Source organism: Pseudomonas sp. KH_046_1, assembly GCF_057839025.1.
The window spans coordinates 573,078-630,748 of sequence record NZ_CM174481.1; the positions used below are offsets into that span (position 1 = coordinate 573,078).

Consider the following 57,671-nt stretch of genomic DNA (forward strand, 5'->3'; position numbering starts at 1 on the left):
CGGATCCGAAATACTTCGACTCCTCGAAATTCTCCATCAGCCGCCTCAAGCACGTACTCAAGGCCAAGGCCGTGTTGTGCCCGGGGCTGCTGGTCAGCTTTGAAGACAAGGCCACCGGCGAGAAAGTCGAATGGCATTACGAAGACGGCCTGCGTTCCTACCTGGTGGATGCGGTCAGCGAATTCGAGCGCCTGCCGAACGAACCGTTCTGCGGCGCTTTTGCCGGTAACAAGGAAGCCGTGGATTGGGCGCTGCTGTGGCTGCCCGAAGGTGGCGACGCGGTCCAGGAAAGCTACGTCAACCTGATCCCGACCGCCCAGGGCGGCACCCACGTCAACGGTCTGCGTCAGGGCCTGCTCGATGCGATGCGCGAGTTCTGCGAGTTCCGCAGCCTGTTGCCGCGCGGCGTTAAGCTGGCGCCGGAAGACGTCTGGGAACGCATCGCCTTCGTGCTGTCGATGAAGATGCAGGAACCGCAATTCTCCGGCCAGACCAAGGAGCGGCTGTCTTCCCGTGAAGCGGCGGCGTTCGTCTCCGGTGTGGTCAAGGATGCGTTCAGCCTGTGGCTCAACGCCAACCCGGAAACCGGCATGCTGCTGGCGGAACTGGCGATCAACAACGCCGGCCGTCGCCTCAAGGCCAGCAAGAAGGTCGAGCGCAAACGCATTACCCAAGGCCCGGCGCTACCTGGCAAACTGGCCGACTGTGCCGGGCAGGACCCGATGCGTTCCGAGCTGTTCCTGGTGGAAGGTGATTCCGCCGGCGGCTCGGCCAAGCAGGCGCGGGACAAGGAATTCCAGGCGATCCTGCCGTTGCGCGGCAAGATCCTGAATACCTGGGAAGTCGACGGCAGCGAAGTGCTGGCCAGCCAGGAAGTGCACAACATCGCCGTGGCCATCGGCGTCGATCCGGGTGCGGCGGACATGAGCCAGCTGCGCTACGGCAAGATCTGCATCCTCGCCGACGCCGACTCCGACGGTCTGCACATCGCAACCTTGCTCTGCGCCTTGTTCGTCCAGCATTTCCGCCCGTTGGTGGATGCCGGTCACGTCTACGTCGCGATGCCGCCGTTGTACCGCATCGACCTGGGCAAAGAGATCTACTACGCCCTCGATGAAGCCGAACGCGATGGCATCCTCGATCGCCTGGTGGCCGAGAAGAAGCGCGGCAAGCCGCAAGTCACCCGATTCAAGGGGCTGGGCGAAATGAACCCGCCACAGCTGCGCGAGACCACCATGGACCCGAACACCCGGCGTCTGGTGCAGTTGACCCTGGAAGACTTCGAAGCTACCTCGGAAATGATGGACATGCTGCTGGCGAAGAAACGCGCCGGTGACCGCAAGACCTGGCTGGAGTCCAAGGGCAACCTGGCCGAGGTGCTGGGCTGATGCGTCTGGGCTTTGCCCTGGCCTGTGGGTTGCTGCTGACGTCGATTACGGTATCTGCCGAGCCGGCGCCACAGCTGCGCTTGTTGTCCGGGCATGTCGTCGACGGCATGCGCGGTGGCAACCTGTCCGGGCTGGCGCAGTGCGGCAATGACCTGTGGGCAGTTTCCGACCGCGACGATGATCAGATCTACCGCCTCGATACCCGCGAATCCGTGTGGCAGGCACAAACGGTGCACATCGACGTACCGCCGGTGCCTGACAGCGGTTTGCCCTGGGGGCTGAAATCTCGCGTCTGGGGGGCTTCGTTCGTGCGTGGCGGTGATCTGGACTTCGAAGGCATCACCTGCGACGGCGCCGGCAATCGCTACATCGGCAGCGAGGGCCATGCCGCTGTCTTGCAAGTGCCACCAACGGGGCCCGCCACCTGGCTGAAAATCTCGCCGATGCTGGTTCGCGAGGCCCGGGCCCGAGGCCTACTGTTGCAGTTCAATGCGTTGTTCGAAGGGCTGGCGGTCAATTTGGCAGGCGATCAGATGTGGTTCGCCGCCGAGCGGCAAGGCCGGGGACTACTGATGATCAAGCGCAAACAGACCCTGTGGGATTGCGACGGTGGCTGCGTGCTGCTGAGCGAGGCAGGCATGGAAATGCAACCCGAGCAGTTTCCCCATGCCAAGGCTGCCCCGCGGGATTTCTCTGACCTGTCGCTGTTCAACGGCAAGCTGTTCACCCTTGAACGCAACGCCTACCAGATCTGCCGCCGGGATGCGCAGACGGCCAAGGTCGAGCGCTGCTGGTCGTACGCTGCCGAGTTGTTGCAGGAAAACCGTCGTTATTCACAGAATTACGGACTGGAAGAAGCGTTGATCGTGGATGCCGATGGCGCCTGGATCGGTGTTGACAATAACTTTGGCGCGCGCGCCGATGGCGAAGTCCGTCCGGTGGTCTGGCGCTTCGCTGCACCGGAAGGTGGCTGGAGTGCCAGGTCATGAGACAACAACGCCCGGGGCAGCGCATCGGTCGGGTGTTCATGGTGCTGGCCTGGTGTGCGGCGTTGTTTCTGGCCACACGGTTTTTCGGCCAGTGGGAAGCGCGTCAGCAAAATCCGAATGTGGTGGTCAGCTCGGAGCAGGGCGAAGGTTTCATCGAGGTGAAACTGGTGAGCAATGTGCAGGGGCATTTCGTCGCCAGCGGCCAGATCAACGGCCAGCCGGTGGACTTCATGCTCGATACCGGTGCGACCGATGTGTCGATTCCGGCGGGCCTGGCCAAGCGCTTGAAGCTCGAAGAAGGATTCGGCGTGACCCTGAGCACGGCCAATGGCCTGAGCCAGGGCTATCGCACCCGTATCGAACGCCTGCAACTGGGCGACATCGTGCTGCGGGATGTACGCGCACTGGTGGCCCCGGGGTTGCATGGCGATCAGGTGTTGCTCGGCATGAGCGCACTGAACAAACTTGAATTTACCCAGCGCGGTGGCACCATGCTGCTGCGCCAGACAACGAACCGATGAGGCCCGCATGAGCGACTCCCTTGATCTCAGCCTGGACGGTGTAGAACGCCGCTCGCTGGCTGACTTCACCGAAAATGCCTACCTCAACTACTCCATGTACGTGATCATGGACCGTGCCTTGCCGCATATCGGCGACGGCCTGAAACCGGTACAGCGCCGCATCATTTATGCGATGAGCGAGTTGGGGCTGGACGCCGATTCCAAGCACAAGAAATCGGCGCGTACCGTCGGTGACGTGCTCGGCAAGTTCCACCCTCACGGCGACTCGGCCTGCTACGAAGCCATGGTGCTGATGGCCCAACCGTTCAGCTATCGCTACACGCTGGTCGACGGCCAGGGCAACTGGGGTGCGCCGGATGATCCCAAGTCCTTCGCCGCCATGCGTTACACCGAAGCGCGGCTGTCGCGTTATTCCGAAGTGCTGCTCAGCGAGCTGGGCCAGGGCACGGCGGACTGGGGTCCGAACTTCGACGGTACCCTCGACGAACCGCTGGTCTTGCCGGCCCGTCTGCCGAACATTCTGCTCAACGGCACCACCGGTATCGCCGTGGGCATGGCCACCGACGTTCCGCCGCACAACCTGCGGGAAGTCGCCACGGCGTGCGTGCGTTTGCTCGACGAGCCCAAGGCCACGGTCGAACAGCTCTGTGAGCACATCCAGGGCCCGGACTACCCGACCGAAGCGGAAATCATCACCCCGCGCGCCGACCTGCTGAAAATCTATGAAACCGGTCGCGGTTCGGTGCGCATGCGCGCCGTGTATCACATTGAAGACGGCGACATCATCGTCACCGCGCTGCCGCATCAGGTCTCGGGTGCCAAGGTGCTGGAGCAGATCGCCGCGATGATGCAGGCCAAGCCGTCCAAGGCGCCGCAAATTGCCGACCTGCGTGACGAATCCGACCACGAAAACCCGTGCCGGATCGTGATCATTCCGGGGGCGCGGAAAAACTTCGACCACGATGCGCTGATGCAGCATCTGTTCGCCAGCACCGAGCTGGAGTCGAGCTACCGGGTCAACATCAACATCATCGGCCTGGACGGCAAGCCGCAGCTGAAGAACCTGCGGGCGCTGCTGGTCGAATGGCTGGAGTTCCGGGTGCAGACCGTGCGTCGTCGCCTGCAATTCCGCCTCGACAAGGTCGAGCGTCGCCTGCACCTGTTGGACGGTTTGTTGATTGCCTACCTCAACCTGGATGAAGTGATCCACATCATCCGTACCGAGGAGCATCCGAAAGCCGCGCTGATCGAGCGTTTCGCCCTGAGCGAAATCCAGGCCGACTACATCCTCGACACCCGTCTGCGTCAGTTGGCGCGACTGGAAGAGATGAAGCTGCGTGCCGAGCAGGATGAACTGCTCAAGGAACAAGCCAAGCTGCAAGCCCTGCTGAGCAGTGAAGCCAAGTTGAAAAAACTGGTGCGCAGCGAACTGATCAAGGACGCTGAAACCTACGGCGATGACCGTCGGTCGCCTATCGTCGAACGCGCCGAAGCCAAGGCTCTGACCGAGCACGATCTGCTGCCGAACGAGAAAGTGACGGTGGTGCTGTCGGAAAAAGGCTGGATTCGCTCCGCCAAAGGCCACGAAATCGACGCCACCGGGCTTTCCTACAAGGCCGGGGACGGTTTCAAGGCGCTGGCAGCCGGGCGCTCCAACCAGTTTGCCGTGTTTATCGACTCCACCGGCCGCAGTTATTCGGTGGCTGCCCACACCTTGCCGTCGGCCCGTGGCCAGGGCGAGCCGCTGACCGGCCGCCTGACGCCTCCGCCGGGAGCGAGTTTCGAATGCGTGCTGATGCCCGAAGACGATGCGCTGTATGTGATCGCCTCCGACGCCGGCTACGGTTTCGTGGTCAAGGGTGAAGACTTGCAGGCCAAGAACAAGGCGGGCAAGGCCCTGTTGAGCCTGCCGAACAACGCCAAGGTCATGCTGCCGCGCCCAGTGGCCGATCGTGAGCAGAACTGGCTGGCGTCGGTGACGACCGAAGGTCGCCTGCTGATCTTCAAAATCAGCGACCTGCCACAATTAGGAAAGGGCAAAGGCAACAAGATCATCGGGATTCCCGGTGAACGAGTGGCCAGTCGTGAAGAGTATGTGACGGACATCGCCGTATTGCCGGACGGTGCAACGCTGGTGTTGCAGGCCGGGAAACGTACCTTGTCACTGAAAGCGGACGACCTCGAACACTACAAGGGTGAACGTGGCCGTCGTGGCAATAAGTTGCCGCGTGGCTTCCAGAGGGTCGATGCGCTGCTCGTCGAAAACCTCAATTAGGCGACTTAGAAGCGCCGAACTACGAATTAACCCGTAGTTCGGCGCTTTGCGCTGGAGTCGGAACGCATATTCACGGATGATATGGCCTTTCAAACGCTGGCATTGCCGCGCGTTCTTCATATTTATTGAGTATTTTCACTGTGATCAGCCTTTTTGCGATCACCTGGATGGGACGATGACTGCTCTGCGCCTTCCTTTTATTCTTTTGCTCGCTGGTGTTCTTGGCCTGGCGGGTTGCAGCGTTCACCAACCGGTGTCGTTGTATCAGCTGGACGCTGGTAGTCCGGTTCAGCCCGCACAGAACGCGGGCATGGCGGTATTGTTGGGGCCGGTCATCGTGGCTGACTACCTGCAACGCGAAACCCTGTTGCAGCGTCAGCCGGATGGCAGCCTGCAAGCCTCGACCGACGGTCGTTGGGCTGGCAGCCTTTCGTCGGATATCGATCAGTTGCTGCTGCGTCAGGTCGCAGGTCGCCTGGACAGCCAGCGCGTAGTGCTGGCCCCGGCAACAGTGGGCTTCACCCCGGACGTTCAGGTACTGCTGACCATCACGCGCCTGGATTCGGGTGAAAAACAACCGGCGATCCTCGACGCGCAATGGCGCCTGATCGACCGTCGTGGGCAGGTTCGCGACAACCGCATCATTCATTTGCAGGAGCAGCACGCCGGCAGTACGGCGGCTCAGGTCCAGGCGCAGGGCGTATTGCTGCAACGCCTGGCCGAGCAACTGTCGGTGGCGCTCAAGCCGCTGGCCAATCAGCCGCCGATCGCCGACGTCCCGCGTAAGCCGGCAGCCAAGGCGGCAGCACCTGCGGTAGAACAGGAAAAGCAGCCGAAGATCCCGATGGCCGCGCCTATTCGTACGGATATGGAAGTGTTCCGCTTCTAAGCCCGAACTGAAGCTGTTCCCCATATAAAGCCCGCCCTGTGCGGGCTTTATTGTTTCTGCAGATCAGAGATTCCTGTCGCCTGTCCTGACGCCTTCGCGGGCAAGCCCGCTCCCACAGTGTCCGCGCCGTACACAAATTATGTGAACTCCCCTGAACCTGTGGGAGCGGGCTTGCCCGCGAAGAGGCCAGGGCAGGCCACAAAAAAGCCCGCAGACGATCACTCATCTGCGGGCTTCCAGGTTTAAAGGCTAAAAGATCGCAGCCTTCGGCAGCTCCTACGCCCGACGCTCGTGCATCCGCGCCAATTGCCGTTCCAGCATCGATGGATACGGCTCCATCAACCGCTCCACGCAGCACGCACCTTCAGGGCTGGCAATCGGGCGGATCCGTGCGCGCTGGCGGATCAGGGCGTCATCACTGATCTTGCGCTCCACCAGCAGCAGGTTGCGGCTGTGTTGTGACAGGGCCAGGGCGTCCTGGGCGGGGTCGGTCAGCAGCAGGTCGATCTGGCTCAGGCCGAACAGTTCGTCGCCCAGGGTCAGGCCCAGCTGCAATTGCAGGGTGATGCCGCTGTCCGCGACTTCGATCTGCAACTGGTGACCCAGGGCCCGCAGCAGCTCACCACAGCAAATGGCGTTGGTGAGGTAGTCATCGCCGCTGTCTTCAGTGTGGAACAGCATCAGCGTGCTGCCATCGTTCAAGGTCTCCACTTCGCCTTGATACAGCGATGCGGCCTGATCGAGGCAATCGCGATAGCGTTCGAGCAGTTCTTCAAGACGCGCCCGCGGCAGGCGTCGCAGTTGCTCCTGGGAGCCCAGCTGCACTGCCAGCACCGCGCTGTGTTGCGGCACGCTCGGCGTGGCCTTGCGAACCACCGGTTGTGGGGGGCTGTCCAGCGACTCGTCGCGCAGATCGGCGAACGGGTCTTCATCATCGTCGTCTTCGACGGTGCTGACGATCTGCCGTGGCGCTGGCTTGAGCGCCGCTACCGGGCGGCTCTCGTCGAAACTCGGGTCGCGCAGGTTACGGACTTCGAAGGCCGGGTCGGCCTCGTCATCCATGTCGTCGAATTCCGGTTCCGGTTCCGGCACAGGGGCGGGCTCCGGGGCGAAGTTGGCGTGGAGCTGACGCGCCAGGTCGCCGATTTCGTCCTGGCGGTCGGTGGCCGGGGTGTATTCATCGATATTGCGCAGCCACACCCGCAATTGCAGCAGCGGCGTGGAGAGATAGCGCCCCATGCGCAGGCTCAGGGCCAGGGACAGGGCCAGCAGGATGGCGCTCAGAATGCCCATGCTTTGCAGGCTGATGGTCATCGGCTGCTGGAACTGGTCCATGTCCAGGCTGATGCGCAATTGCCCGGCGGTCACGTCCTGGAAAGTGATCTTGCTCTGGTACATGCCCTCGGCTTCGCCCAGCAGGCCATGCTTGGGACGCTGGCCGGATTCGGCAAGGATGCGGTTGTCCGGGCTGTAGATGGCGGCGTGGGCCACCAGCTTGTTCTTGGTCAGGTTATTGAGCAGCACGTTGAGGCTGAGGATGTCGTTGGACACCAACAGCTCGGTGGCCGAGGTGGCCGTCTGCGTGGTCAGGCTTTCGCCCAGCGCATCCGCCTGCTCGTGCATGGCCTGCTTGAACTGCAGGCCCATCACACCGGCATAGATGACCAGGGCCAGGGCGACCAGGATCACGTTATGGCTGGCGATGCGCAATGCAATCGGTACACGGCGGTGGCGCAGTGCCCGGAAGATCAGCAGGAAGAAGTTGTCGGTTTTTACTGGCGTGGGCCGGTTCACTTGAGCTCGGCTCTTTTGTCCGTGAAGTTGACGCGCAGTATAGCGACAGGCCCTAGGCCGTCAAAGCGCTCACGGTGCCCGATGGTCACTGAAAGTGGGTAGAATGCGGTTTTTTTCCACCTGCGGGGGTGCGCCTTGCGCGAAATCGTCCTGATAAACATCACGGGAGTCGACCGTCCGGGTCTGACTGCGGCCATTACCGGCGTTCTGGCCCAGGGTGGTGTGAACATTCTCGACATCGGTCAGGCGGTGATCCACGACACCTTGTCGTTCGGCATCCTGGTTGAAATTCCCGACACCGAGCAAGGCAAGTCTGTGCTCAAGGACATCCTGTTCAAGGGATATGAGCTCGATCAACAGGTGCGTTTCACTCCGGTGTCCGAAGTGGATTACCAGCAGTGGGTCGGCAACCAGGGCAAAAAGCGCCACATCGTGACCCTGTTGACCCGCAAGGTGACAGCCGGGCAGTTGCAGGCCGTGAGCTCGATCACCGCTAAATATGGCCTGAACATTGATCACATCGATCGTCTGTCCGGGCGCATGCCGCTGGACACCCCGGCCGACAAGGGCAAGGGCTGCATCGAGTTTTCCGTGCGCGGCGAAGCGGCTGATCCGCAGGCGTTGCGTGCCGAATTCCTCAGCGTCGCCCAGGAACTGAACGTCGACATCGCCTTCCAGGAAGATTCGCTGTTCCGTCGCAACCGTCGCCTGGCGGTGTTTGACATGGACTCAACGCTGATCGAAGCCGAAGTGATCGACGAACTGGCGAAGGCGGCTGGCGTGGGTGACAAGGTCTCGGAAATCACCGAGCGGGCGATGGCCGGTGAACTGGATTTCCGCGCCAGCTTCAAGGAGCGCCTGGCCTTGCTCAAAGGTCTGGACGTCAATGTGCTGGATTCCATCGGCGCCTCGTTGCGCCTGACCGAAGGCGCCGAAACCCTGTTCGCCGAACTCAAGCGCCTGGGCTACAAGACTGCGATTCTGTCGGGCGGCTTCACTTACTTCGCCAAGCAATTGCAGGCCAAGCTGGGTATCGACTACGTATTTGCAAACGAGCTGGAAGTGGTCGACGGCAAAGTCACCGGCGTGGCGGTCGAGCCGATTGTCGATGCGCAGCGCAAGGCAGATTTGCTGAAGGAACTGGCACACAAGGAAGGCTTGCGCCTGGAGCAGACCATTGCGGTCGGTGACGGTGCCAATGACTTGCCGATGCTGGCGATTGCCGGGTTGGGTGTGGCGTTCCGCGCCAAGCCGCTGGTCAAGCAGTCGGCCAAGCAAGCGATCTCGACCCTGGGGCTGGATGGCGTGCTGTATCTGCTGGGTTTCCGCGATCGCGACGGGCAGCTCTGATACACCTGAAATAAATGTGGGAGCGAGCTTGCTCGCGATAGCGGTGTATCAGTCAACGAAGATGTCGACTGACACTATGCAATCGCGAGCAAGCTCGCTCCCACATTAAAAAAGAGTAAGCATCAGGCTTTTGGTGAGCCCATACCCTGACCCATCTGCACCGCCGTACCGGCGGTCATTTCTTCAGCCCACTTAATCTGATCCGGCCCGAACAGCACGACAGCGGTCGAACCCAGCTTGAAGCGACCCAGTTCCGCACCTTTTTCCAGATGGATCGGCGCGCGGGAGGCTTCGTCGTAGCGGAAGGTTTTCAACTCGCGTTTCGGCGGCGTGACCAGACCGGCCCAGACGGTTTCAATCGATGCCACGATCATCGCGCCCACCAGCACCACGGCCATCGGCCCGCGCTCGGTGTCGAAAATGCACGCCACACGCTCGTTGCGGGCGAACAGTTCCGGAACATTTTCAGCGGTGGTCTGGTTGACCGAGAACAGACGACCCGGGATGTAGACCATCTCGCGCAGGGTGCCGGCCAGCGGCATGTGCACGCGGTGATAGTCCTTCGGCGACAGGTAGATGGTCGCGAAGTCGCCACCCATGAACGGCGCAGCGTTTGCCGCATCGCCACCCAACAGTTCCAGCACGCTGAAGCTGTGGCCCTTGGCCTGGAACACGCGGCCGTGCTCGATCGGGCCGAGCTGGCTGATCGCGCCGTCGGCCGGGCTGAGGATCGCGCCCGGGGTTTCGTCCAGTGGACGGGCACCGTCTTTCAGCGCACGGGTGAAGAACGCGTTGAAGTGCTCGTAGGCGGTCAGGTCTTCGACCAGCGCCAGGGACATGTCCACCTGATAACGCTTGGCGAACCAGGCGGTGAAGGCATTCTTGAACCAGCGCACGCGGCATTCGGCGATGCAGCCGGCCAGTCGCGAGAGCAAGTTGTGGGGCAGCAGGTACTGGCCGAGGAGAAACAGACGCTTGTTCATTAACGGTCCTTAAAAATCTTGAATTTCTACCGGGGTATCGGGATGGTTGCCCCATTCGCCCCAGGAGCCGGCGTAGCCTTTGACCCGCGGATAACCGAGAGCCTTGGCCACCAGATAGGTGAAGCCAGAACGATGGTGAGTCTGGCAGTGGGTAATCACTTCTTTGTCTTTGCTGATCCCGAGTTGTTCGAGGATCTGCGGCATGTCGGTGCGGATGCGCAGCTGGCGTGCCCGATCCATGCCCGCGGTCCATTCGAAATTGACCGCGCCGGGAATGTGCCCGCCCTTGGCTGCCAGGACTTTCTCGCCGGAGTACTCCAGCGGCCCGCGCGCATCCCAGATTGCCAGGTCGGCGGCGCCGAGACGGCTCTGCAGGTATTCGCGGGTGGCGGTGGGTTCGTCATGCAAGGTCAGTGGAACCGGGCCGCCCACGGGTGGCGGGATCTGGATCGACATGGGCAAGCCTTCCGCCAGCCAGGCCGTCAGGCCGCCGTCGATATAGTGGTACTTGCTGTGGCCGATGACATCCAGCAGCCAGATGAAGCGCCCGGCCCAACCGCCGCCTTCGTCGTCATACACCACGTAGACCGCGTCGGGGTTGTGTCCCAGCTCACCAAACAGCGTTTCGAGTGCTGCCTGCGGGGGCATCAGCCCCGGGGCGGGGGCCTGGCCGAGCTGCGTGCGTTTCGGATCGACAAAGCGCGCGCCGGGAATGTGCCCTTCGGCGTAGCGGGCGGGACTGGTCAAGTCCACCAGAATCAGTTCGCGGGCGTCGAGGCGAGGGAGCAAGTCGCTCGGCTCGATCACCAGCGGCAAGCCAGAGAAGTCAGACATGTGAGGTCTCCAGAGCACAAAAGGGAGGATTGTAACGCAGCTTATTGGCCACGGTGGCTAAAGCTGTGCAGGGCTTTTTCGATGCACTGTGCGGTTTTGCCGAAGGCCTGTACGGAAATTTCCGAAAACGGCCCGCCGCCTTGATCCGCCACGACGATCATGATCACCCGTCCATTGTTGACCAGCGAACGCAGCAGCAGGTGTTCACCGCTGAACTGCGAACGCAGGCCGTTGGGCAACAGGGCCGAGAATTGCGTGTTGTTGGCGGGTGTCAGGCGCACTTGTGCCTGCTGCGCCAGCAGGCGCTGCAACACGTTGCTCTGGCTGACCACGAAATTCAACCCGGCCGCCTCCTTCGGCAGGCCGGCCGTCTGGTGCACGCGCAGGTTGGCGTGGGTGCGGTCGGCTATCAGGATCATCACCCGGCGCATGCCGCAGGCCACGAGGGCGTCCCGGGCGGCGATGGTCAAGTGCATGGCGTTGGTGAAGCGACTCGGCTCGACCAGCAGTTCGACGCATTGCTTGCGCCACTTCGCCAAGTCTTCGGCGGTGGGTGCCGCCGCCGGCAACAAGCCTGCGTGGACACGGTTCATGCCCCACGGCCAGATTAGCGATTCGGCGGGGTGCCAGAGGTCGGGCATGGCGTGTTGGCGTGCGCTGTTGGCGGCCTGCTGGTGCAGTTGTTGCTGCAGCTCGTCCATCGGCATTTGCAGGTAAAGGCTGGTCAGGTACTGCCAGCGCTCACTGTGCGGGCCGTCCCAGGCATGTTGCGCCGACAGCGCCAGCCCGTTGGCCAGTAGCACCGTATTGGCCGGTTGATTGAGCCAGCGGCGCAGGGTCGGATCGTCATCGAGACGGTTCTGCTGGCGCAGTGGATGCTCGCTGTCTCGGGCGATACGCAGGACTTTCACCAGTTCGCGCTGTTCAGTGAGCAACAGTCGATAGCCCTGCTGCACCCAGATCGGCAAGCGCCAGATCTCCACCAATGCCTGGCCGATGTCCAGCAGGCGCACACCAAACAGTTGTTGTTCGACTTTGCGTGCCGACTCACCTTTATGGATGACCCGCAGTTCCCAGTCTTCGAGCAGTTCTGGATGGGTCAGCGCCAGCGGCCACAGGGGCGAAAGAAACAGCAGGCTGCCCCAGTGGATGTCCTGCCACAGGCGCGCCAGGCGACTGGCAAAAAAGCCGTTGGCCTGTTGCGTGGCGTGCTGGCTGATCATCTGCAACTGACGCAGGGCTTTGGGAATCTCGGACCGGGGTTCGGCGGGCAGGCGCGCGAGCAGTTCTTCAGTGCGCTTCAAGCCGAGACGGTTGATCGCAATCTCAAGGTTTTCCGCAGGCTCGGTCATGCTGCCATGGGTATGCCGGTTGGCTTCGCGAATCACGCTCAAGGCCAGGGCCGGACTGCCTTGCATCAAGTCAGCGATGTCGCGCAGCGAGCTGCGATTGTCGCCGATGGCCTTGCAGACACGGTCGTGGCTGGCTTGCGGAACCGGCAGGCGTACGCCATCGAGAAGCTTGACCCAGCCTTCGAGAGTGGTCGGTTTCGGGGTTGGAACGTTCGTTTCGTTAACCATGGTGGGAGGCGATCATTGTCAACATTACCTGTGCCCGGATGGGGTCAAATCAGTTTTTCGCCTGAACTGGCTATAGTCTGGCGCAGTTTTGCCGATAAGGAGAAGAAGAGATTTTTTAACTTCCGAATATGACCTTGAACCCGACTCAGTAAGTGCTCTCCTAACCTATGGCTAAAATTATCGGCATCATCGTCGTATTCGCGAGCGTGCTCGGCGGATACGTGCTTTCCCATGGCAAGATTGCCGCCCTGATCCAGCCTTTCGAGGTCATGATCATCGGCGGTGCCGCCCTCGGCGCATTTTTGCAGGCCAACCCCGGCTACATGACGATGCACGTGCTCAAGAAGTCCCTGAGCATGTTCGGATCGCGTTTCAACCACGGCTTCTATCTGGAAGTGCTGGGCCTGATCTACGAGATCCTCAACAAGAGCCGCCGCGAAGGCATGATGGCCATCGAAGGCGACATCGAGGATGCTGCCGCGAGCCCGATCTTCGCCAAGTACCCGACCGTTCTCAAGGACGAACGCATGACCGCGTTCATCTGCGATTACCTGCGAATCATGTCCTCCGGCAACATGGCCCCGCACGAGCTGGAAGGCTTGTTCGACATGGAACTGTTCAGCCTCAAGGAAGACCTGGAACACCCATCCCATGCGGTCAACGGCATTGCCGACGCCATGCCCGGTTTCGGTATTGTCGCGGCGGTACTGGGGATCGTGGTGACCATGGCTTCGCTGGGTGAGGGCGATCAGAAGTCCATCGGCCTGCACGTGGGTGCGGCACTGGTGGGTACCTTCTTCGGTATTCTCGCCGCCTACGGCTTCTTCGGCCCGCTGGCCCATTCCCTGGCCCACGATGCCAAGGAAGAACTGAACGTCTACGAAGCCATCAAGGCCTCGCTGGTGGCTTCGGCGTCCGGCATGCCGCCATCGCTGGCCGTGGAGTTCGGGCGCAAGGTCCTGTACCCGGCGCACCGTCCAAGCTTCGCCGAGCTGGAACAAGCGGTTCGCGGTCGCTAAGTCATGGAAAATAATCAGCCGATTATTATCAAGCGCGTTAAGCGCATTGCTGGCGGGCACCACGGGGGCGCATGGAAAATCGCCTTCGCCGACTTCGCCACGGCGATGATGGCGTTCTTCCTGGTGTTGTGGCTGCTGTCCACCGCCACGCCGGAACAGAAGATTGCCATCGCCGGTTACTTCAAGGACCCGATCGGCTTTTCCGAAAGCGGTACGCCCTACATCATCGATCTGGGCGGCACGCCAACCCTGGCGCCGGAAAACACCCTCAACCCCGAGGTGAAGTCCCAGCCACAACCGGACAAGGTCACCATCGATACCGACCAGGTCGAAGGCATGGCCGAGCAGGTCGAAAAAGAACGCCTCGAGCTGTTGCTGCAAGAGCTGCAGAACAAGGTCGAAGAGAACCCGCAACTACAGAAGTTCAAGGACCAGATCCTGTTCGAAATCACCCCGGACGGCCTGCGTATCCAGATCATGGACGCGGAAAACCGCCCGATGTTCGACTCAGGCTCTGCCCGCTTGAAGCCATATTTCGAAGACATCCTGCTGGCCATGGCCGACACCATCAAGGCGGTGCCGAACAAGATCAGCATCAGCGGCCACACCGATGCCAAGCCATACACCGGCACCGGTGATTTCGGTAACTGGGAGCTTTCGGCCAACCGTGCCAACGCCGCTCGGCGGGCGCTGGTGGCGGGCAGCTATCCGGATGCACAGGTGGCGCGTGTGGTCGGCTATGCCTCGTCGGCCCTGTTCGATCGCGAGCATCCGTTCAACCCGGTTAACCGCCGTATCGACATCGTGGTGCTGACGAAGAAAGCCCAGCGTGCGATCGAGGGTTCGCAAGGCGCAGAGCCTGCTACTGATGCGCCGCAAGGTTCGGCTGCTCCGGGAGCCGCACCGGCTGCACCGGTCGACCCGAATGCGTTGCCGGCTGACAAGGAACCGCTGCCGGCTCATGAACTGCGTGAGCGTCTGAATCTGTTCGACGACCCGACGCCGAAACCGGGTGAGCCAGCCAAACCGGCTGAACCGCCCAAGCACTGACCCACAAGAAAGCCGACAGCGATGTCGGCTTTTTTGTGCTTGTAAGAATGAATTCAGATCCGCTGCATTGCGAGAAAACTCAAGGAATGAGGTTTGGTCCGAGAATTGTGTAGGACGGGTCTGAGAGCCGTAAACCGGGTTTTACTTCGCTTGGGGCCTCGGTACAGTTCGCCTGTCGCCGACGAATCGGTGATCGACTTTAGCCGGTCGTTTGAGAGGAATGCACAAGCGCCCGTATAATCGCGGCGCTTTTTGCTGCCTGACATATGTCTATGGTGGCTGTGCGTGGGACGCCTTCGGGTGTGCCGGGTTCCTCTGACCGGTCGGCTAACCCGCGTACAGCTGCCACCCCCATTCGATTAGCCGCGAAAAGGGTGGGAGTTTCATCTTTCAGACGGAATTCAAACCATGTCCCAATTCCACCCGCTCCAAAGCAACTTCAGCGTCGGGAGCACGCTGTACATCGACACTGAAGCTCGAGCTTCCGATCTTCTTGAAACCGCCACCCACCGAATCAAGGCCGCACGCAACCTGCTCAACAGCGTCACCTGCCTGTGCGTAAAAGATGCTGAGGGTCACGATTTGGAACATTTCGCCAATGCTGCGCACATACTGATACAGGAGGGCTGTGACGCGTTGGATGCGCTGGGCTGGAAGCTAGAAAAGACCGCACGCTGAAAATAGGAAAGCCGCAATGTTCGCGGCTTTTTTGTCACACACTTGAGGCTATGCGGTCGGAAATCTGCCCTTCACTATCAGACAGATATTTACTGTCACAAAGCTTTCGAGATCGACGCCCTCTGACTGCCCCGGGATTTGCCATGGACAATCAATCACTACCACTGCTGCAACAGCGTTTCGACGCGCTGGTACATCGTGTGCCTGATGAAAGCATCGGATTCTGGTTCGCTCGCGAGTTGCAAGCCCCCTTGGGTTACGCACGCTGGGATAATTTTTTGACCGCCATCAGGCGTGCCATAGCCTCTTGTGAAGCTACAGGTGTGGAGGTTTCCGATCATTTTCGTGACGTCACGAAAATGATCGAGGTGGGCAAAGGTGGTCAGCGTCCTGTCGAAGATTTCATGCTCACTCGTTATGCCTGTTACTTGATTGCCCAGAATGGAGACCCGCGTAAACAACAGATCGCATTTGCTCAGAGTTATTTCGCGCTCCAAACGCGCAAGCAAGAGTTGATCGAGGACCGAATGCGCTTACAAGCCCGCTTCGATGCTCGAGATCGGTTGCGTGAGTCGGAGAAAGAGCTATCGCAGAACATCTACGAGCGTGGTGTAGATGATGAAGGATTTGCCCGTATACGCTCCCGAGGAGATGCGGCATTGTTCGGCGGCAAGACCACGCAGGCGATGAAGGACACGTATGGCATCGTTAAGAGCCGTCCATTGGCTGATTTTTTACCGACGCTGACTATTGCTGCCAAAAACCTGGCTAATGAGATAACTAATCACAACGTGCTACAGGTGGACTTGCAAGGCGAGCCGGCGATTGCCAAGGAGCATGTCCAGAATAATTTGAGCGTCCGAGATATGTTGGAACAGCGCGGCATCAAACCCGAGGAGCTTCCAGCTGAAGAGGACATAAGAAAGCTTGAACGTCGCGTGAAATCCGAAGAGAAAAATCTTGCGAAACAGGCGACCAAACTTCCTGCAGATGATTCAACCGATGGTTGAGTTTGAGTCTTACCAGACTAACTGAGTTGGCAATAGTGAATCGATTCCCTCGGGTGTGGATTGATTGGTCTGCATGACCCACAAAAAAGCCGACAGCGATGTCGGCTTTTTTGTCGGCGTTTTCTACGTTAAAAGCCGCGGATGATTCGGGACTTGAGATCGGCGTGAAAACGATCCGCATTGGACTTGTTGACGCTGCGCACCGACTCGCTACCCGTCACCGATTCCAGTGACATCGAGCGCTTGAGTGTCGATTCGTTTCGATAGGCATCAATAAAGAACTCGATGTCCCGGTCGCTGATCAGCTTCGGCCATTTATCGAGGTACTGCGGCAGCTCTGTCGGGCCGGTCTTGAACGAGCAGATGCGTCGGTTGGTAATGGTCGCCTCGCCGATTTCGAACGGCACCCACCAGGACAGCGCGGTTTTCTCCGACACCACCGCCAGCAGGTGCGTGCATTCGCTGATGTTGCGGGTGATCACGCCGGTGATGTCATCGGTGGTCTGGGATTCGATATCCAGTACGTCGAGGTAGGTCTTGATATTGGCCTGGATCAGGCGCCCGTTGATTTTGACCGCGTGGGCGCGATCCATGTGGCGGTAGCTGATAAACACTGGCATCAGAAATGTCCCTTGGTCGCGAGTTCGCGGTAATAGGCGCCGAGGGCGGTGAGGCGGCAGCCGGTGGAGTGGATGGCGGCGTAGTACATGTGTTCGGCGTCCACCGGTTCGACCAGGCTGTGGCGGTTGCACTTTTGCAGTTGGGCGAAGACTTCGCCGTGTTCCGGGTTGAACTCGGGTTCGGTGGGCTCAAAGCTGGGGGCGAGGGGGTACACCGACTCCGCTTCGGCAAACCATTCGGGGAGTTTGCGCAGGATTTCCTTGGGGATCAGCGGCGACACTTCGCGCAGGGAAATGAACTGCGAGACGTTGGTCTTGAACACCGGACGCTGTTCCCAGGCGTCGAGGGCATTGTCGACAAACGAATACAGGCTGCCGGGGGTGATCTTGCCCAGGATGTTCGCGGCTCCACCGTGCAGGGCCTGGAGCAACAATCCGGTGAACACGCCGTGCTGCGCGCCCTCCATCGCTGGTTCTTCCTTTTTGCAGGCAGTAAGAATCGTCATGCCTTCTCCGACTACGCTGCCTTCACTGCGCAAGGCGCGCAGTTCGCCGGCCGAGCCGCTCTGGCAACAGTCGAGAATGATCACTTTGTTTTTGATCTTGGTGGCTTTGCTCGCCCAGTTGAGAATGTCACTGAGGCGAATCCCGTCCTTGGCGCTCTTGTAATCCTGCGGGATCAACATGCCTTCGTCGGTGTCGGTATCGAAACTGCCGTGGCCGGCGAAATACAGCAGCGCGACATTGCAGTCCCCGGCAAACAGCTCGCGGATCTGGTCTTCGAGTTTTTCCCGGCTCAGGAAATCCTCGGCGGAGGTCAGCACGATGTTCTTGAAGTTCGGATCGCCGTTGGCGTCGGTCTTCAAAACGGACGCCATGGCCATGGCGTCATTGCTGCAGCCGCTCAGGCGCGACACATGGGTGTAGTCGTTGATGCCGATAAACAGTCCCTTGCGCATGGTTACACCGCCGTGTGCTGGCGAATCGCATCGATGATGCTGTTGGTGTTCCACGCACATTCGGCATGTGCCGCGTCACGTACCACCGTGGAAATGCGCTCGGCACCGAACGGCTTGATCGCAATGATCACCTTGCCCATGCGCTTGGCGATCTCGATTTCCTTGTTGATCCACTTGCTGTAGGTGGAGTACATCCCGGCCATGATCAATACCGCCGAACACGGGCGGATCTTGTTTTCGATGGCCTCCTCAAGTTGTTTGTCGGTTTTCGCGCCGACAATCGGGTTGTCCGGTGGCACCGAAAAGTTCTTGTAGGTGAAACCGGGCTTGGCGTTGAGCAGGCGCACGAGATTGTCGTGGGCGTCGGGGTAGTTCCACGAGTGGCTGATGAACAGGTGGTAGGTTTGCATGGGTGTCCCTCGGTGTCGCTGGAGTGCGAAGAGGGTCTGAAACTAGGCTATTGACTGGCGGCTACAAGGGGATGTGACTTAAAGAGAAATGCCCTACAAGCGCCGGTGCGGGTGTCTTACAGAAAGGTCTGATGTTTAAGCAGGGGAAGATCCAGCCGCCGGCCGCCCGCTGAAGGCAGGCCGGTCGGCATGTCTGTTTAGTAGCCGTTTTCCGGCAGGCTGGCGATGATCGAGCGGTAGCTGTTCATCCGTTGCTGCTGCACGCGGCCGTCTTCAAGGGCCTTGAGCAGGGCGCAGCCGGGTTCGCGATCATGCTTGCAGTCACGGAAGCGGCAGGTGCCGAGCAGGTCGTTGAACTCGATGAAACCGGCTTCGACATCGGCACGGCTAACGTGGCCCAGGCCGAATTCGCGGATACCCGGGGAGTCGATCAACTCACCGCCGCCGGGGAAGTGGAACAACCGCGCGGTGGTAGTGGTGTGAGTGCCCTGGCCGGACAGCTCGGACAGCGGGCCGACACGGGTTTCGACTTCCGGCAGCAGGCTGTTGACCAGCGACGACTTGCCGACACCGGACTGGCCGACGAACACGCTGATACGCCCGTCGAGTTGCTTCTGCAACTGCTCCATACCGTTGCCGTGGTGCGCCGACACTTCCAGCACCGGGTAGCCGAGGGTGCGGTATACGGCGAGCAAGGCATTCAGCGCAGGCGCGTTGTTTTCGTCGATCAGGTCGAACTTGTTCAGCAGCAACAGCGGCTTGATGCCCGCATGCTCGGCCGCCACCAGATAGCGGTCGATCAGGTTGGCGTGAGGCTCGGGCAGCGGTGCAAACACGATGACGATCATGTCGACGTTGGCCGCAACAGGCTTGAGCTGACCACGGCTGTCCGGGCGGCACAGCTCTGTATTGCGCGGCAGTTGCGCCACGATCACGCCGATACCCTGGTTGCCGGCACGCCAGACCACCTGATCGCCGGTCACCAGCGCCGGCAGGTTGGCGCGCAGGTGGCAACGGAACACCTGGCCGGCCAGTTCGCCGTCACGGGCCTCGACTTCGACCTGCACGCCGAAGTGCGCGATCACCAGGCCGTGCTGTTCCGGGCCCAGATCGCCGCCCTCAAGCGCCTCGACAGCCGAGGACTCGCGTTTGGCGGCGCGGGCAGCGCGTTCGCCCTGAATCTTTTCGATGCGCCAGTTTTGACGACGATTGAGTTGGCGTTTGGCCATGGGTGTTCCGTATCAAGAATGCAACGATTAGGTAAAACGGCCGCGAGTTTAGCACGCCCGGCTACCGGCCTAGGCTAAACTGCGCAGCATTGCCTAGGAGCCGAACATGCAAAACCCACAGAACCTGATCTGGATCGACCTGGAAATGACCGGTCTGAACCCGGACACCGACGTCATCATCGAAATGGCCACCATCGTCACCGACAGTGACTTGAACACCTTGGCCGAAGGCCCGGTGATCGCCATTCACCACAGCGACGAAATCCTCGCCGGGATGGACGAGTGGAACACCCGTCAGCACGGCGGTTCCGGGCTGACCCAGCGGGTTCGCGACAGCCGCATCAGCATGGCCGAAGCCGAAGCCGAAACCATCGCCTTCCTGGAAAAGTGGGTGCCGAAGGGCAAGTCGCCGATCTGCGGCAACAGCATCTGCCAGGACCGTCGCTTCCTTTATACCCACATGAAATCTTTGGAAAGCTATTTCCACTACCGCAACCTCGACGTGTCCACGCTCAAAGAGCTGGCCGCGCGCTGGGCACCGGATGTGCGTGACAGCTTCAAGAAGGGCAGCACCCACCTGGCCCTGGACGACATCCGCGAATCCATCGCCGAGTTGCAGCACTACCGCAAGCATTTCATCAAGTTCTAATTCACGCTCGTCCGTTCCGGCCCCATCGCGAGCAAGCTCGCTCCCACAGGTACAGCGCCGCCCCTGTGGGAGCGAGCTTGCTCGCGATGGCGTCAGTTCAGTCACCATAGATGGTTGGGTCGATTCTCTGACGCCCTCTTTTGGTGCCTGGATGAACTGAGTAGACTGCGCGCCTTTTCTGCAAGGATCGCCCCATGCTGCTGATGCTCTACCTGATCGCCATCACCACCGAAGCCATGACCGGCGCCCTGTCTGCCGGCCGTCGTGGCATGGACTGGTTCGGTGTGGTGTTGATCGCTTGTGTCACGGCGCTGGGTGGCGGTTCGGTGCGCGACGTATTGCTTGGGCATTACCCGCTGACCTGGGTCAAACACCCGGAATACCTGGTGCTGACGTCTGTCGCCGCGATGATTACGGTGTTCACGGCGCGCTGGATGCGCCATTTGCGTTCACTGTTTCTGGTGCTCGATGCCATGGGGCTGGTGGCATTTACCCTGATCGGCTGCATCACCGCCCTGGAAATGGGCCATGGCATGTTGGTGGCATCGGTCAGTGGCGTGATCACCGGTGTCTTCGGCGGTATCCTGCGGGACATCTTCTGCAACGATATTCCGCTGATCTTCCGGCGTGAGCTCTATGCCAGCGTCTCGTTTGCGGCGGCGTGGTGCTACATGCTGTGTATCTACCTGCAATTACCCGGTGAACAATCGATTCTGATCACCTTGTTCGGCGGTTTTCTGCTGCGCTTGCTGGCGATCCGTTTTCATTGGGAAATGCCCAAGTTCGTCTACAACGACGAAGCCTGACGCTCGGCGTGTTGCCGCAACGCCCATTCGACGTGCTCACGCACCAGTTCCGAAGGATGCTGCCGTCGCGCCTTCAGCGCTTCCAGCACCGGAATCGTTGAAGGCGCATTGCCCAACCCCACCGCCAGGTTGCGCAACCAGTTTTCGTAACCGGTCCGGCGCAGCGGCGAGCCTTCGGTGCTGCTCAGGAATTTCTCTTCATCCCACATGAACAGTTCTGCCAGCCCGGCATTGTCCAGATTGTGCCGCGGCTTGAAGTCGCTTTCACCGGACGGGCGGGCGAAGCGGTTCCACGGGCAGACGATCTGGCAGTCATCGCAACCAAACACGCGATTGCCGATCAGTGGCCGCAGGTCTTCAGGGATGGCGCCTTTGAGTTCGATGGTCAGGTAGGAAATGCAGCGTCGGGCATCCAGCACATAGGGGCCGACGAAGGCGTTGGTCGGGCAGATGTCGAGACAGGCGCTGCACCGTCCGCAGTGTTCGGTAGCGTGGGGCGGGTCGACCGGCAGCGGCAAGTCGACGAACAGTTCGGCGAGGAAGAAATAACTGCCTGCCTTGCGATTCAAGACCAGGGTGTTTTTGCCGATCCATCCAAGACCCGCCTGTTCGGCGATGGCTTTTTCCAGCACCGGGGCACTGTCGACAAAAGCGCGGAAGCCGAACGGTCCGATCTCGGCCTGAATTTTTTCCGCCAGTTGTTGCACGCGTTTGCGGATCAGCTTGTGGTAATCGCGACCCAGGGCATAACGCGAGACGTAGGCTTTTTCCGGTTGGGCGAGCATTTTTGCCATCTGCGTGTCGCCGGACAGGTAATCCATGCGCAAGGACACCACGCGCAAAGTGCCCGGCACCAGCTCTTCGGGGTGCGAGCGCTTGCTGCCGTGGGCGCCCATGTAGTCCATTTCGCCGTGGTAGCCGGCTTCGAGCCAGCGTTCCAGGTGCTGCTCATGCTCGGCCAGGTCGAGGCCGCTGATGCCGACTTGCTGGAAGCCCAGCTCGCGGCCCCAGTCCTTGATGGATTGGGCGAGGGCAGGCAGGTCTGTGGTAATAGCGGGCATGAGGCGAGAGAAACCGGAGCTGAGGTGCGTATAATTCTGCCAGACATCGGAGCCCGAAGACGCATGCCGCACACTAAAGATGAATTACCCGACGTGCTGTACAGCACCGCCCAGGTGCGAGCACTCGACGCGAGCCTGATCGCCGCCGGCACAGCGGGCTTCGAATTGATGCAGCGCGCGGCGCGGGCGACGTGGCGGGCGCTGGTGCGGCAATGGCCGACAGCGAACGAACTGAGCGTGCTGGCCGGTCATGGCAACAATGCCGGGGACGGGTATCTGGTAGCCGTATTGGCCCAGCGTGCCGGTTGGTCGGTGCGGGTGCTGGCAGTGGGGGATCCGCAGCGCTTGCAGGGCGATGCGGCGTTAGCCCATGCCGAGGCGGTGTCTGAAAACGTGCTCATCGAGCCCTGGACCGCACAATCCGGATTGCGCGGCATTGTGCTGGATGCTTTGCTTGGCACTGGTCTGAGCGGCGATGTGCGTGAGCCGTATGCCAGCGCCATCGCCGCGATCAATGCCAGCGGACTGCGGGTTGCTGCGGTGGATATTCCGTCAGGGTTGTGCGCTGATACGGGGCGCATCCTTGGTCGTGCCGTGCATGCCGACCTGACGGTCACGTTCATTGGCTTGAAGGTGGGGTTGTTCACCGGCGAGGCGGCCAATGTGGTCGGTGAACTGCTGTTCAACGACTTGCACGCTGACCCACAGCTGATAGACGGCGCTGCTTTCACCGCCCGTCGCCTGACCGCTGCTAATCTGCCGCGTCCAACGGCGCGGGCACAGGCTTCCCACAAAGGTAAATTCGGCCATGTGTTGCTGATCGGTGGCGACCGTGGGTTGGGCGGCGCGATCCTGCTGAGCGCGCAAAGTGCGCTGCGCAGCGGGGCAGGCATGGTGTCGGTGGCGACTCGCAGCGAACATGTGTCCGCCGCGCTGGCGCGGATCCCCGAGGCGATGGTGCTGGGCACTTCGTCGGCCAATCAGCTGATGGTTATGCTGCAAAAAGTTTCCGTGTTGGTTGTCGGTCCGGGGCTGGGCCAGGCTGGCTGGGGGCGCAGCTTGTTGTCCGCCGCCGCCAACGCGCCGCTGCCGCAAGTCTGGGACGCCGATGCGCTGAACATGTTGGCCGAGGAGCGTGTGAGTTTGCCCGGCAATTGCGTGATCACTCCGCATCCGGGCGAAGCGGCACGTTTGCTTGGGGTGAGCACTGCCGACGTTCAGTCTGACCGTCCCGCAGCAGCCCATGCCTTGAGTAAAAAATATACAGCTGTCGTCATCCTGAAAGGTGCCGGCAGCCTGATCGCCCATCCCGATGGGCGCCTGGCGCTGTGTCATCAGGGGCATCCGGCGATGGCCACCGCCGGTTTGGGCGACGTGCTGGCCGGTTTGCTCGGCGCATTGCTGGCCCAGGGCATGGAGCCATTCGACGCGGCCTGCCTGGCGGTCTGGCTGCACGCCAATGCCGGCGAGCAACAAGGAAAATTGGGCCGTGGGCTGGCGGCCAGTGATCTGATCCCAGCCATTCGTCAGTTGTTGGAGGAGCAAGCACCGTGTCTGAAGTAACCCTGTACCTGGCCGATGAACAGGCCATGAGCGACTTTGGCGCACGCATTGCCCGAATCACCCAAGGCCATGGCCTGATCTTCCTTGAGGGCAACCTGGGGATGGGCAAAACCACGTTGTCCCGAGGCATCATCCGCGGCTTTGGGCATGTCGGGGCAGTCAAAAGCCCGACCTTCACCCTGGTTGAACCCTACGAGATAGGCGACATTCGCGCCTTCCATTTCGATTTGTACCGTCTGGTCGATCCGGAAGAGCTAGAGTTCCTCGGTATCCGCGACTACTTCGAAGACGATGCCCTGTGTCTGATCGAATGGCCCGATAAAGGTGCAGGCTTTTTGCCAAAGCCTGACCTGACCATTACCATTAGCCCGCAAGACAGCGGGCGTTCGCTGAAAATTTTATCCCAGGGCTCGCGTGGCGAGGCCTGGTGTGCCGCTTTGGCATTGGAATCCAAATAGATGATGGGGTTAGGTATGCGCTTTCGCGCGTTGGTGGCTGCCGTAGGGGTGTTGTTTTTGGCGGTGACCGTCGACGCTGTGGCCGATTCGAAGGTCAACAGTGTTCGTCTGTGGCGGGCACCGGACAACACGCGACTGGTGTTTGACCTGACCGGCCCGGTGCAACACAGCGTCTTTACCCTGACGGCACCGGATCGCCTGGTCATCGACATCAATGGCGCGACCCTCGGTGCGCCGCTCAACGTCAACACCTCGAACACCCCGATTACCGCCATGCGCTCGGCTCAGCGCACGCCGACCGACCTGCGGGTGGTCATCGACCTGAAAAAGGCCGTGACGCCGAAAAGCTTCTCCCTGGCACCGAACGCCCAGTACGGCAACCGGTTGGTGGTCGATCTGTTCGATAACGCCGCAGACGCCGCGCCTCCGCCAGCGCCGACACCGTCGGTCGCCACGGTGCCTGCCGTACCGGTCACGCCGACGGAACCTGCAATCAAATTGCCGCCAGCCCCGGCCGGCAAACGCGACATCATTGTGGTGATCGACGCCGGTCACGGTGGCGAAGACCCGGGGGCTTCCGGCTCCCGAGGCCAGCGCGAGAAAGACGTGGTGCTGCAGATTGCCCGCGAAACCCAACGTCAGGTCAACGGCATGAAAGGCTTCCGCGCCGAACTGACCCGCACCGGCGACTACTTCATTCCGTTGCGCGGCCGTACCGAAATTGCCCGCAAGAAAGGCGCCGACCTGTTCGTCTCGATCCACGCCGACGCCGCGCCTTCGGCTGCTGCTTTCGGTGCATCGGTATTTGCCCTGTCCGATCGCGGCGCGACTTCCGAGACCGCCCGCTGGCTGGCCGACAGCGAAAACCGTTCCGACCTGATCGGTGGTGCCGGCAACGTCAGCCTCGATGACAAGGACCGCATGCTCGCCGGCGTACTGCTTGACCTGTCGATGACGGCATCCCTGACATCCAGCCTGAACGTTGGCCAGAAGGTGCTGAGCAACATCGGCCGGGTGACACCGCTGCACAAGCAACGGGTCGAGCAGGCCGGGTTCATGGTGCTGAAGTCACCGGATATTCCATCGATCCTGGTGGAAACCGGGTTTATCTCCAACGCCAACGAAGCCTCGAAGCTTGCCGCGTCGAGCCACCAGCAAGCGCTGGCGCGTTCGATCAGCAGCGGCGTGCGCCAGTTCTTCCAGCAGAACCCGCCACCGGGCACTTATATTGCCTGGCTGCGCGACTCCGGCAAGATTGTGCAGGGGCCACGTGATCACCGCGTCAACCCGGGCGAGACCCTGGCGATGATCGCCGTGCGCTATCAGGTATCGCCCGCGACCCTGCGCAGCGCCAACAGCCTGTCGAGCGATGAGCTCAAGATCGGTCAGCACCTGACGATTCCTGGCACTGAACTGGCGGCCAAAGAATGAATCAGGTCGTGAACAGTAGCGCTCGAATCGAGTTGCTCAGCCCGCGACTGGCGAACCAGATTGCGGCGGGTGAGGTGGTCGAACGTCCGGCTTCGGTGATCAAGGAGTTGCTGGAAAACAGCCTCGACTCCGGCGCCAGACGCATCGACGTCGATGTAGAGCAGGGCGGCGTCAAGCTGCTGCGGGTGCGCGACGATGGCAGCGGCATTTCCGCCGATGACCTGCCACTGGCCCTGGCCCGTCACGCCACCAGCAAGATCCGCAACCTGGAGGACCTCGAGCAGGTCATGAGCCTGGGGTTTCGCGGCGAGGCCCTGGCCTCGATCAGCTCCGTCGCGCGACTGACCTTGACCTCCCGCACCCGCGACGCCGATCAGGCCTGGCAGGTCGAGACTGAGGGGCGGGACATGGCGCCCCGTGTGCAGCCTGCGGCCCACCCGGTGGGCACTTCGGTTGAAGTGCGCGACCTGTTTTTCAACACGCCGGCGCGACGCAAGTTTCTCAAGACCGAAAAAACCGAATTCGATCACCTGCAAGAAGTGATCAGACGCCTGGCTTTGGCGCGCTTCGATGTGGCGTTCCATCTGCGCCACAATGGCAAGACCATCCTCAGTCTGCACGAGGCCCATGATGATGCGGCCCGTGCCCGGCGCGTGGCGGCGATCTGCGGGCCGGGCTTCCTCGAGCAAGCGCTGCCGATCGAGATCGAGCGCAACGGCCTGCATCTATGGGGCTGGGTCGGTCTGCCGACCTTCAACCGCAGCCAGGCCGATTTGCAGTATTTCTTCGTCAATGGCCGCGCCGTGCGCGACAAACTGGTGGCCCACGCGGTGCGCCAGGCCTATCGCGACGTGCTGTTCAACGGTCGGCACCCGACTTTCGTGCTGTTTTTCGAAGTCGATCCGACCGGAGTCGATGTCAACGTGCACCCGACCAAGCACGAAGTGCGCTTCCGTGAAGGGCGCATGGTCCACGATTTCCTTTACGGCACCTTGCACCGCGCCTTGGGCGATGTGCGCCCCGACGATCATCTGGCGGCGCCGGTTGCCACGGCCATCGTCCGGCCTTCCGGCCTCGAAGCCGGTGAATTCGGGCCCCAGGGCGAAATGCGCCTGGCCGCCAATGCGCTGCTGGAACAGCCTCAGGCTCAGCCGTCGTTCAATACGCCGGCGGGCTCGGGAGCTGGCGCGGGTTATCAGTATCAATACACGCCGCGTCCGCAGTCCGGTGCACCTGTCGCCGAAGCGCAGGCCGCCTATCGAGAGTTTTTTGCGCCGCTGCCCGAGGCCAATGCCGTCGCGCTCCCGGAGGGGCAGGACGACATCCCGCCGCTGGGTTATGCGCTGGCACAACTCAAGGGTATCTACATTCTTTCGGAAAACGCTCAGGGCCTGGTTCTGGTGGATATGCATGCCGCCCACGAGCGGATCATGTATGAGCGTTTGAAGGTGGCGATGGCCAGCGAGGGCCTGAGCGGCCAGCCGTTGCTGGTGCCGGAGACCCTGGCCGTCAGTCAGCGTGAAGCCGATTGCGCCGAGGAACATGTCGCCTGGTTCCAGCGCCTGGGCTTTGAATTGCAGCGCCTGGGCCCGGAAACCCTGGCGATCCGGCAGATCCCGGCGCTGCTCAAGCAGGCCGAAGCCAACCGTCTGGTCGCCGACGTCCTGGCTGATCTGATGGAGTTCGGCACCAGCGACCGCATTCAGGCGCACCTGAACGAGTTGCTCGGGACCATGGCCTGCCACGGCGCGGTTCGTGCGAATCGGCGTTTGGCCTTGCCGGAAATGAACGGTCTGCTGCGTGACATGGAAAACACCGAGCGCAGCGGTCAATGCAACCATGGCCGACCGACCTGGACCCAACTGGGCCTGGACGATCTGGACAAACTGTTCTTGCGCGGTCGTTGATGAGCCAGTTCCCACCTGCGATTTTCCTGATGGGCCCGACCGCCGCCGGCAAGACCGACCTGGCCATCGAACTCACTAAGGTCCTGCCTTGCGAGTTGATCAGCGTCGATTCGGCGCTGGTCTACCGTGGCATGGACATCGGCACCGCCAAGCCTTCCAAAGAGCTGCTGGCGCAATACCCGCATCGTCTGATCGATATTCTCGACCCGGCCGAGAGCTATTCGGCCGCGGATTTCCGCCGTGATGCCCTGGAAGCCATGGCCGATATCACCGCGCGCGGAAAAATTCCGCTGCTGGTGGGCGGCACCATGCTCTATTACAAGGCTTTGGTTGAAGGTCTGGCGGATATGCCGGCCGCCGATCCCGAGGTCCGTGCGCAAATCGAAGAAGAGGCTGCGCGCCTTGGCTGGCAAGCCTTGCACGAACAATTGGCGGTGATCGATCCGGAGTCCGCGGCGCGAATACATCCGAACGATCCCCAGCGATTGAGTCGAGCACTGGAGGTTTATCGTGTCAGCGGTCAAAGCATGACCGCCCTGCGATTGCAACAATCTGTGCAAAGTACCGAAGCAGCCGCTTCGGGACTGCAACAATTGCCCTATACTGTCGCGAACTTGGCCATTGCTCCGGCAAATCGCCAGGTACTGCACGAGCGAATTAAACAAAGATTCACTTTAATGTTGGAACAGGGATTCATTGACGAGGTCGTAGCCCTGCGTAATAGAGGTGACCTGCATACCGGGTTGCCGTCTATACGTGCAGTAGGCTACCGCCAAGTCTGGGACTACCTGGATGGCAAGCTGACGTCAGCCGAGATGCAGGAGCGTGGAATCATTGCCACGCGCCAGTTGGCGAAACGCCAGTTCACCTGGCTGCGCAGTTGGACTGATCTGCATTGGCTGGACAGTCTGGATTGCGACAATCTGCCGCGCGCCTTGAAATACCTTGGGACCATCTCCATATTGAGCTGAGTCCTTGCAATTGCCGTCTATCCTTGGGGGTGTGGCGGCCAAAGCCATCTGATTACCTATTTTTTATATTGAATCCTTAAAGGAGTGCGGCACATGTCAAAAGGGCATTCGCTACAAGACCCTTACTTGAATACTTTACGTAAAGAGAAAGTTGGGGTGTCCATCTACCTGGTCAACGGTATCAAACTGCAAGGCACGATCGAGTCTTTCGACCAGTTCGTTATCCTGCTGAAAAACACCGTCAGCCAGATGGTTTACAAACACGCGATCTCTACAGTGGTGCCGGTTCGTCCAATTCGTCTGCCTAGCGCAACCGAATCCGAAGCAGGTGACGCTGAGCCAGGTAACGCCTGATAGGAGTCTCCTTTGTTCTTTGAGCGCCACGGTGGTGGTGAGCGAGCCATTCTCGTTCACTTGGATGGACAGGACCCTGAGGCGCGCGAAGATCCGCAGGAGTTTCAGGAGTTGGCTATTTCGGCTGGCGCCGAGACCGTCGCGTTTTTTAACGTGCCGCGTCATCGGCCAACCGCCAAAACCCTGATCAGCAGCGGCAAGGTCGAAGAATTGCGCGATCTGGTCCAGGCCGAACAGGTCGATCTGGTGATTTTCAATCACATCCTCACGCCCAGTCAGGAACGTAACCTCGAACGTATTTTCGAGTGTCGCGTGATCGACCGCACGGGTTTGATTCTCGATATCTTCGCTCAACGCGCCCGCACCCATGAAGGCAAGCTCCAGGTCGAACTGGCCCAGCTTGAGCACATGAGTACGCGGCTGGTTCGCGGCTGGACTCACCTTGAACGGCAGAAAGGCGGTATCGGCCTGCGCGGTCCGGGTGAAACCCAGCTGGAAACCGACCGGCGTCTGTTGCGGGTTCGCCTGCGGCAGATCAAGGGACGCCTGGAAAAGGTCCGCAGCCAGCGTGAGCAATCGCGCCGCGGCCGCAAACGGGCTGACATTCCGACGGTTTCACTGGTGGGTTATACCAACGCCGGCAAATCGACGCTGTTCAACTCGGTAACCGATTCCGACGTGTTCGCGGCTGACCAGTTGTTCGCCACCCTCGACCCGACCTTGCGCCGACTCGAGCTCGATGACCTGGGGCCGATCGTGCTGGCGGACACTGTGGGCTTCATTCGCCACTTGCCGCACAAGCTGGTCGAGGCATTTCGGGCTACGCTCGAAGAGTCGAGCAACTCTGACCTGTTGCTGCACGTGATCGACTCCCATGAACCCGAGCGCATGGCCCAGATTGAACAGGTCATGGTGGTGCTCGGAGAGATCGGCGCTCAAGACTTGCCGATCCTGGAGGTCTATAACAAACTCGATTTGCTCGAGGGCGTGGAGCCGCAGATCCAGCGCGATGCCGATGGCAAACCGCAGCGGGTCTGGCTTTCGGCGAAAGATGGTACGGGTCTGGACCTGCTCAAACAGGCCGTGGCCGAGTTGCTTGGCGATGAGTTGTTTGTTGGCACCTTGCGCTTGCCGAACCGATTTGCTCGACTGCGTGCGCAGTTTTTCGAACTCGGTGCGGTACAGAAAGAAGAACACGACGATGAAGGCATCAGTTTACTGGCCGTTCGTTTGCCACGAGCCGAATTGAATCGGCTGGTGAGCCGCGAAGGTTTGCAACCGATGGAATTCATCGAGCAACACACTTTGCAATAAAAGCCTGAGAAAGCGGTTGTGCCGCGGTGACAGGCATTCTGTAGCATTGGTCGGCGCGCCGTGGGTGCGTCTTTGCTTTATCAGATGGAGAGCGCTATGGCTTGGAATGAGCCGGGTGGCAACTCGAATAATCAGGATCCTTGGGGTGGCAAGCGTCGTAACAACGGCGACCGCAAGGGACCACCGGATCTCGACGAGGCCTTCCGAAAGCTGCAGGAAAGCCTGAACGGTTTATTCGGTGGCGGTAAGAAACGTGGTGGCGACGACGGCGGTGGTCCGGGCAAGAGTGGCGGCTTTGGCGGCCTGCTCGGCATCGGTCTGGTCGTGCTGGCCGCCGTTTGGCTGTACAGCGCGGTTTATGTCGTCGACGAGCAGGAGCAAGCTGTAGTGCTGCGCTTCGGCAAGTACTACGAAACCGTGGGTCCGGGCCTGAACATCTACTTCCCGCCGATCGACAAGAAGTACATGGAGAACGTCACGCGCGAGCGTGCCTACACCAAGCAGGGCCAGATGCTGACTGAAGACGAGAACATCGTCGAAGTGCCGCTGACCGTGCAGTACAAGATCAGCAACCTGCAGGATTTCGTGCTGAGCGTCGATCAGCCGGAAATCAGCCTGCAGCACGCGACCGACAGCGCCTTGCGCCATGTGGTGGGCTCCACCGCGATGGACCAGGTACTGACCGAAGGTCGTGAGTTGATGGCCAGCGAGATCAAGGAGCGTCTGCAACGCTTCATGGACACCTATCGCACCGGTATCACCGTCACCCAGGTCAACGTACAGAGCGCAGCGGCACCGCGTGAAGTGCAGGAAGCCTTCGATGACGTGATCCGTGCCCGGGAAGACGAGCAGCGTTCGCGCAACCAGGCCGAAACCTATGCCAACGGCGTCGTGCCGGAAGCCCGTGGTCAGGCCCAGCGCATCCTTGAGGATGCCAATGGTTACCGTGACGAGACCGTCTCGCGCGCCAAGGGTGAGGCCGATCGCTTCACCAAACTGGTCGCCGAGTACCGCAAGGCTCCTGAAGTCACCCGCCAGCGTCTGTACCTGGACACCATGCAGGAAGTCTTCACCAACACCAGCAAGGTTCTCGTGACCGGCAACAAGAACGGCCAGAACAACCTGCTGTACCTGCCGCTGGACAAGATGGTCGAAAGTGGTCGCAGCACCAGCACTCCGGTGACCGGCGCGGCAGCCACCAGCAATGAAGCGAATGCGCGTGCGGCAGCAGATCTGCAGCAACAGCAAGCACGTACCAGGGAGAGTCGCTGATGAGCAATAAATCGCTGATCGCCCTTATTGTCGGCGTCGTCGTGGCGATCGCTGCCTGGAACTGCTTCTACATCGTGGCTCAGACCGAGCGTGCGGTGTTGCTGCAGTTCGGCCGCGTGGTCCAGACCGATGTTCAGCCAGGCCTGCATGTGAAAGTGCCTTACGTTAACCAGGTGCGTAAATTCGATGCACGCCTGATGACGCTGGATGCACCGACACAACGCTTCCTGACGCTGGAAAAGAAAGCCGTGATGGTCGATGCCTACGCCAAGTGGCGCGTGAAGGACGCAGAGCGTTACTACACCGCGACTTCCGGCCTCAAGCAGATCGCCGACGAGCGTCTGTCCCGTCGTCTGGAATCGGGCCTGCGTGACCAGTTCGGTAAGCGCACCCTGCACGAAGTGGTGTCGGGTGAACGTGATGCGCTGATGGCGGATATCACGGCTTCGCTGAACAAGATGGCCGAGAAAGAGCTGGGCATCGAAGTGGTCGATGTTCGGGTCAAGACCATCGACCTGCCGAAAGAAGTGAACCGCAGCGTGTTCGAGCGTATGAGCACCGAGCGTGAGCGTGAAGCTCGCGAGCACCGCGCCAAGGGTAACGAGCTGGCCGAAGGCATCCGTGCCGACGCCGATCGTCAGCGCCGCGTTCTGCTGGCTGAAGCCTATCGTGAATCTGAAGAGGTTCGTGGTGACGGTGATGCCCAGGCCGCAGCAATCTACTCCAAGGCGTACGGTCAGGACCAGGAGTTCTACGCGTTCTACCGTAGCCTGCGCGCCTACCGTGAAAGCTTTGCGAACAAATCCGACGTCCTGGTCCTCGACCCAAGCAGCGACTTCTTCCACTACCTGGAAAAAGCCAAGCCTTGATACGGCGTTGACCTGATTTATCCCCCCGCCGGGCGGCTAAAACCTCTGGCGGGGTGATCCTTTGGGAAAACGTGTGTATGATGCGGCAGCCGGGAAATTCCCGGCTTTTTTGCGTCTGCATGTTTGATTGCTGTTTTAAAGCAGATGCCGGGCCGATTGGCTCGACAGTTTTTCGAGGAAAGTGGTTGGCGAAGCCGGTAGAAGGGCTTTTCGCTCCGTCGCTCATGCGCGTGGTTTGTGCGCAAGCCGATCATTTTCTGCTTCACTCAAGGCTCGCCGACAGGCTGGTCGCCCGGAGATAGGGGAAGGCGTAATGGCAACGGTAGACCGCTGGCTTCTGCCAGATGGCATCGAAGAAGTACTGCCACCGGAAGCTGCGCGTATTGAAGTCGCGCGTCGTCAGGTGTTGGATCTGTTCCAGAGCTGGGGTTACGAGTTTGTCGTGACTCCCCATATCGAGTACCTGGAATCCCTGCTGACCGGCGCGGGCCAGGACCTGGATCTGCGCACCTTCAAGGTCATCGACCCGCAATCGGGCCGTCAGATGGGCTTCCGTGCCGACATCACGCCGCAAGTGGCGCGCATCGATGCGCACACTCTGCGTCGTGAAGGCCCAAGCCGCCTGTGTTATGCCGGTAGTGTCCTGCACGCTCAGCCTCGCGCCTTGTCGTCCTCGCGCAGCCCGATTCAACTGGGTGCCGAGTTGTACGGCGACGGCAGTCCGAGCAGCGACGTCGAAGTCATCAGCCTGATGCTGGCCATGCTGCAACTGGCCGATGTGCCGGATGTGCACATGGACCTCGGTCATGTCGGTATCTACCGTGGCCTGGCCCGCGCCGCCGGTTTGTCCGGTGAAGTCGAGCAGCAGTTGTTCGATGCCTTGCAACGTAAGGCCATCGACGAGGTCATTACCTTGACCGAAGGCTTGCCTGCCGATCTGTCGGGCATGCTGCGTGCGTTGGTCGATCTGTGTGGCGGTCGTGAAGTATTGAGCGCTGCCCGCGAGCGTCTGGCCAAGGCGCCGGCCCCTGTTCTGGCAGCGCTGGACGACTTGCTGGCGATTGCCGAGCGGCTGTCCGTGCGTTTCCCTGAGCTGCCGCTGTATTTCGACCTGGGCGAGTTGCGCGGTTACCACTACCACACCGGTGTGGTGTTCGCCGTGTTCGTACCGGGTGTTGGCCAGTCCATTGCCCAGGGCGGTCGTTACGACGACATCGGCGCCGACTTCGGTCGCGCCCGTCCGGCGACCGGCTTTTCCACCGATTTGAAAACCCTGGTGACCCTGGGGCGTGCTGAGATCGAGCTACCGTCTGGCGGTATCTGGATGCCTGACAGTACGGATGCGGCACTCTGGCAGCAGGTTTGCCAGTTGCGCAGTGAGGGTCAGCGTGTCGTTCAGGCCTTGCCTGGACAGCCTTTGGCCGCCGCCCGTGAAGCGGACTGCGACCGGCAATTGATTCAGCAGAACGGGCTTTGGCAAGTATCGCCACTGGCTTCTTGAGTTTTCCCGCCGGCTGCCGCCGGCACCAAGTTTGCGCGAATGAGGACAAGTGTTATGGGTAAGAATGTCGTAGTCCTGGGCACCCAATGGGGTGATGAGGGCAAAGGCAAGATCGTTGATCTGCTGACCGAACATGCTGCCGCCGTAGTGCGTTACCAGGGTGGCCACAACGCTGGCCACACCCTGGTGATCGACGGTGAGAAGACTGTCTTGCACCTGATCCCGTCGGGCGTGCTGCGCGAAGGCGTGCAGTGCCTGATCGGCAACGGCGTGGTGGTTGCACCTGACGCCCTGCTGCGCGAGATCACCAAGCTGGAAGAAAAAGGTGTGCCGGTGCGCGAGCGCCTGCGTATCAGCCCGTCCTGCCCGCTGATCCTGTCCTTCCACGTTGCGCTGGACCAGGCTCGTGAAAAGGCCCGTGGCGAGCTGAAGATCGGCACCACCGGTCGCGGCATCGGCCCGGCCTACGAAGACAAGGTTGCACGTCGTGGCCTGCGTGTGGGCGACCTGCTCAACATGCCGCGCTTTGAAGACAAGCTGCGTGAACTGGTGGATTACCACAACTTCATGTTGGTGGGTTACTACAAAGAGCCAGCCATCGAATTCGACAAGACCCTGGCCGAATGCAAGGAATACGCTGAGCTGCTCAAGCCGCTGATGCTGGACGTGACTGCCGAGCTGCACGACCTGCGTCGCGCTGGCAAAGACATCATGTTCGAAGGTGCCCAAGGCTCCCTGCTGGACATCGACCACGGTACCTACCCGTACGTGACCAGCTCCAACACCACCGCTGGTGGCGTTGCTACCGGTTCGGGTGTTGGTCCTATGTTCCTGGACTACATCCTGGGCATCACCAAGGCTTACACCACGCGTGTAGGTTCGGGTCCATTCCCGACTGAGCTGTTCGACGAAGTCGGTGCGCACCTGGCTAAACAAGGCCACGAGTTCGGCGCGACTACCGGCCGTGCTCGTCGTTGTGGCTGGTTCGACGCTGTTATCCTGCGTCGCGCTATCGATGTGAACAGCATCTCGGGCATCTGCCTGACCAAGCTGGACGTGCTCGACGGTCTGGAAACCATCAACATCTGCGTCGGCTACAAAGATGCAGAAGGCAAGGCCGTTGCCCCGACTGATGCTGACAGCTATGTGGGCCTGCAGCCTGTGTACGAAGAAGTGCCGGGCTGGACCGAGTCGACCGTGGGTGCCAAAACCCTGGAAGAGCTGCCAGCTAACGCCCGTGCTTACATCAAGCGCGTTGAAGAGCTGATCGGCGCGCCGATCGACATTATTTCGACGGGCCCGGACCGCAACGAAACCATCGTTCTGCGCCATCCGTTTGCTTGATAAGTCGTTGATGTAAAACACAAAGGCCCCTTAATTGGGGCCTTTGTCGTTTATGTCTGTTGGACGGCATGACCTTTGCTATTAGCTTTGCCTAAAACGTCACTTTTGGCGTGCCATCAATTTAATGGCGCTTTTGCAGAGGGATATCAAGTGTCGGCCGTTCTCTCATTGTTACAGAGCCGTTTGTTGCGGCCCGTGTTCGTTACCCTTGGTATCGCCCTTTTGGTGCAGGTGCTGGTAGCTGTCGCTCTGACCCGGAGCACGGTGACCGCGCTGGAAGCCGATCTGGGCATGCGCCTGGGTGCAGACAGCCAAAAGCTTTCCGCTGAGCTTGAGCAGGCTGGGCGCGAAGTCACGTCCAGTCTGGACAGCCTCTCCACCAGTACGCGTCAGCGCCTCACGGCCGGTTTGTCCTCGCGTCTTGAGCAGGAGCAGGCGCAATTGCGTTCGACCCTGGAGAAGGACCTGAAGGACTCCGCCAGCGACATGGCGCAGCTTCTGGCTTCCGTCGCGCCCCGCGCCATGTGGGACAACGACGTTCCGACACTTTCCGAGTTCGCCCGCCGGGCCCAGCGCAATCCCAACGTGCTGTTCGTGGTCTATGACGACGCCACCGGCCAGCACCTGACGCGCTACCTCAACCGGGAAAACCCGATCAACAAGGCGCTGCTGGAAAAGGGCCAGGGCGAGCGTGCGCTGGACAAGGTGCTGGATGCGGCGAAAAACGATCCTTCGGTGTTCTACATCGAGGCCCCCATCAATCCTAACGGCGTAGAAATCGGCAAGGTCCTGATGGGGGTCTCGACGGCTTCGGTGGAGACTGATCTGGCGGCCCTCGACAAGCGCTTCTCGGCCTTGATCGCCAGCAGCGATCAACTGGTGGGCGACAGCCTCAAGGGTGCGGCCGCCGACAGCGCAATGGCCATGCGCTCGCGCCTGCAGTCGGCGCAGTCCACCGCGGCTGAAATGAAGGCCAACACCACGAGCACCGTGCAGGAAGCTGCTGCGACATTGCGCTGGCGCATTGGCGTGTGTCTGGCGGTGGTGGGTTTCGGTGTCCTGCTGTTGTTGGCGGTGGTGCTCGGTCGCCGGGTGGTCAATCGCCTGAAAATGCTGATCGTTGCCATGGATGACCTGGCGGCGGGCGAGGGCGATCTGACCAAGCGTGTGCAGATCAACAGTAAAGATGAAATCGGCGACATGGCCTCGGCGGTCAATCGTTTTGTGGATAAGTTGCAGCCGATCGTGCGCGAGGCGGGCGATGTGGCCCAGCGTACCGGAGTGGAGATCGGCGCCATGACCTTACGCAACGCCGGTGCGGATGCCGCGGCTGGCATGCAGCGCGACGAGGTGGCGGAGAGTTTGCGTGCGCTGTCGCAAATGGCTGATGAGGCGCAGTCGGAAAGCCACGCCATGCAGGCGGCGTTGAAGCAGGTGGTGGACATTCGTCAGGCTACTGACGAAAACACCCGGACCTCGGCGAAAGTCGGCAGCCTGATCGAGGAGCTGGCGGGTCAGGTCAACACCGGCGCCCAGGTGATCGAGCGCCTGGCGCAGCAAAGTGAGCAGATCGAGGTGGTGCTGACGGTGATTCACGGCATCGCCGAGCAGACCAACCTGCTGGCGCTGAACGCGGCGATTGAAGCGGCGCGTGCCGGCGAGACCGGGCGCGGGTTTGCCGTGGTGGCCGATGAGGTGCGGGCGCTGGCGAGCAAGACGCAGAGCTCCACCGGCGATATTCAGGCGCACATCGTGGCGTTGCAGCAAGGCGCGCGTGAAGCGGTGGCGGCGATTGGTCAGGCCGGGCGTCAGGCCAGTGAGGGTTTGCTGGTGCTGCGCGACAGTGCGCGGTTGCAGCAGTCGGTGCAGGCGTCCGTCGAGCAAGTGCATGCGGCGATCGGTCTGGCCACCCAGGCGGCGGCGCATCAGGCGCAGGGCGCGCAGGCAGTGCGGGGGCGGGTCCAGACCATTCACGCCCAGGCCGAGAAAGCGGCGCAAGCCGTTGTGGAGACCACGGCGAGCGGCAAGGTGCTCGATGGTCTGGCGGCGCAGTTGAAGGCGAGCCTGGGGCAGTTCAGGGCTTGATCTATTGTCTGTGCCGGCCCCTTCGCGAGCAAGCCCGCTCCCACAGTGGTCCTCTGTCGAACACAAATATGATGTTCACAAAGAGCCAATGTGGGAGCGGGCTTGCTCGCGAAAGCGGTTTCAGCGGCTCAGATACATCCGGGTCGTCAGCAGATAGACCGGCAACCCCGACACCAATATCAACAACGCCGCATAAGGCGCCGCCGCCGCAAACTCCACATTCGCGGTATGCGCCCAGACTTCCGTCGCCAGGGTGTTCAGCCCGGTTGGGCTCAACAGCAAGGTCGCCGTCAGTTCCTTCATTGCATCCAGGAATACCAGGGCAAAAGCCGCCCCCAGTGCCGGGAAAATAATCGGCAGCGTCACTCGGCAAAAGGCACTGAATGAGGAGGCGCCCAGAGTGCGGGCCGCCTCCTCAAGCTGTGGCGCCGCCTTGTTCAGGGCGGTGCGGATCGGCGCCTGGGCCAGCGGCAGAAACAGCAGGGCGTAGGCGATCAGCAGCAATGCCGAAGTCTGGTAAAGCATTGGCACGTAGTGCAGGGCGAAATACACCAGGGTCAGGGCAATGACCAGCCCCGGCAGCGCATGCAGCAGATACGGCAGGCGCTCGGCCCAGATCGCCAGTTGGCCTTTGTAGCGCACGACCAGCAGGCCGACCGGCACTGCCAGCACCAGGCACAGTGCAGCGCCACCCAGCGACAGTGCGAGGGATGACATCAATGCTTCGCCGATTGCCGCCACGGGAAAGGCTGCCGATGATCCCACCGCCAGCCAGTAGGCCAGCATGCCGAGCGGAATCCCGCTGCCAATGATTGCCAGCAGCAGGCAATAAAGTTGTCCTGCCACAGCCCAATGTCCCAGTTGAACCTGTTCCGCGCGTCGCGCCGCACCCTGGCCGGTGCGCACGTGTCGACCCTTGCCGCGCACGCGCAGCTCCAGCCACAGCAGCGCCAGGCACAACATCAGCAGTACGGCGGAGAGCATCGCCGCGTTGGCATTGCTGAACTCCAGCTCGAACTGTTGATAGATCGCCGTGGTGAAGGTTTGCAGGCCGATGATCGACAAGGCGCCGAACTCCACCAGCATGTGCAGTGCAATCAGCAGCGAACCCGCGAGCAGCGAAGGCCAGAGCAGGGGCAGGGTGACCTTGAAAAATACGCCCCAACGATTCTGTCCCAGCGTGCGCGCGGACTCTTCGAGGGATGGGTCAAGGTTGCGCAGCGTTGCCGCTACGGGCAGGAAAATCAGCGGGTATTTGGACAGGCTCATCACGAGGATAGCCCCGCCAAGTCCCTCGAAATGAGCGCTGAGGGAAACCCAGGTGAAGCTGCTGATAAAGGCCGGAACGGCGAACGGCAAGCAGAGGATTACGCCCCACAATCGACGGCCCGGCAGATTGCTGCGCTCCAGCAACCAGGCGAGCGACAATCCGATTACCCCGCATACCACGGTGACGCCAATCATCAATGCGAGTGTGTTGCGCAGCAAGCCGAACACATAAGGTCGCCATAGCAAATGCAGTGCTTCTGCCCAGCCCGCCTGCCAGGCTTTCAGGCCGACATACAGCAGCGGCAGGAGGCTGAGCGCCACCAGTAGCAACACGGGTAGTACCAGCCAGATAGACGGCCGCTTGCGCCTTGGTGCGTACGCGTGATGTGCGGACAGTGAGGCGCCCATCAATTCAGGCCAACGTCACGTTCCAGGTCCAGCGCTTCTTCGGCGTTGCCGAGGTCGGCAGGCGTGACTTTTGGTGCTTCCAGTTCGCTGAACGGCTTGAGCCCGCGATCAGATTCCATGCCTTTGTGCAGCGGGTATTCGGCGGTGGTGTGGGTGATCACTCGCTGGCCTTCCTCGCTGGCCATGTAGGCGAGCAATTGCTGGGCTTCCTTGGGGTGTTTGCTGGATTTGAGCACCGCAGCACTGGAAACCGTGATGAGTCCGCCGACGTCGCCGCCAGTAAAGTAATGCAGCTTGGAATCGAGCTGACCCTTTTCCCGTTGCAAGGCGAACCAGTAGTAGTTGTTGACCAGTACGGTGGCGACTTCGCCATTTTCCACCGCTTTCAATGCAACCATGTTGTTGCTGTAGGTCTTGCCGAATGCGCGCAGACCGGTCAGCCATTCTTCGGCTGCATCCATGCCGTGGATCTTGATGATCGCCACCGCTTGTTCCTGGAAAGCGCCGCTGGTAGGAACGAAACCGACCTTGCCTTGCCATTTCGGATCGGAGAATTCCATCACCGAGGTCGGCAGGTCTTTTTCATCGATCAGCTTGGGGTTGAACGCAACGACGCGCACCCGGGCGGTCACGCCAATCCAGGTGCCGTTGCCGGCAACGTATTCCTTGGGCAGAACGGCCAGCGTGGCGTCATCCGTCTTGGCCAGCAGGCCTTGCTCGCCGAGTTTGTTCAGGGGTGGGGATTCTTCGGTGTAGATCACGTCGGCGGGGGAGCGATCGCCTTCTTCGACGATCTGGCTGGCGAGCTGGTTGCTGCTGCCTTTACGCACATTGACGTGGATGCCGGTCTTGGCTTCGAAGGCTTTGGCGACCGCGTCGCCGACTTCTTTGTGTTGGCCGTTGTAGAGGGTCAGGGCAACCGGGTCGGCGGCTTGGGTGAGGGGAGTGGCGAGTGCCAGGCCGAGGAGGGTGGTGATCAGGCCGCGGCGCAGGGTATTTCGAAACATCATTCGCAGGGTTCCTCACTGTCACATTGCAAAAACTTGTAACAATGATAAACGATATTGTTTCTCAAATGCGGACGCTGATTCCTGTAGGAGCGAGCTTGCTCGCGATGGGCGTGAACGATGGCGCGTTCTATCTGAGAACAAGCGCTGTTCTCGAGTGCATCGCGAGCAAGCTCGCTCCTACAGAGGGTCGGTGATTTTTCAGGGGCCGGAAACGCAAAAACCCGCTTTCGCGGGTTTTTGTGAAATCCAAGGTCGTAACCTTGAATTTGAATTGGTGCCCAGAAGAAGACTCGAACTTCCACGACCTTGCGGTCACCAGCACCTGAAGCTGGCGTGTCTACCAATTTCACCATCTGGGCATTCATCTTCAGCGTTGCCGCTGTTGATGTGGCGCACTATACGGAGAGCATTTTGATCTGTAAACCCCTGATTCTAAAAATAATAAACCAGTGGTCAAAAATGCAAAAACCCGCGAAAGCGGGTTTTTGTGTGAGCCTTGAAATTGAACTAATCTCAAGCTCGAAATTGGTGCCCAGAAGAAGACTCGAACTTCCACGACCTTGCGGTCACCAGCACCTGAAGCTGGCGTGTCTACCAATTTCACCATCTGGGCAGTATCGGCAACGTTGTCCGTCGTCGATGGCGCGCACTATACGGAGCGTCTTTTTAACTGTAAACCCCCGAAGTCAAAAAAACCTGGAAAATTTCGCCAATGGTCTACAAAACAGCTTTGCGGTGTCGATACAGGGCTTTAGATGGGTCGTCTTAGCCTGAAATTTCCCGTTTCATTACGCCTATGCCAAACTAACCCGCATATAGACAAGGTGAAAACTCTCTAATGGCCGATTGGCAGTCCCTCGATCCCGAGGCCGCTCGTGAAGCGGAAAAATATGAAAACCCTATTCCTAGCCGCGAATTGATCCTTCAGCATCTTGCTGATCGAGGTTCGCCTGCTAACCGCGAGCAACTGGTCGAAGAGTTTGGTCTGACCACAGAAGACCAGATCGAAGCCCTGCGCCGCCGCCTGCGCGCCATGGAGCGCGATGCTCAACTCATCTATACCCGTCGCGGCACTTATGCGCCGGTGGACAAGCTTGATCTGATCCTGGGTCGCATCAGCGGTCACCGTGATGGCTTCGGCTTCCTGGTGCCGGACGACGGCAGTGACGACCTGTTCATGAGCCCGGCGCAGATGCGTCTGGTGTTCGATGGTGACCGTGCGCTGGCCCGTGTATCCGGCCTGGATCGTCGTGGTCGTCGCGAAGGCATGATCGTCGAAGTGGTTTCCCGCGCTCACGAAACCATCGTCGGCCGCTACTTCGAAGAGGGCGGCATCGGTTTCGTGGTTGCCGACAACCCGAAGATCCAGCAGGAAGTGCTGGTGACCCCGGGTCGTAACGCCAACGCGCAGATCGGTCAGTTCGTCGAAGTGAAGATCACTCACTGGCCGACGCCACGCTTCCAGCCGCAAGGCGACGTGGTTGAAGTCGTGGGCAACTACATGGCGCCGGGCATGGAAATCGATGTCGCCCTGCGTACCTACGACATTCCTCACGTCTGGCCTGACGCCGTGCTCAAGGAAGCCGGCAAGCTCAAGCCGGAAGTCGAAGAGAAAGACAAAGAGAAGCGCATCGACTTGCGTCATCTGCCGTTCGTCACCATCGACGGCGAAGATGCCCGCGACTTCGACGATGCGGTCTTCTGCGAAGCCCGTCCGGGCAAGCTGCGCCTGTTCTCGGGCGGCTGGAAGCTGTACGTGGCGATCGCCGACGTATCCAGCTACGTGAAGCTCGGTTCGGCGCTGGATGCCGAAGCGCAGGTTCGCGGCAACTCGGTGTACTTCCCCGAGCGCGTGATCCCGATGCTGCCTGAGCAGCTGTCCAACGGTTTGTGCTCGCTTAACCCGCAAGTCGATCGCCTGGCCATGGTTTGCGAGATGACCATCTCCAAATCCGGCGAAATGACCGACTACTGCTTCTACGAAGCGGTGATCCACTCCCATGCGCGTCTGACCTATAACAAGGTCAGTGCCATGCTGGAAACGCCGAAAGCCACCGAAGCTCGCAAGTTGCGTGGCGAGTACACCGACGTGGTGCCGCACCTCAAGCAGCTGTACTCGCTGTACAAGGTGTTGCTGGCGGCCCGTCACGTACGTGGCGCGATCGATTTCGAAACCCAGGAAACCCGGATCATCTTCGGTACTGAGCGCAAGATTGCCGAAATTCGTCCGACCGTGCGCAACGATGCGCACAAGCTGATCGAGGAATGCATGCTGGCGGCCAACGTGGCCACCGCCGAGTTCCTGAAGAAGCACGAAATCCCGGCGCTGTATCGCGTCCACGATGGTCCGCCACCGGAGCGTCTGGAAAAGCTGCGCGCGTTCCTCGGCGAGCTGGGCCTGTCCCTGCACAAAGGCAAGGATGGCCCGTCGCCGAAGGATTACCAGGCATTGCTGGCCGGTATCAAGGACCGTCCGGATTTCCATCTGATCCAGACCGTCATGCTGCGTTCGTTGAGCCAGGCGGTGTACAGCGCCGACAACCAGGGCCACTTCGGCCTGAATTACGAGGCGTACACCCACTTCACTTCGCCGATCCGCCGCTACCCGGACTTGCTCACGCACCGGGCGATTCGCAGCGTGATCCATTCGAAGCAGAACACCCCGCACGTTCGCCGTGCCGGTGCGATGACCATTCCGAAAGCACGCATCTATCCGTACGACGAAGCGGCCCTGGAGCAACTCGGCGAGCAGTGCTCGATGAGCGAGCGCCGTGCCGACGAAGCGACCCGCGACGTGGTGAACTGGCTCAAGTGCGAGTTCATGAAGGATCGCGTGGGCGAATCGTTCCCGGGTGTGATCACCGCCGTGACCGGTTTTGGTCTGTTCGTCGAGCTGACCGATATCTACGTCGAAGGCCTGGTGCACGTCACCGCGCTGCCGGGCGATTACTACCACTTCGATCCTGTGCACCACCGCCTGGCCGGTGAGCGTACCGGTCGTAGCTTCCGCCTGGGCGACACCGTGGAAGTGCGGGTCATGCGCGTCGACCTCGACGAACGCAAGATCGACTTCGAGATGGCCGAAAAAACCATCAGCGCGCCGATCGGCCGCAAGAAGCGTGGCACCGAAAGCACCGCACCCGCAGCGAAAGTCGAAGCAGAACCGGCCCCGGCGAAAACCGGTCGTCGTCCTGCCAAGGAAAAGGCTGTAGAAGCCTATCGCCCGAGCGATGCAGCGGCGAAGAATGCCGAAGTGCGCAAAAGTCGTGAAATGAAACAGGCGTTGCTCGCCGGTGCGAAAAGCGGCGGTAAAGCGGCGTCTGGGGGAAAGACCAGTCGGTCGACGCCTGACAAGGCCGTCGGCGGCAAGCCAGCCAAACCGAGCAAACATCGTAAAGGTCCGCCAAAAGCGGGCTCGGCTCCAGCCAAGAGTGGCGGGGCGCGTAAACCTAAGGCCAAGCCATGAGTCAGTTGGAAAAGATCTACGGCGTACATGCTGTAGAAGCGTTGTTGCGTCACCACCCGAAACGCGTCAAGCAGATCTGGTTGGCCGAAGGTCGCAATGACCCTCGGGTCCAGACGCTGATCGAGCTGGCCAACGAAAACCGGGTCCAGGTCGGCCAGGCCGAGCGCCGCGAAATGGACGCCTGGGTTGAAGGCGTGCACCAGGGTGTGGTCGCGGACGTGAGTCCGAGCCAGGTCTGGGGCGAGGCGATGCTCGACGAGTTGCTCGATCGCACCGACGGCGCGCCGTTGTTGCTGGTGCTCGATGGCGTGACCGATCCGCACAACCTCGGCGCCTGCCTGCGTTCCGCCGATGCGGCGGGTGCGCTGGCAGTGATCGTACCGAAGGACAAGTCGGCGACCCTGACTCCGGTTGTACGAAAAATCGCCTGCGGCGCGGCGGAAGTGATTCCGCTGGTTGCCGTGACCAACCTGGCGCGCACCCTGGAAAAACTCCAGCAGCGCGGCTTGTGGGTTGTCGGTACGGCCGGTGAAGCTGAAGTCAGCCTGTATGACCAGGACCTGACCGGCCCGACCATCCTGATCATGGGCGCCGAAGGCAAGGGCATGCGTCGCCTGACCCGCGAGCATTGCGACTACCTGGTGAACCTGCCGATGGCCGGTAGCGTCAGCAGTCTCAACGTTTCCGTAGCGACGGGTGTATGCCTGTTCGAAGCGCAGCGTCAGCGCAGTGTCAAAGCCAAGGCTGCTGCCAAGAAGTCCTAAGCTCGACGCAATCAAAATGTGGGAGCGGGCTTGCTCGCGAAAGCGGAGTAACATTCAGCAAATATGTTGGATGTAGTACCGCATTCGCGAGCAAGCCCGCTCCCACAGTGTTTTGTGGTGTGGCATGAGTTGGTGGCTGTTCAAATAATCACCAATTACCTTGCGCCTCCCTCGCCCCTTCTCTACAATTGCGCCCCTTGCTGTGATGGCAGGCACCAACGTGTCTAGCGTCCGCAAGTCCATAAGTGTCATTCACTCCTTGTCTGACCGCTTTTGAGCGGCAGGCTACAACCCGTAAGGAGCATTCATGCGTCATTACGAAATCATCTTTTTGGTCCACCCGGATCAAAGCGAGCAAGTCGGCGGCATGGTTGAGCGTTACACCAAGCTGATCGAAGAAGACGGCGGCAAAATCCACCGTCTGGAAGATTGGGGCCGTCGTCAACTGGCCTACGCAATCAACAATGTTCACAAGGCTCACTACGTGATGCTGAACGTTGAGTGCACTGGCAAGGCCCTGGCCGAGCTGGAAGACAACTTCCGCTACAACGATGCAGTGATCCGTAACCTGGTCATCCGTCGCGACGAAGCCGTTACCGGCCAGTCCGAGATGCTCAAGGCTGAAGAAAACCGCAGTGAGCGCCGTGAGCGTCGCGACCGTCCTGAGCACGAAGGCGCTGAAAGCGCTGATAGTGATGACAGCGACAACAGCGATAACGCTGACGAGTAATCCACGGACCTTTTAAGGAGCCAATTACATGGCACGTTTCTTCCGTCGTCGTAAATTCTGCCGCTTCACCGCTGAAGACGTGAAAGAGATCGATTACAAAGATCTCAACACTCTGAAAGCCTACGTATCCGAGACCGGCAAAATCGTTCCAAGCCGCATCACCGGTACCAAAGCTCGTTATCAGCGTCAGCTGGCCACCGCTATCAAGCGCGCCCGCTTCCTGGCCCTGCTGGCCTACACCGACAGCCACGGCCGCTGAGACCGGGCAGTCGACACGTAGCAAAGGATTGAATGCATGCGGGCCATAGCTGAGTTCATCATGCGCGGCCGTGTGCAGGCCACTCTGGTAGTGGCTGGATGCGCGGCGATGCCGTTGTTGTATTGGTTGGGTGCTGCCGCCGGATGCCTTGTGCTCTTGCGGCGCGGATTGAGGGACGCCCTGGGCGTTCTTGCTCTGGGACTGCTGCCGGCATTGGCCTGGTGGCTTTACTCCGACGACCCACGGGCACTTCTGGTGCTGCTGGGGTCTGCGAGCCTTGCGTTGGTTTTGCGCGCAAGCGAGTCCTGGAACCGCGTGCTGCTGGTCAGCATAGCGATGGGAGTGGTGTTTTCAGTGGTGTTGGGGACAGCTTTTGCTCCCCAGATCGAGATGCTGGCGCAGGCTTTGATCAAAGTCATGCCGTCGCTACTCGGTGATGTCTACCAGAAGTTGTCGGTAGACGAACAAGCGCGTTTCGCGTCCCTGATTGCACCGGTCCTGACCGGCCTGATTGCGGCGTTGTTGCAAATCGTCAGCTTGCTGAGCCTGCTTGTCGGGCGCTACTGGCAGGCGTTGTTGTACAACCCGGGCGGTTTTGGTCGCGAGTTTCGCGCCATCCGCATCCCGCTGTTGCCGGCGATGTTGCTGCTGGCGTGCATGCTTCTGGGGCCGAACATCGGTCCTCAGATGGCCATGTTGACGCCGTTGTGCAGTGTACCGCTGGTGTTCGCCGGGCTGGCCCTGATTCACGGGCTGGTGGCGCAGAAGCGACTGGCCAGGTTCTGGCTGGTGGGGTTGTACGTGACGCTGTTGCTGTTCATGCAACTGATCTATCCGTTGCTGGTGGTCCTGGCCATCGTCGACAGCCTGATTGATTTTCGCGGTCGTTCGGCACCGAAAGATGCCGATAACGCGAACGGTGAAGGTTAAAAGTTAAGAGGATTTTCACATGCAACTGATCCTTCTGGAAAAAGTCACCAACCTGGGCAACCTGGGTGACAAAGTGAACGTTAAGGCTGGTTACGGTCGTAACTACCTGCTGCCTTACGGCAAAGCTACCGCTGCGACCCCAGCCAACCTGGCTGCGTTCGAAGAGCGTCGTGCTGAGCTGGAAAAAGCAGCAGCAGATCGTAAATCGTCGGCTGAAAGCCGCGCTGCCCAACTGGCCGAGCTGGAAGTGACCATCACTGCCACCGCTGGCGACGAAGGCAAGCTGTTCGGTTCGATCGGTACTCACGACATCGCTGACGCACTGACCGCCTCCGGCGTTGAAGTGCAGAAGAGCGAAGTTCGTCTGCCGAACGGCACCATCCGCAACGTAGGCGAATTCGACGTAGCCGTGCACCTGCACGCCGAAGTTGAAGCCACCGTACGCGTTGTCGTGGTAGCAGCTTAAGCAGCACTTGTCGGCTGGCACCCTCGGGTGCTTGCCGGTAACATCGGGCACGATCCTGTTTACAGGTCGTGCCCTTTGTCTTTCTGATTCCTCCAATTTCAAGTGGCCATGAACGATATCTCCGCTCCTGAGCAATACGATCTGCAAACCGCCGCGCTGAAAGTGCCGCCGCATTCCATCGAAGCCGAACAGGCTGTACTCGGTGGTCTGATGCTGGACAACAACGCATGGGAGCGTGTGCTCGATCAAGTCTCCGACGGCGATTTCTATCGACATGACCACCGCCTGATCTTCCGTGCGATCGCCAAACTGGCCGATCAGAACTCCCCGATTGACGTCGTGACCCTTGCCGAACAACTGGACAAGGAAGGTCAGACGTCTCAGGTGGGTGGCCTCGGTTACCTTGGCGAACTGGCGAAAAACACGCCGTCCGTCGCCAACATCAAGGCTTATGCGCAGATCGTCCGTCAGCGCGCGACGTTGCGCCAACTGATCGGCATCAGCACCGAGATCGCCGACAGCGCCTTCAACCCGGAAGGTCGCACTGCCGAGGAGATCCTCGACGAAGCGGAACGCCAGATCTTCGCGATTGCCGAGGCCCGGCCGAAAACCGGTGGCCCGGTGGGTGTGAATGATTTGCTGACCAAGGCCATCGATCGCATCGACACGCTGTTCAACACTGACAACGCCATTACCGGCCTGTCCACTGGCTACACCGACCTTGATGAAAAGACCAGCGGCCTGCAGCCGGCTGACTTGATCATCGTCGCCGGTCGTCCGTCGATGGGTAAAACCACCTTCGCGATGAACCTGGTGGAAAACGCCGTACTGCGTAGCGACAAGGCTGTTCTGGTGTATTCCCTCGAGATGCCAGGCGAATCGCTGATCATGCGTATGCTGTCGTCCCTCGGTCGGATCGATCAGACCAAGGTGCGTTCCGGTCAGTTGGAAGATGACGACTGGCCGCGCCTGACCTCGGCGGTGAACCTGCTCAATGACCGCAAGCTGTTCATCGACGACACCGCCGGTATCAGCCCGTCGGAAATGCGTGCGCGCACCCGGCGTCTGGCGCGTGAGCACGGTGAGATCGGCCTGATCATGATCGACTACCTTCAGTTGATGCAGATTCCAGGTTCCGGCGGCGACAACCGAACCAACGAGATTTCTGAAATCTCGCGTTCCTTGAAAGCCTTGGCCAAGGAGTTCAACTGCCCGGTGGTGGCGCTGTCCCAGCTCAACCGCTCCCTCGAGCAGCGGCCGAACAAACGGCCGATCAACTCCGACCTCCGGGAATCCGGAGCGATCGAGCAGGACGCCGACGTGATCATGTTCGTTTACCGCGACGAGGTGTATCACCCGGAAACCGAGCACAAAGGCATCGCCGAAATCATCATCGGCAAGCAGCGGAACGGCCCGATCGGCTTTATTCGCCTGGCCTTCATCGGCAAGTACACCCGCTTCGAGAACCTGGCGCCGGGTAGCTATAACTTCGACGACGACGAGTAAGTTGTAGCGACTGTGCGGGCCTCTTCGCGAGCAGGCTCGCTCCCACAGGAATTGCATTGAACCTGTGGGAGCGAGCCTGCTCGCGAATGGGGTTCCACCAATTTCCGACCATAGCCGTCGGAATTGGTCAAAATTTGTGCTATATTCCGCGCCCGCGAAATTCAATGAAAGCCAACACCGGTTATCGACATGCAAGCAGCCAAGCCGTTATTTGACTATCCCAAGTACTGGGCCGAATGTTTCGGGCCAGCGCCGTTCCTGCCCATGAGCAGGGAGGAGATGGATCAGCTCGGCTGGGATTCCTGCGACATCATCATCGTCACCGGTGATGCCTACGTCGATCACCCGTCGTTCGGCATGGCGATCATCGGCCGGCTGCTGGAGTCCCAGGGCTTCCGCGTCGGGATCATTGCCCAGCCGAACTGGCAGTCCAAAGACGATTTCATGAAGCTCGGCGAGCCGAACCTGTTCTTCGGTGTCGCGGCCGGCAACATGGACTCGATGATCAACCGCTACACCGCGGACAAGAAAATACGTTCCGACGACGCGTACACGCCGGGCGGCTTGGCCGGCAAGCGTCCGGATCGTGCCAGCCTGGTCTACAGCCAGCGCTGCAAGGAAGCTTACAAGCACGTGCCGATCGTACTCGGCGGTATCGAAGCATCCCTGCGCCGCATCGCGCATTACGATTACTGGCAAGACCGTGTCCGCAACTCGATCCTGATCGACGCCTGCGCCGACATCCTGCTTTATGGCAACGCCGAGCGAGCAATCGTTGAAGTCGCCCAGCGTCTGTCGTTCGGTCACAAGATCGAAGACATCACCGACGTGCGCGGCACCGCGTTCATTCGTCGTGACACGCCGAAAGACTGGTATGAAGTCGACTCCACGCGCATCGACCGTCCGGGCAAGATCGACAAGATCATCAACCCGTACGTGAATACCCAGGACACCCAGGCCTGCGCCATCGAGCAGGAAAAGGGGCCGGTCGAGGATCCGCAGGAAGCCAAGGTCGTACAGATCCTGGCCAGCCCGCGCATGACCCGCGACAAGACCGTGATCCGCTTGCCGTCGGTTGAAAAAGTCCGTGGCGATGCGGTGCTTTATGCCCACGCCAACCGCGTATTGCACCTGGAAACCAACCCGGGCAACGCCCGTGCGCTGGTGCAGAAGCACGGCGAAGTGGACGTCTGGTTCAACCCGCCACCGATTCCGATGACCACCGAAGAAATGGACTACGTGTTCGGCATGCCTTATGCGCGCATTCCGCACCCGGCGTACGGCAAGGAGAAGATCCCGGCCTACGACATGATCCGTTTCTCGGTGAACATCATGCGTGGCTGCTTCGGTGGCTGCACCTTCTGCTCGATCACCGAGCACGAAGGCCGGATCATCCAGAACCGTTCCCACGAGTCGATCATTCGCGAGATCGAAGAGATTCGTGACAAAGTCCCGGGCTTTACCGGCGTGATCTCCGACCTCGGCGGCCCGACTGCGAACATGTACCGCATCGCCTGCAAGAGCCCGGAAATCGAATCCGCGTGCCGCAAGCCATCGTGCGTGTTCCCTGGCATCTGCCCGAACCTGAACACCGACCATTCGGCGCTGATCCAGCTGTACCGCAGCGCCCGTGAGTTGCCGGGTGTGAAGAAGATCCTGATCGCTTCCGGCCTGCGCTATGACCTGGCGGTCGAGTCACCGGAGTACGTTAAAGAGTTGGTGACCCACCACGTCGGTGGTTACCTGAAGATCGCCCCGGAACACACCGAGGAAGGTCCGCTCAACCAGATGATGAAACCGGGCATCGGCAGCTATGACAAGTTCAAGCGCATGTTCGAGAAGTACTCCAAGGAAGCGGGCAAGGAGCAGTACCTGATTCCGTACTTCATCGCCGCCCACCCGGGCACTACCGATGAAGACATGATGAACCTGGCCCTGTGGCTCAAGGGCAACGGCTTCCGTGCCGACCAGGTGCAGGCGTTCTACCCGTCGCCGATGGCCACCGCCACCGCGATGTACCACTCGGGCAAGAACCCGCTGCGCAAGGTCACCTACAAGAGCGACGCAGTGACCATCGTCAAGAGCGAGGAGCAGCGTCGTCTGCACAAGGCGTTCTTGCGTTATCACGACCCGAAAGGCTGGCCGATGCTGCGTGAAGCGTTGACTCGCATGGGCCGCGCCGACCTGATCGGGCCGGGCAAGAACCAGTTGATTCCTTTGCACCAGCCGTCGACAGATAGCTACCAGAGCGCCCGTCGCAAGAACTCGACGCCGGCCGGCAGCCACAAGGTTGCAGGGGAAAAGACCACCAAGATCCTGACCCAGCATACCGGTTTGCCACCACGTGCCAGCGATGGCGGCAACCCGTGGGACAAGCGCGAACAGGCCAAGGCTGCGGCGTTCGCCCGCAACCAGCAGGCGGCCAAGGAACGCAAGGACGCGGCCAAAGGCAAGGGGCCAAAGCCGACCCGCAAACCGGTCGTGCCACGCTAAGCCGCGCTTGAGCTGAACAGAACGCCAACCTTCGGGTTGGCGTTCTGCATTTCAGGGTTTAACCATTTGTGCTGGAGCTACTGGCCTCTTCGCGGGCAAGCCCGCTCCCACAGTGTTTTGAGGTGAATCACAAATTGTGTGAACACCAAAGATCCCTGTGGGAGCGGGCTTGCCCGCGAAGAGGCCGGAACTACCAACCAATTTTTGGCTGGTCGCCACATTTACGTGCAATCGATACAAACCATTTTCCTGCATCGCCCGATTTTGGTGCTGTACTGCCTCAAGCAATCAAAGAAAGCGCCAGCACTGCTGGATGGCATAAGTCTTGCGCGCTTTCCCATACGCTTAAGGCTCGCAGGAGGCACGCCGTGTCGATTCATGTCGCATTGCACCACATCACGCATTACCGCTATGACCGCGCTGTCGAGCTCGGCCCGCAGATCGTTCGCCTGCGTCCCGCCGCCCACAGCCGCACGCGGATTCTGTCCTATGCGTTGAAAGTTTCCCCCGAACAGCACTTCATCAACTGGCAGCAGGACCCTCAGGGCAATTACCTGGCGCGGCTGGTGTTCCCGGAGAAAACCGAGGAATTGCGAATCGAAGTCGATCTGCTGGCAGAAATGGCGATCTTCAATCCGTTCGACTTCTTCCTCGAACCCTACGCGGAAAAAATCCCCTTCGCCTATGCCGCGGATGAGCGCAAGGAGCTGGCGCCGTACCTGGAAACCCTGCCCCTGACGCCGAAGTTCAAGGCCTACCTGGACGGCATCGACCGTACACCGTTGCCCGCCGTGGACTTTCTTGTCGCACTCAACCAGCGTTTGAGCGAAGACATCGATTACCTGATCCGCATGGAGCCCGGCGTACAAACACCTGAACACACCCTCGAGCAGGCCTCCGGGTCGTGCCGCGACTCCGCGTGGTTGCTGGTGCAACTGCTGCGCAACCTGGGGTTGGCGGCGCGTTTCGTGTCGGGTTACCTGATCCAGCTGACCGCCGACGTCAAAAGTCTCGACGGTCCGTCCGGCACCGAAGTGGATTTCACCGACCTGCACGCCTGGTGCGAGGTGTACCTGCCCGGCGCCGGCTGGATCGGCCTGGATGCGACCTCCGGACTGTTTGCCGGTGAAGGACACATTCCGTTGGCCTGTAGTCCCGATCCGTCCTCTGCGGCGCCGATCAGTGGCCTGGTTGAACCCTGCGAGTGCGAGTTCAGCCACGAAATGTCCGTGGAGAGGATTTGGGAGGCACCACGGGTCACCAAGCCCTACACCGACGACCAGTGGCTGGCGATCCAGTCACTGGGCCGACAGATCGATGCCGACTTGCTGGAGGGCGATGTGCGCCTGACCATGGGCGGCGAGCCGACCTTTGTATCCATCGATGACCCGGACGGCGCCGAATGGAATACCGCGGCACTGGGGCCGGATAAACGGCGGTTGTCCGCCGAACTGTTCCAGCGCATGCGCAAGCACTACGCACCCCAGGGGCTGGTGCATTTCGGGCAGGGCAAGTGGTACCCCGGCGAGCAACTGCCGCGCTGGTCGCTCAATTGCTACTGGCGCCGTGACGGCGTGCCGATCTGGCACAACAGCGCGCTGATCGCCGACGAGCAGGAAGACTATGGTGCCGACGGAGCGCTGGCCGGGCGTTTTCTGGCGAGTGTCGCCGAACGCCTGAAGATTCCGACACGCTTTGTGTTCCCAGCCTACGAAGACAATTTCTATTACCTCTGGCGCGAAGGAATGCTGCCGCAAAACGTCAGCGCTGAAGACTCGCGTCTGGAGGAACCGCTGGAGCGGGCCCGCCTGCGCAAAGTGTTCAGCCAAGGGCTGGACAAGGTCATCGGCCAGGTCCTGCCGCTGGCGCGCAACGCCAAGGGCGACCAATGGCAGAGCGGCCGCTGGTATCTGCGCGACGAGCACTGCCGACTGGTGCCGGGAGACTCGCCGCTGGGTTATCGCTTGCCGCTGGGTTCGCAGCCTTGGGTGAAAGCGGCGGAATATCCGTTCATCCATCCGCAGGACCCGAATCAAGACTTCCCGCCGCTGCCCGACACCGCGCAACTGCAAAGCCAAAGCGAAGCTGCCGAGGTACAAGAGCGCGCACCGAAGATCGACGAATCCGCCGACTGGCTGACCCGTACCGCCTTCTGCGCCGAGGCGCGGGAAGGCCGGTTGTATCTGTTCATGCCGCCGCTGGAGCGGGTCGAGGATTACCTCGAACTGGTCGCTGCCATCGAAGCCACCGCGCAGGAGCTGATGTGCCCGGTGTTGCTGGAGGGCTATGAGCCGCCGAGCGATCCACGTCTGAGCAACTTCCGCATCACCCCGGATCCGGGGGTGATCGAGGTCAACGTGCAACCGTCCGCGACCTGGGATGAGCTGGTCGAGCGCACCGAATTCCTCTACGAAGAAGCGCGCCAGACCCGGCTGACCACCGAGAAATTCATGATCGACGGCCGGCATACCGGCACGGGCGGCGGTAACCATTTCGTGCTGGGTGGCGCGACACCGGGGGACTCGCCGTTTCTGCGTCGCCCGGATCTGCTGCGCAGCCTGATCAGCTACTGGCATAACCATCCGTCCTTGTCCTACCTGTTTTCCGGATTGTTCATTGGCCCGACGTCCCAGGCGCCGCGGGTCGACGAAGCGCGCAACGATGCCTTGTACGAACTGGAGATCGCTTTCGCGCAGATGCCTGAACCGGGTGAAGAATGTCCGCCATGGCTGGTGGATCGACTGCTGCGCAATCTGCTGATCGATGTGACCGGCAACACCCACCGCGCCGAGTTCTGCATCGACAAGCTCTATTCGCCGGACGGTGCCACCGGGCGCCTCGGATTACTGGAGTTGCGTGCGTTCGAAATGCCGCCCCATGCGCGCATGAGCCTGGCGCAACAATTGTTGCTGCGGGCGCTGGTCGCGCGGTTCTGGCGCGAGCCCTATGCACCGCCGAAACTGGCGCGCTGGGGCACGGAGCTGCACGATCGTTTCCTGTTGCCGCACTTTATCGAGCAAGACTTCGCCGATGTCATCGTCGACCTCAACGCCGCCGGTTATCCGGTGCGGGCCGAATGGTTCGCCGCGCATCTGGAGTTCCGTTTCCCCAAGGTCGGCGACTACGCCGTCAGTGGCATAGCACTGGAACTGCGCCAGGCACTCGAACCCTGGCACGTGCTGGGCGAAGAGGGCGCCATGGGCGGTACGGTGCGTTACGTGGATTCGTCGCTGGAGCGTTTGCAGGTCAAGCTCAGCGGCTTGCCGCCCCAGCGTTATCTGCTGACCTGCAACGGCATTCCTGTGCCATTGCAGCCCACCGGGCGTGTAGGCGAATTCGTCGCGGGCGTGAGATTTCGTGCCTGGCAACCGGCCAACTGCCTGCAACCGACCATTCCGGTCCACGCGCCGCTGGTGTTCGACCTGCTCGATACCTGGATGCAGCGCTCGCTGGGCGGTTGCCAGTATCACGTCGCCCATCCGGGCGGGCGCAACTACGACAGCTTGCCGGTGAACGCCAATGAAGCGGAGAGCCGGCGAATGGCGCGCTTCTTCCGCATCGGACACACGCCAGGGAAACTTCCTGTACCCAATCTGGAAATCAGCGACGAGCTGCCGATGACACTCGATTTGCGACGTTTCTAAACCGTCCGCGACGCTCGGATTTTTCGTATATCCGGGCGTCACGAGCCTGCGTTAGTCTGACCCTTCATTGCTGTCTGCCGAGCTTTCCATGCCTGACCTGCTAGACCGCTACCCGCTGACAGCGGGCACCTATCACGAACTGCTCGACGACAGTGGCGCCGTGCGCCCGCACTGGCGCCGGCTGTTCGAACAGTTGCAACGCAGCACGCCGGCACAACTGGTGCAGCGTCAGGCCCTGCTGACCCGGCAGATTCAGGAAAACGGCGTTACCTATAACGTCTATGCCGACCCCAAGGGCGCGGACCGGCCATGGGAGCTGGACCTGCTGCCCCATGTCATCGCGGCTGATGAGTGGCAACAGTTGTCGGCCGGTATCGCTCAGCGGGCGCGATTGCTCAATGCCGTGCTGGCTGACCTTTACGGTCCGCAACGGCTGATTGCCGAAGGTCTTTTGCCCGCCGAGCTGGTGTTCGGTCATAACAACTTCCTTTGGCCCTGTCAGGGCATCAGCCCGCCTGACGGAGCCTTTCTGCATCTTTATGCCGTGGATCTGGCGCGCACGCCCGATGGCCGCTGGTGGGTGACGGCGGATCGTACCCAGGCGCCTTCGGGAGCCGGGTATGCACTGGAAAACCGCACGATTGTGTCCCGGGCCTTTCCCGAGCTGTACCGCGATCTGAAAGTGCAGCACCTGGCCGGGTTCTTCCGCACCTTGCAGGAAACCTTGGCCCGTCAGGCCCCGAGTGGCGGTGATGCGCCGTTGGTGGTGCTGCTGACACCGGGGCGTTTTAACGAAAGCTATTTTGAACATCTGTATCTGGCTCGCCAGCTCGGTTATCCGCTGGTGGAGGGCGGCGACCTGACGGTGCGCGATGCCACGGTTTACTTGAAAACCCTGAGTGGCCTGCGTCGGGTCCACGCGATCATGCGTCGGCTCGACGATGATTTCTGCGACCCGCTGGAGCTGCGTACTGACTCAGCCCTCGGCGTGCCGGGCCTGCTGGAAGCGGTGCGGCAGGGGCGGGTGCTGGTGGCCAACGCCCTCGGCAGCGGTGTGCTGGAATCGCCGGGCTTGTTGGGTTTTCTGCCGAGGATCAATCAATTCCTGTTTGGCGAAGAGCTGATCCTGCCGTCCATCGCGACTTGGTGGTGTGGCGAAGCGCCGGTTTTGGCCCAGGCCCTGGAGAAACTGCCGGAGTTGCTGATCAAACCGGCGTTTCCGTCCCAGAGCTTTACGCCGGTATTTGGTCGTGATTTGAGTGAAAAACAGCGCCATGAGCTCGCCGAGCGCATGCAGGCTCGGCCATACGCCTATGTGGCGCAAGAACTCGCACAATTGTCCCAGGCGCCGATCTGGCAAGCCGAAGATGGTCAACTGCAACCCCGTGCGATCGGCATGCGCGTGTATGCGGTGGCCAGCCGTGAGGGTTATCGGGTTTTGCCCGGCGGCTTGACCCGGGTCGCCGCCCAAGCCGATGCCGAAGTGGTGTCGATGCAACGCGGTGGCGCCAGCAAGGACACCTGGGTGCTGGGAGAGCGTGCGCCCAGCGGCGAACAATGGAAGGCCCAGCGCAACATCGGTGTGCATGATCTGGTGCGGCGCGATCCGTACCTGCCGTCGCGGGTGGTGGAAAACCTGTTCTGGTTCGGTCGTTACTGCGAGCGTTGCGACGACAGTGCCCGTTTGTTGCGCATCATGCTGGCGCGCTATGTCGACGGCGACGACCCGCAAGCCCTACAGGCCGCGGTGGATCTCGGCGAACGGCTGATGCTGCTGCCCGAGGAGGGCGAGTTGCCGGAGCGCCTGTTGGCGGCGTTGCTCGGCGATGATTGGCCGTTCAGCCTGCGTTCCAACCTGCAGCGCTTGCAGTGGGCCGCTTCGCAGGTGCGCGGCAAGCTCTCGCGGGAAAACTGGCAGGCGCTGGTGGAGTTGCAGCGCGAAGCCATGGAGCTGGAAACCGAAGAGCCGGATTTCGGCGAGTTGCTGGATTTCCTCAACCGTCTGGTGATGTCCCTGGCGGCGTTGTCCGGCTTTGCCCTGGACGACATGACCCGGGACGAAGGCTGGCGTTTCCTGATGATTGGCCGGCGGATCGAGCGCCTGCAGTTTCTCAGCGGCAGCCTGGCGGCGTTCCTGCGGGGCGTCGGAGCTTTCGACCAGGCCGGGCTGGAATGGCTGCTGGAACTGGGCAACAGCAGCATCACTTACCGTTCTCGATACCTGGCGGTGGCGCAACTGATCCCGGTGCTCGACCTGCTATTGCTCGACGAGCAGAACCCTCACGCCGTGTTGTTCCAGTTGAAACTGGTGATCCGCACCCTCAAACGCCTCAATGATGACTTTGGCGTGCCGCGTGAAGCAGCGCTGCCGCAATTGGTCGAGCGTCTGGCGCGATTCGATCTGGGCTGCCTGGAAAACCCGCTGTTCGGCGACGCGAGTGTTCGCGCTGCCATCGAGGGGCTGGCCGCGCTGCTGCAAGAGATCGCCGACGCCAGCGGGCAAGTTTCCGATCGCCTGGCGCTACGGCATTTCGCCCATGTCGATGATGTCAGCCAGCGCACGGTGTCCGTCTGATGAGTGCTCATTACCAGATTTTCCACGACACCCATTATCACTACGACAGCCCGGTGTCCCTGGCCCAGCAACTGGCGCATTTGTGGCCGCGGCCTTGCGCTTGGCAGCGCTGTACCGACCGGCAATTGCAGATCAGCCCCGAGCCGACCTCGCGTCGCGATGAACTGGATGTGTTCGGCAATCCGCTGACCCGGCTGGCGTTCGAGCGTCCCCACGATGAGTTGCTGGTCAATGCCAGCCTGACCATAGAAGTGCTGCCCCGACCTGCGTTGGACTTCAATCTGTCACCCGCGTGGGAAGACACACGTGGTGCGCTGACCTACAGCAGCCAACCGCTGTCACCTGAATTGCTCGAAGCCTGCCGATACCGGTTTGAGTCGCCGTATGTGCATTTGAAGAAAAACTTCGTCGAGTTTTCGCAAAGCTGTTTTCCGCCGGGTCGAGCGTTGTTGCTCGGCGTGCAGGCGCTGATGGAGAAAATCTTCAGCGAGTTCACCTTCGATGCCGAAGCAACCCAGGTGGCGACGCCGCTGGTGGAGGTGTTGGAGCGCCGACGCGGGGTCTGCCAGGACTTTGCCCACCTGATGCTCGCCTGCGTGCGTTCCAGAGGGTTGGCGGCGCGGTATATCAGCGGTTACTTGCTGACCCAGCCACCGCCGGGTCAGCCACGGCTGATCGGCGCCGATGCGTCCCACGCCTGGGTCTCGGTGTTTTGCCCGGTGTTGGGGTGGGTGGATTTCGATCCGACCAACAATGTGCAACCGGCGCTGGAGCACATCACCCTGGCCTGGGGACGGGATTTTTCCGATGTATCGCCGTTGCGGGGGGTGATTTTGGGGGGAGGGAACCACGATCCCGAGGTTCGGGTGACGGTGATGCCACTGGATTAACGCAGGTCCCCTGTAGGAGCGAGCTTGCTCGCGAAGAACCCGAGAGCTCCGGGGTGTCAGAGTTGCAGCGTTATCGTTAAAGACCATCGCTGTGAGGG

General features: G+C 60.7%; 46 protein-coding genes and 2 tRNA genes (1 of these 48 only partly in view). 35 read left to right on the forward strand and 13 right to left on the reverse strand.

Annotated elements, in window-relative coordinates; translation table 11 throughout:
• From parE to AC3IT9_RS02540, 5 genes are all read left to right on the forward strand, one after another.
• Positions 1-1,388, forward strand: the 3' portion of a protein-coding gene (parE, locus tag AC3IT9_RS02520; RefSeq protein WP_489271925.1) for a DNA topoisomerase IV subunit B. The gene continues 517 nt to the left of window position 1, outside the view; only the last 1,388 of its 1,905 coding nucleotides appear in the window; its start codon lies off the left edge, out of view; it ends in the stop codon at positions 1,386-1,388.
• Positions 1,388-2,377, forward strand: coding sequence for an esterase-like activity of phytase family protein (locus AC3IT9_RS02525; RefSeq protein ID WP_150727901.1), 990 nt, complete (start codon positions 1,388-1,390; stop codon positions 2,375-2,377). The genes parE and AC3IT9_RS02525 overlap by 1 nt, the downstream gene beginning before the upstream one ends.
• Complete coding sequence (locus tag AC3IT9_RS02530) at positions 2,374-2,898, forward strand: retropepsin-like aspartic protease family protein (protein ID WP_150754802.1); 525 nt, start codon at positions 2,374-2,376, stop codon at positions 2,896-2,898. The genes AC3IT9_RS02525 and AC3IT9_RS02530 overlap by 4 nt, the downstream gene beginning before the upstream one ends.
• Before the next feature lie 7 nt (positions 2,899-2,905).
• Positions 2,906-5,173: a DNA topoisomerase IV subunit A gene (parC, locus tag AC3IT9_RS02535; RefSeq protein WP_150754803.1), complete on the forward strand. Its 2,268-nt coding sequence runs from the start codon at positions 2,906-2,908 to the stop codon at positions 5,171-5,173.
• A gap of 175 nt (positions 5,174-5,348) precedes the next feature.
• Positions 5,349-6,062 carry a PqiC family protein gene (locus tag AC3IT9_RS02540; protein WP_150754804.1) on the forward strand — a complete coding sequence of 238 codons (714 nt, stop codon included), beginning with the start codon at positions 5,349-5,351 and terminating at the stop codon, positions 6,060-6,062.
• A 276-nt stretch (positions 6,063-6,338) separates the two neighbouring features.
• Here AC3IT9_RS02540 and AC3IT9_RS02545 read toward each other — a convergent pair whose 3' ends face one another.
• On the reverse strand, positions 6,339-7,856 hold the full coding sequence (locus AC3IT9_RS02545) for an AhpA/YtjB family protein (protein ID WP_489271927.1): 1,518 nt from the start codon (positions 7,854-7,856) through the stop codon (positions 6,339-6,341).
• 135 nt (positions 7,857-7,991) lie between these two features.
• Between AC3IT9_RS02545 and serB the strand changes: the two genes are divergently transcribed.
• Positions 7,992-9,206: a phosphoserine phosphatase SerB gene (gene serB, locus AC3IT9_RS02550; RefSeq protein WP_046039796.1), complete on the forward strand. Its 1,215-nt coding sequence runs from the start codon at positions 7,992-7,994 to the stop codon at positions 9,204-9,206.
• 122 nt (positions 9,207-9,328) lie between these two features.
• Here the strand turns inward: serB and asd are convergent, their stop codons facing one another.
• From asd to AC3IT9_RS02565, 3 genes are read right to left on the reverse strand one after another with little or no spacing between them, the layout of a single operon-like run.
• Positions 9,329-10,189: an archaetidylserine decarboxylase gene (asd, locus tag AC3IT9_RS02555; RefSeq protein WP_150727896.1), complete on the reverse strand. Its 861-nt coding sequence runs from the start codon at positions 10,187-10,189 to the stop codon at positions 9,329-9,331.
• 9 nt (positions 10,190-10,198) lie between these two features.
• Complete coding sequence (rhdA, locus tag AC3IT9_RS02560; RefSeq protein ID WP_489271929.1) at positions 10,199-11,023, reverse strand: thiosulfate sulfurtransferase; 825 nt, start codon at positions 11,021-11,023, stop codon at positions 10,199-10,201.
• Positions 11,024-11,064: 41 nt separating this feature from the next.
• The gene (locus AC3IT9_RS02565; protein ID WP_489271931.1) at positions 11,065-12,603 is read right to left on the reverse strand and encodes an HDOD domain-containing protein; all 1,539 of its coding nucleotides are present in this window, start codon (positions 12,601-12,603) and stop codon (positions 11,065-11,067) included.
• A gap of 167 nt (positions 12,604-12,770) precedes the next feature.
• Here AC3IT9_RS02565 and motA point away from each other — a divergent pair, with 167 nt between their 5' ends.
• The 4 genes from motA (at position 12,771) to dinD (ending at position 16,360) form a co-directional block, all read left to right on the forward strand.
• A complete protein-coding gene (gene motA / locus AC3IT9_RS02570) occupies positions 12,771-13,622 on the forward strand; it encodes a flagellar motor stator protein MotA (protein WP_150754807.1) in 852 nt (283 codons plus the stop codon).
• Positions 13,623-13,625: 3 nt separating this feature from the next.
• Positions 13,626-14,672, forward strand: coding sequence for a flagellar motor protein MotB (gene motB / locus AC3IT9_RS02575; RefSeq protein WP_489271932.1), 1,047 nt, complete (start codon positions 13,626-13,628; stop codon positions 14,670-14,672).
• Positions 14,673-15,080: 408 nt separating this feature from the next.
• Positions 15,081-15,350, forward strand: a complete 270-nt coding sequence (locus tag AC3IT9_RS02580; protein WP_150727892.1) for a hypothetical protein — start codon at positions 15,081-15,083, stop codon at positions 15,348-15,350.
• Positions 15,351-15,493: 143 nt separating this feature from the next.
• A complete protein-coding gene (gene dinD, locus AC3IT9_RS02585) occupies positions 15,494-16,360 on the forward strand; it encodes a DNA damage-inducible protein D (protein WP_489271934.1) in 867 nt (288 codons plus the stop codon).
• Positions 16,361-16,488: 128 nt separating this feature from the next.
• On the opposite strand, the gene AC3IT9_RS02590 is transcribed toward dinD, so the two are convergent.
• The 4 genes from AC3IT9_RS02590 to rsgA all read right to left on the reverse strand — a co-directional run bounded on the left by AC3IT9_RS02590 (position 16,489) and on the right by rsgA (position 19,578).
• Entirely contained in the window at positions 16,489-16,980 is a 492-nt protein-coding gene (locus tag AC3IT9_RS02590) for a toll/interleukin-1 receptor domain-containing protein (RefSeq protein WP_489271936.1), read from the reverse strand.
• Complete coding sequence (locus tag AC3IT9_RS02595) at positions 16,980-17,939, reverse strand: caspase family protein (RefSeq protein ID WP_489271938.1); 960 nt, start codon at positions 17,937-17,939, stop codon at positions 16,980-16,982. Before AC3IT9_RS02595 ends, AC3IT9_RS02590 begins: the two co-directional genes overlap by 1 nt.
• A gap of 2 nt (positions 17,940-17,941) precedes the next feature.
• Positions 17,942-18,349 carry a TIR domain-containing protein gene (locus tag AC3IT9_RS02600; RefSeq protein WP_007995042.1) on the reverse strand — a complete coding sequence of 136 codons (408 nt, stop codon included), beginning with the start codon at positions 18,347-18,349 and terminating at the stop codon, positions 17,942-17,944.
• Positions 18,350-18,546: 197 nt separating this feature from the next.
• Positions 18,547-19,578: a small ribosomal subunit biogenesis GTPase RsgA gene (gene rsgA / locus AC3IT9_RS02605; protein WP_150727887.1), complete on the reverse strand. Its 1,032-nt coding sequence runs from the start codon at positions 19,576-19,578 to the stop codon at positions 18,547-18,549.
• Between the two features lie 106 nt (positions 19,579-19,684).
• Here rsgA and orn point away from each other — a divergent pair, with 106 nt between their 5' ends.
• The gene (gene orn, locus AC3IT9_RS02610; protein ID WP_007995036.1) at positions 19,685-20,227 is read left to right on the forward strand and encodes an oligoribonuclease; all 543 of its coding nucleotides are present in this window, start codon (positions 19,685-19,687) and stop codon (positions 20,225-20,227) included.
• Between the two features lie 194 nt (positions 20,228-20,421).
• On the forward strand, positions 20,422-21,033 hold the full coding sequence (locus AC3IT9_RS02615; protein WP_150754811.1) for a trimeric intracellular cation channel family protein: 612 nt from the start codon (positions 20,422-20,424) through the stop codon (positions 21,031-21,033).
• Here the strand turns inward: AC3IT9_RS02615 and queG are convergent.
• Positions 21,015-22,094: a tRNA epoxyqueuosine(34) reductase QueG gene (queG, locus tag AC3IT9_RS02620; RefSeq protein ID WP_150727885.1), complete on the reverse strand. Its 1,080-nt coding sequence runs from the start codon at positions 22,092-22,094 to the stop codon at positions 21,015-21,017. The two genes, AC3IT9_RS02615 and queG, sit on opposite strands and share 19 nt — an antisense overlap.
• A 63-nt stretch (positions 22,095-22,157) precedes the next feature.
• Between queG and AC3IT9_RS02625 the strand changes: the two genes are divergently transcribed.
• From AC3IT9_RS02625 to AC3IT9_RS02680, 12 genes are all read left to right on the forward strand, one after another.
• Positions 22,158-23,657 (forward strand): NAD(P)H-hydrate dehydratase, encoded by a 1,500-nt coding sequence (locus AC3IT9_RS02625; protein WP_489271941.1) that lies wholly within the window; start codon positions 22,158-22,160, stop codon positions 23,655-23,657.
• Positions 23,645-24,115: a tRNA (adenosine(37)-N6)-threonylcarbamoyltransferase complex ATPase subunit type 1 TsaE gene (gene tsaE / locus AC3IT9_RS02630; RefSeq protein ID WP_150727883.1), complete on the forward strand. Its 471-nt coding sequence runs from the start codon at positions 23,645-23,647 to the stop codon at positions 24,113-24,115. Before AC3IT9_RS02625 ends, tsaE begins: the two co-directional genes overlap by 13 nt.
• Positions 24,116-25,546, forward strand: coding sequence for an N-acetylmuramoyl-L-alanine amidase (locus tag AC3IT9_RS02635; protein WP_150756747.1), 1,431 nt, complete (start codon positions 24,116-24,118; stop codon positions 25,544-25,546).
• A complete protein-coding gene (gene mutL, locus AC3IT9_RS02640) occupies positions 25,543-27,453 on the forward strand; it encodes a DNA mismatch repair endonuclease MutL (RefSeq protein WP_489271942.1) in 1,911 nt (636 codons plus the stop codon). The genes AC3IT9_RS02635 and mutL overlap by 4 nt, the downstream gene beginning before the upstream one ends.
• Positions 27,453-28,424, forward strand: a complete 972-nt coding sequence (gene miaA, locus AC3IT9_RS02645) for a tRNA (adenosine(37)-N6)-dimethylallyltransferase MiaA (RefSeq protein WP_095943165.1) — start codon at positions 27,453-27,455, stop codon at positions 28,422-28,424. Before mutL ends, miaA begins: the two co-directional genes overlap by 1 nt.
• Positions 28,425-28,517: 93 nt before the next feature.
• Positions 28,518-28,778 (forward strand): RNA chaperone Hfq, encoded by a 261-nt coding sequence (gene hfq / locus AC3IT9_RS02650; protein WP_007902656.1) that lies wholly within the window; start codon positions 28,518-28,520, stop codon positions 28,776-28,778.
• A 12-nt stretch (positions 28,779-28,790) separates the two neighbouring features.
• Positions 28,791-30,092, forward strand: a complete 1,302-nt coding sequence (hflX, locus tag AC3IT9_RS02655) for a ribosome rescue GTPase HflX (RefSeq protein WP_057712241.1) — start codon at positions 28,791-28,793, stop codon at positions 30,090-30,092.
• Between the two features lie 96 nt (positions 30,093-30,188).
• Complete coding sequence (hflK, locus tag AC3IT9_RS02660; RefSeq protein ID WP_150727880.1) at positions 30,189-31,364, forward strand: FtsH protease activity modulator HflK; 1,176 nt, start codon at positions 30,189-30,191, stop codon at positions 31,362-31,364.
• Entirely contained in the window at positions 31,364-32,233 is an 870-nt protein-coding gene (hflC, locus tag AC3IT9_RS02665; RefSeq protein ID WP_056725458.1) for a protease modulator HflC, read from the forward strand. The genes hflK and hflC overlap by 1 nt, the downstream gene beginning before the upstream one ends.
• 313 nt (positions 32,234-32,546) lie before the next feature.
• The gene (locus AC3IT9_RS02670; protein ID WP_008048076.1) at positions 32,547-33,734 is read left to right on the forward strand and encodes an ATP phosphoribosyltransferase regulatory subunit; all 1,188 of its coding nucleotides are present in this window, start codon (positions 32,547-32,549) and stop codon (positions 33,732-33,734) included.
• A 54-nt stretch (positions 33,735-33,788) separates the two neighbouring features.
• On the forward strand, positions 33,789-35,078 hold the full coding sequence (locus AC3IT9_RS02675) for an adenylosuccinate synthase (RefSeq protein WP_046039830.1): 1,290 nt from the start codon (positions 33,789-33,791) through the stop codon (positions 35,076-35,078).
• Positions 35,079-35,228: 150 nt separating this feature from the next.
• The gene (locus AC3IT9_RS02680; RefSeq protein WP_489271945.1) at positions 35,229-37,163 is read left to right on the forward strand and encodes a methyl-accepting chemotaxis protein; all 1,935 of its coding nucleotides are present in this window, start codon (positions 35,229-35,231) and stop codon (positions 37,161-37,163) included.
• Positions 37,164-37,283: 120 nt separating this feature from the next.
• Here AC3IT9_RS02680 and AC3IT9_RS02685 read toward each other — a convergent pair whose 3' ends face one another.
• The 4 genes from AC3IT9_RS02685 to AC3IT9_RS02700 form a co-directional block, all read right to left on the reverse strand.
• Positions 37,284-38,840: an ABC transporter permease gene (locus AC3IT9_RS02685; RefSeq protein WP_489271946.1), complete on the reverse strand. Its 1,557-nt coding sequence runs from the start codon at positions 38,838-38,840 to the stop codon at positions 37,284-37,286.
• Positions 38,840-39,850 carry an extracellular solute-binding protein gene (locus AC3IT9_RS02690; RefSeq protein WP_489271948.1) on the reverse strand — a complete coding sequence of 337 codons (1,011 nt, stop codon included), beginning with the start codon at positions 39,848-39,850 and terminating at the stop codon, positions 38,840-38,842. The genes AC3IT9_RS02685 and AC3IT9_RS02690 overlap by 1 nt, the downstream gene beginning before the upstream one ends.
• A 272-nt stretch (positions 39,851-40,122) precedes the next feature.
• Positions 40,123-40,209: transfer RNA gene (locus tag AC3IT9_RS02695), tRNA-Leu, on the reverse strand.
• A gap of 167 nt (positions 40,210-40,376) precedes the next feature.
• Positions 40,377-40,463 (reverse strand) — tRNA-Leu (locus tag AC3IT9_RS02700).
• Between the two features lie 225 nt (positions 40,464-40,688).
• Here AC3IT9_RS02700 and rnr point away from each other — a divergent pair.
• The 11 genes from rnr (at position 40,689) to AC3IT9_RS02755 (ending at position 57,573) form a co-directional block, all read left to right on the forward strand.
• Entirely contained in the window at positions 40,689-43,316 is a 2,628-nt protein-coding gene (gene rnr / locus AC3IT9_RS02705) for a ribonuclease R (RefSeq protein WP_150754817.1), read from the forward strand.
• Positions 43,313-44,080, forward strand: coding sequence for a 23S rRNA (guanosine(2251)-2'-O)-methyltransferase RlmB (gene rlmB / locus AC3IT9_RS02710; RefSeq protein ID WP_007973273.1), 768 nt, complete (start codon positions 43,313-43,315; stop codon positions 44,078-44,080). The genes rnr and rlmB overlap by 4 nt, the downstream gene beginning before the upstream one ends.
• Positions 44,081-44,387: 307 nt before the next feature.
• The gene (gene rpsF, locus AC3IT9_RS02715) at positions 44,388-44,810 is read left to right on the forward strand and encodes a 30S ribosomal protein S6 (protein WP_008048087.1); all 423 of its coding nucleotides are present in this window, start codon (positions 44,388-44,390) and stop codon (positions 44,808-44,810) included.
• Between the two features lie 28 nt (positions 44,811-44,838).
• The gene (rpsR, locus tag AC3IT9_RS02720; protein WP_002551829.1) at positions 44,839-45,069 is read left to right on the forward strand and encodes a 30S ribosomal protein S18; all 231 of its coding nucleotides are present in this window, start codon (positions 44,839-44,841) and stop codon (positions 45,067-45,069) included.
• Between the two features lie 36 nt (positions 45,070-45,105).
• Positions 45,106-45,999, forward strand: a complete 894-nt coding sequence (locus tag AC3IT9_RS02725; RefSeq protein ID WP_150727874.1) for a YybS family protein — start codon at positions 45,106-45,108, stop codon at positions 45,997-45,999.
• A gap of 19 nt (positions 46,000-46,018) precedes the next feature.
• The gene (gene rplI / locus AC3IT9_RS02730; protein WP_034149636.1) at positions 46,019-46,465 is read left to right on the forward strand and encodes a 50S ribosomal protein L9; all 447 of its coding nucleotides are present in this window, start codon (positions 46,019-46,021) and stop codon (positions 46,463-46,465) included.
• Between the two features lie 108 nt (positions 46,466-46,573).
• Positions 46,574-47,971 (forward strand): replicative DNA helicase, encoded by a 1,398-nt coding sequence (dnaB, locus tag AC3IT9_RS02735; protein WP_095056358.1) that lies wholly within the window; start codon positions 46,574-46,576, stop codon positions 47,969-47,971.
• A 189-nt stretch (positions 47,972-48,160) separates the two neighbouring features.
• Complete coding sequence (locus AC3IT9_RS02740; protein ID WP_150727873.1) at positions 48,161-50,464, forward strand: YgiQ family radical SAM protein; 2,304 nt, start codon at positions 48,161-48,163, stop codon at positions 50,462-50,464.
• 368 nt (positions 50,465-50,832) lie between these two features.
• Complete coding sequence (locus AC3IT9_RS02745; protein ID WP_489271949.1) at positions 50,833-54,108, forward strand: transglutaminase family protein; 3,276 nt, start codon at positions 50,833-50,835, stop codon at positions 54,106-54,108.
• Positions 54,109-54,196: 88 nt separating this feature from the next.
• Complete coding sequence (locus AC3IT9_RS02750) at positions 54,197-56,683, forward strand: circularly permuted type 2 ATP-grasp protein (RefSeq protein WP_489271950.1); 2,487 nt, start codon at positions 54,197-54,199, stop codon at positions 56,681-56,683.
• A complete protein-coding gene (locus AC3IT9_RS02755; protein ID WP_150727870.1) occupies positions 56,683-57,573 on the forward strand; it encodes a transglutaminase family protein in 891 nt (296 codons plus the stop codon). Before AC3IT9_RS02750 ends, AC3IT9_RS02755 begins: the two co-directional genes overlap by 1 nt.
• Positions 57,574-57,671: the final 98 nt, after the last annotated feature.

What these genes read in the sequence shown, in the direction of transcription:
- rpsR (WP_002551829.1), top strand. Translation starts at nt 44,839, where the DNA reads ATGGCACGTTTCTTCCGTCGTCGTAAATTCTGCCGCTTCACCGCTGAA.
- AC3IT9_RS02595 (WP_489271938.1), bottom strand. Translation starts at nt 17,939, where the DNA reads ATGCGCAAGGGACTGTTTATCGGCATCAACGACTACACCCATGTGTCG.
- mutL (WP_489271942.1), top strand. Translation starts at nt 25,543, where the DNA reads ATGAATCAGGTCGTGAACAGTAGCGCTCGAATCGAGTTGCTCAGCCCG.
- AC3IT9_RS02755 (WP_150727870.1), top strand. Translation starts at nt 56,683, where the DNA reads ATGAGTGCTCATTACCAGATTTTCCACGACACCCATTATCACTACGAC.
- rlmB (WP_007973273.1), top strand. Translation starts at nt 43,313, where the DNA reads ATGAGTCAGTTGGAAAAGATCTACGGCGTACATGCTGTAGAAGCGTTG.
- AC3IT9_RS02525 (WP_150727901.1), top strand. Translation starts at nt 1,388, where the DNA reads ATGCGTCTGGGCTTTGCCCTGGCCTGTGGGTTGCTGCTGACGTCGATT.
- AC3IT9_RS02670 (WP_008048076.1), top strand. Translation starts at nt 32,547, where the DNA reads ATGGCAACGGTAGACCGCTGGCTTCTGCCAGATGGCATCGAAGAAGTA.
- rsgA (WP_150727887.1), bottom strand. Translation starts at nt 19,578, where the DNA reads ATGGCCAAACGCCAACTCAATCGTCGTCAAAACTGGCGCATCGAAAAG.
- AC3IT9_RS02675 (WP_046039830.1), top strand. Translation starts at nt 33,789, where the DNA reads ATGGGTAAGAATGTCGTAGTCCTGGGCACCCAATGGGGTGATGAGGGC.
- hflC (WP_056725458.1), top strand. Translation starts at nt 31,364, where the DNA reads ATGAGCAATAAATCGCTGATCGCCCTTATTGTCGGCGTCGTCGTGGCG.
- parC (WP_150754803.1), top strand. Translation starts at nt 2,906, where the DNA reads ATGAGCGACTCCCTTGATCTCAGCCTGGACGGTGTAGAACGCCGCTCG.
- motB (WP_489271932.1), top strand. Translation starts at nt 13,626, where the DNA reads ATGGAAAATAATCAGCCGATTATTATCAAGCGCGTTAAGCGCATTGCT.
- AC3IT9_RS02540 (WP_150754804.1), top strand. Translation starts at nt 5,349, where the DNA reads ATGACTGCTCTGCGCCTTCCTTTTATTCTTTTGCTCGCTGGTGTTCTT.
- AC3IT9_RS02635 (WP_150756747.1), top strand. Translation starts at nt 24,116, where the DNA reads ATGATGGGGTTAGGTATGCGCTTTCGCGCGTTGGTGGCTGCCGTAGGG.
- rpsF (WP_008048087.1), top strand. Translation starts at nt 44,388, where the DNA reads ATGCGTCATTACGAAATCATCTTTTTGGTCCACCCGGATCAAAGCGAG.
- rnr (WP_150754817.1), top strand. Translation starts at nt 40,689, where the DNA reads ATGGCCGATTGGCAGTCCCTCGATCCCGAGGCCGCTCGTGAAGCGGAA.
- dnaB (WP_095056358.1), top strand. Translation starts at nt 46,574, where the DNA reads ATGAACGATATCTCCGCTCCTGAGCAATACGATCTGCAAACCGCCGCG.
- orn (WP_007995036.1), top strand. Translation starts at nt 19,685, where the DNA reads ATGCAAAACCCACAGAACCTGATCTGGATCGACCTGGAAATGACCGGT.
- AC3IT9_RS02750 (WP_489271950.1), top strand. Translation starts at nt 54,197, where the DNA reads ATGCCTGACCTGCTAGACCGCTACCCGCTGACAGCGGGCACCTATCAC.
- AC3IT9_RS02565 (WP_489271931.1), bottom strand. Translation starts at nt 12,603, where the DNA reads ATGGTTAACGAAACGAACGTTCCAACCCCGAAACCGACCACTCTCGAA.
- AC3IT9_RS02615 (WP_150754811.1), top strand. Translation starts at nt 20,422, where the DNA reads ATGCTGCTGATGCTCTACCTGATCGCCATCACCACCGAAGCCATGACC.
- AC3IT9_RS02725 (WP_150727874.1), top strand. Translation starts at nt 45,106, where the DNA reads ATGCGGGCCATAGCTGAGTTCATCATGCGCGGCCGTGTGCAGGCCACT.
- rhdA (WP_489271929.1), bottom strand. Translation starts at nt 11,023, where the DNA reads ATGTCTGACTTCTCTGGCTTGCCGCTGGTGATCGAGCCGAGCGACTTG.
- AC3IT9_RS02740 (WP_150727873.1), top strand. Translation starts at nt 48,161, where the DNA reads ATGCAAGCAGCCAAGCCGTTATTTGACTATCCCAAGTACTGGGCCGAA.
- AC3IT9_RS02580 (WP_150727892.1), top strand. Translation starts at nt 15,081, where the DNA reads ATGTCCCAATTCCACCCGCTCCAAAGCAACTTCAGCGTCGGGAGCACG.
- hfq (WP_007902656.1), top strand. Translation starts at nt 28,518, where the DNA reads ATGTCAAAAGGGCATTCGCTACAAGACCCTTACTTGAATACTTTACGT.
- hflK (WP_150727880.1), top strand. Translation starts at nt 30,189, where the DNA reads ATGGCTTGGAATGAGCCGGGTGGCAACTCGAATAATCAGGATCCTTGG.
- AC3IT9_RS02690 (WP_489271948.1), bottom strand. Translation starts at nt 39,850, where the DNA reads ATGATGTTTCGAAATACCCTGCGCCGCGGCCTGATCACCACCCTCCTC.
- AC3IT9_RS02530 (WP_150754802.1), top strand. Translation starts at nt 2,374, where the DNA reads ATGAGACAACAACGCCCGGGGCAGCGCATCGGTCGGGTGTTCATGGTG.
- motA (WP_150754807.1), top strand. Translation starts at nt 12,771, where the DNA reads ATGGCTAAAATTATCGGCATCATCGTCGTATTCGCGAGCGTGCTCGGC.
- miaA (WP_095943165.1), top strand. Translation starts at nt 27,453, where the DNA reads ATGAGCCAGTTCCCACCTGCGATTTTCCTGATGGGCCCGACCGCCGCC.
- asd (WP_150727896.1), bottom strand. Translation starts at nt 10,189, where the DNA reads ATGAACAAGCGTCTGTTTCTCCTCGGCCAGTACCTGCTGCCCCACAAC.
- AC3IT9_RS02600 (WP_007995042.1), bottom strand. Translation starts at nt 18,349, where the DNA reads ATGCAAACCTACCACCTGTTCATCAGCCACTCGTGGAACTACCCCGAC.
- AC3IT9_RS02625 (WP_489271941.1), top strand. Translation starts at nt 22,158, where the DNA reads ATGCCGCACACTAAAGATGAATTACCCGACGTGCTGTACAGCACCGCC.
- dinD (WP_489271934.1), top strand. Translation starts at nt 15,494, where the DNA reads ATGGACAATCAATCACTACCACTGCTGCAACAGCGTTTCGACGCGCTG.
- queG (WP_150727885.1), bottom strand. Translation starts at nt 22,094, where the DNA reads ATGCCCGCTATTACCACAGACCTGCCTGCCCTCGCCCAATCCATCAAG.
- AC3IT9_RS02685 (WP_489271946.1), bottom strand. Translation starts at nt 38,840, where the DNA reads ATGGGCGCCTCACTGTCCGCACATCACGCGTACGCACCAAGGCGCAAG.
- AC3IT9_RS02590 (WP_489271936.1), bottom strand. Translation starts at nt 16,980, where the DNA reads ATGCCAGTGTTTATCAGCTACCGCCACATGGATCGCGCCCACGCGGTC.
- rplI (WP_034149636.1), top strand. Translation starts at nt 46,019, where the DNA reads ATGCAACTGATCCTTCTGGAAAAAGTCACCAACCTGGGCAACCTGGGT.